This window comes from Variovorax sp. J31P179, assembly GCF_030316985.1.
GTDB classification, from domain to species: domain Bacteria; phylum Pseudomonadota; class Gammaproteobacteria; order Burkholderiales; family Burkholderiaceae_C; genus Variovorax; species Variovorax ginsengisoli_B.
Genome location: NZ_JASZYL010000002.1, coordinates 54911 through 111549 on the forward strand (window position 1 = coordinate 54911; position 56639 = coordinate 111549).

The window sequence follows — 56639 nt, forward strand, 5'->3', positions numbered from 1 at the left end:
GCGGTGGGCACCGCAGCCCAATGCAGCATCGCGGCGGCGGCACTGGCGGCCTGCGAACTCGGCCACCAGCGCGGCGCCGCGCGCCAGGCGGTGAGCGTCGACATGCGGCATGCGGCGCTCGAATGCACCGGGTGGTTCAGCCTCGACGGCCGGGTGCCCGAGCTCTGGGATGCCTTCTCGGGCCTTTATCGCAGCTCGGATGGCTGGGTGCGCATCCATGCCAACTTCGCTCACCATCGCGAAGGTGCGCTGCGGCTGCTGGGGCTGGACCCGCAGCGCGCGCAGCGCGCCGATGCCGAAGCCGCGATGCAGGGCTGGAAGGCGGTCGATTTCGAAGAGGCGGCGGCCGCGCGAGGCCTGGTCGCGACCGCGCTGCGGCGCTTCGAAGAGTGGGATGCGACCCCGCAGGGCAGGGCGCTGGCCGATCAGCCGCTGTTCACCATCGAGCGCATCGGCGATGCATCGCCACAGTCGCTGCCGCCGCTGGCGGACGACCAGCGCCCGCTGGCCGGCCTGCGCGTGCTCGACCTCACGCGCATCCTGGCCGGCCCGGTGGGCGGTCGCGCGCTGGCGGCCTATGGCGCCGACGTGATGCTGGTCAACTCGCCGAAGCTGCCGAACATTGAGGCCATCGCCGACACCAGCCGCGGCAAGCTGTCGGCGCATGTCGACCTCCAGACCGCCGAAGGCAAGGAGACGCTGGTGCGCCTGCTGGCCGACGCGCATGTGTTCGTGCAGGGCTATCGCCCCGGCGGGCTGGCGGCGCTCGGCTTCGGGCCTGAAGACACGTCGCGCATCCGGCCCGGCATCGTCCACGTCTCGCTCTCGGCCTACGGCACGCGCGGACCCTGGGCCGGGCGGCGCGGCTTCGATTCGCTGGTTCAGACGGCCATGGGCTTCAACCACGCCGAGGGCGAGGCCGCCGGCGACGGCAAGCCCCGGCCGCTGCCGATGCAGATCCTCGACGAGGCCACCGGCTACCTGATCGCGATGGGCGCGGCGGCGGCGCTGTGGCGCCAGCAGCGCGAGGGCGGCAGCTGGCACGTGCAGGTGTCGCTGGCGCAGACCGGGCGCTGGCTGCGCGGGTTGGGGCGGATCGAAGGCGGTCTCGGGGTGGCCGTGCCCGATCGGACGCCGTACCTGGAGACCTCGGCCTCGGGCTTCGGCGAGCTGTGCGGGTTGAGGCACAGCGCGCAGTTGGCGCGGACGCCAGCGGGGTGGTCGCGGCCTTCGGTGCCGCCGGGGAGCGATCCGGCGGTGTGGCCGGCGCAAGGCCGGTAGCGGCCGTCGTGCCTTGGCCTTGCGGCAAAATCCTGTACCCGCGGCAAAGCCGAACTTCAAGGACACAACACATGGGCGCGCAATGGAAAGCCAAGCACAAGGACCTGGCGGCCAACGCCAAGGGCCGGCTGTTCGGCAAGCTCGCGAAAGAAATCATGATCGCCGCCCGCAGCGGGGCCGATCCGGCGTCGAACGCGCGGCTGCGGCTGGTGGTCGAGCAGGCCCGCAAGGTCTCGATGCCCAAGGACACGCTCGAGCGTGCCATCAAGAAGGGTGCCGGCCTGACCGGCGAGTCGGTGCATTTCGATCACGTGATCTACGAAGGCTTCGCACCGCACCGGGTGCCGGTGATGGTCGAATGCCTGACCGACAACGTCAACCGCACCGCGCCCGAGATGCGGGTGCTGTTCCGCAAGGGGCAACTGGGCGCGTCCGGTTCGGTCGCCTGGGACTTCGACCACCTGGGGATGATCGAGGCCGAAGCCCGGCAGGCCGGTGCCGACCCTGAGCTCGCGGCCATCGAGGCCGGGGCCCAGGACTTCGAGCCGGGCGAGGAGGGCGTCACCGTGTTCCTGACCAGTCCGGCGGACCTCGACCTGGTCAGCCGCGCGCTGCCGGCCCAGGGCTTCACGGTGCTGTCGGCCAAGCTCGGCTACAAGGCCAAGAACCCGATCGATCCTGCGAGCCTGAGCGCCGAGCATCTCGAAGAGGTGGAGGCCTTCCTGGCCGCCATCGATGCGAACGACGACGTGCAGAACGTGTTCGTGGGGCTGGCGGGGTAGCTCGCGATTGTCGCCAGGCCTGGCGTACCGGCCCGGGCGTCATGCGAGAGGGGCGGGCCGACTGGGGTCGGCTGGTGGATACGCCGCCGCCGTCCCGCCAGGATGGGATCTCGCAGGCGCCGCCAGGCTGCGCTTCATCAGCCAGGGCACGCCCGGAATGCGCAGTCCCGTTGCGAACGCCACGTCCCGCCACACGCCTGCACCCTGCGCCTGGAAGCACGGGGTCAGCAATCGGCTCAAGGTCTGAAAACTCTGGGAACGCCGCAACCGTCGCGATGAAAACGCTTGCGTCGCTCCCATCGCCCCGTGCTGCGCCACGGCCTGGGCAAGCGCGAGGGCGTCTTCCACGGCGAGCGTCGTCCCCAGTCCGAGCTGAGGGCTCATGGCATGCGCCGCATCGCCGACCACGCACAGCGGGCCGGCGCCCATCGAGCGCGGCCACGTATGGCGATAGGTCGCGAACGCCAGATCGTCGTGATGGCGAATCTGGCTGACCACGGGCTCGGACTCGGGCCAGAGCGACAGCACATGCGCTCGCCATCCAGCCAGGTCGGCCGAGCGCCAGGCTGCGTAGCGGTCGCCGCGAATGCTCCAGAAGAAGGACAGCCGGACGGCGCTGCCCGAAAGCTCGGTCGGCAGAAGGCCCATCATCTCCGAGGTTCCCCGGAACCGCTGCAGAAGCACTCCGGAATCCTTCCAGGCCGGCACCCAGAACTGGCCCCAAAGGGCGCCCCACCGGTAGGCCTTGGAAGGGCCCGCAAGGCCGGCGCTTTCCCTCAAGCGGGAAGCTGCCCCATCCGCAATGGCGAACAGGTCGAAATCCGAGGCGCCGGCATTCGTCGTCGCTCTCGCACGCCCATCCACCACATCCAGTGACTCGACATGGCGAGCCAATGAGAAATGGACGCCGGCGGATCGGGCCGCCTCGTAGAGAACACGAGCAAGCAGGGCCCGGCTGACGGCGCGCGCGGGTGCATCTTCGTAGTCGATGTCGACCACGCGCCAGCCGCGGTGGCTGGTTCCAAGCAGTCGTCCGATGGGGACGCTGACCTCATCGAACTTGCGCCGCACGCCGAGTGCTTCGAGCGCGCGAAGTCCTTGCGGTTGGATGAGCAGCCCCGCGCCCAAGGGTTCAAGCGTCGGGTGCTTCTCGAAGACCTCGACCCGGTGGCCCAAGCCCGCCAGCGCGATGGAGGTCGCCAGACCGGCGGGCCCGGCACCGGCGATTCCGATGTTCAGTTTTCTTTGCAGTGGCTGCATGCGGAGGAGATGCGATGCGCCAGCATATCAGCAGCAGCTGAGAGAATCGACCCCGCATCGGGAAGCGTCCCCAGCAGCGACGATCCCGGCGAGGATGGAGGTTCCAACGATGCCAAGAGTCGCAATCATCGGGGCCGGGCCGGGCGGGTTGGTCGCTGCCCGCTACCTGCAATCCGAAGGCTTCGAGCCCGTGCTGTTCGAGCAGGCGCAAAGGCCTGGCGGCCAATGGAGCGGCGATCCGATCTGCAGCGGCGTATGGCCATCGATGCGCACCAACACCAGCCGCGTTCTCACCCAGTTCAGCGACCTGCCGCACGCGCCGGGTCTCGCGGTCTATCCGTCCAATCGCGAGATCGGCGACTACCTGCTGCGCTTTGCGGACCGATTCGACCTGTCCCGGCGAATACGACTGCGCACCAAGGTGCACGAGATTGCGCCCGTGCCTGGCGGCTGGGCCGTGCGCCACGATGCGCACGACGCAGAGATCTTTGACAGAGTCGTGGTCGCCTGTGGCCGCTTCCAGCACTCGCGCATTCCCGAGGTGCCGGGGCTGGCGTCTTTTTCGGGCAGCCATGGCGTGGCGCATACCTCTGCCTACAAGCATCCGGAGCGCTACCGCGGCAAGCGCGTGCTCGTCGCGGGCTGTGCCATCAGTGCCCTCGAGGTCGCCAGCGATCTCTGCATGCTCGGCGCGGCAAGGGTGGACCTGTGCCATCGTCGGCAGCGCTATGTGTTGCCGAAGCTGGTGGCGGGCGTGCCCTCGGACCATCGCGTGTTCACGCGCTTCCAGGCATTGGCGGAGGAGTCGCTGCCGCGCGGCGAATTCGGAGAAATGCTCAAGGGGCTGGTGCTGGCCTGGGGCGGTAGTCCCGAACAATTCGGCGCGCCGAAGCCGGCCGACAGCATCCTCGAAGCGGGTCTGACATTGAGCCAGCATTTCTTGCCTCTGGTCGCCGAGGGCCGGATCGAGGTGCGTCCCTGGTTCGACAGGGTCGAAGACACGCGTGTTCGCTTCAGGGACGGGTCCGCCGAGACCTACGACGGCATCGTTTTCGGCACCGGCTTCGAGCTGAAGATGCCCTTCCTCGGCGAGCCGACCCGCCGCATGCTGGGCCTTGACGCGCAACGGCTCGATCTCTTCCGCCACACCTTCCATCCGCAGCTGCCCGGACTCGCGTTCGTGGGCATCTGGGATCAGTCGGGCCCGATGTTTCCGCCGGTCGAGTTGCAGGCCCGTTGGATCGCCTACGTCTGGAGCGGCGCCATCGCAGCGCCCACACTTGAAGAAATGGAGATGGGCGTTGCCGAGTGCCGCGCGCGTGGCGTGCCGGAGAAAACCAAGATGAACCTGATGGCCTTGCTGTTTGCGCGCGCCGCGGGCGTGGAGCCCGATCCGCAGCGCTGGCCTCGGCTCGCGCGTGCCTTGTTGTTCGGGCCGTTGGCGCCGGTTTCGTTTCGCCTCGAAGGTCGCGATGCGTTGCCGGATGCGCCGGACCGGTTTGCCGAAGAGGCCAGGGCCTTCGGCTGCATGCAGTCTTCGCAGTTTCAGGAATTCGAATTGCAGCAGCTGCGGCGGCTGGCCTGCGGCGCGCAGTCTCCGCAGGCGGCGGCGTGGGCGCGGCCGTAATGTAAGTTGTGCCATCAGGTCCATTGAGAAAGCCGCAGGGGCCCGCCAGGCTTCAGCCCTCAGACCCCGGCGGCAACAAGACGTCCCGCTGAGCCTCCACCGTCGCGCGCAGGAAATCCCACACCGCCTTCATCCGCGCCAGGTGCCGCGTCTCCGCCGGCACCGATATCCAGAAGGTGCGCGTGAAGTTGGCTTCGGCCGGCAGCACGCGGCGCAGCGACTTGTCGCGCTCGGCGATGAAGGCCGGCAGCACCGCGATGCCGGCGCCGGCCGCCGTGGCCTGGTGCTGCGCCAGGATGCTGGTGCTGCGCAGCGCGAAGGAGTCGGGCTTGTACAGCTCGTCGAGGTATTGCAGTTCCTTGCTGAAGAGCAGGTCGTCGACGTAGCTGATGAAGGTATGGCCGCGCAGGTCGTCGCGGTTGCGGATCGGGGCGTGCTTCGACAGGTACGCCTTCGAGGCATAGAGCCGCAGCACGTAGTCGCTGAGCTTGGCGACGACCACCGGCCCGCGGGCCGGCCGTTCGAGCGAGATCACGATGTCGGCTTCGCGCCGCGACAGGTGCACCAGCCGCGGCATCGCGAGCAGGTCGATCACCAGCTTCGGATGCGCCTGCGCGAACAGCGCCAGCTGCGGCGCCAGCACCACGGTGCCGAAGCCCTCGGTGGCGCCGATCCGCACCAGTCCCGACAAGCCCTCCTGCGACGCCGGCGCCGACCGCTCGACCGTGTGGAAGGCTGCCTCCATCGCCTCGACCTGCGGCTGCAGCCGGCGGCCGGCCTCGGTCAGGCGGTGGCCGTCGGCTTCGCGCGAGAAGAGGGCGCCGCCGACCTGCTTCTCGAGCGCCTGGATGCGGCGCGCGACCGTCGTGTGGTCGACCGCCAGCCGCCGCGCCGCGCCGACCAGCGTGCCGGTGCGGGAAAGCTCGAGAAAAAAGCGCAGGTTGTCCCAGTCCATGATCTGCAATTATGCAGATCGATTTCTATTGCGATCGCAAAAGTGAAAAGCCGGGAACCGTCGCTGCAGACCCCCTTCGCGCAACTCCGATGTCGACCGATCAGGCTCGAGGGAACTGCTTTCGGTAGGCAGAAGGAGAAATCGAGAAGGCCGCGACGAAGTGCCGGCGCAGCGACACCGTCGAGCCAAAGCCGACGAGGTCGGCGATGCGCTCGATCGGTTTGTCGGTGGTCTCCAACAGGCGCTGCGCCGCGGACAACCGGTGGCTCAGCAGCCATTGCGTCACCGTGGTCCCCGTCTTCATCTTGAAGCGCCGGGTGAAGCTGCGCCGGCTCAGCCCCGATCTGGCCGCGAGTTGGTCAAGGCACAACGGTTGTTCCAGATGCGCGATGGCCCAGTCGAGCGTCTTGCCGAGCAGATCCCGGCCGTCTGCCTTCGGCAGCGGCTGTTCGATGTATTGCGCCTGATTGCCATGTCGGCAAGGCGCCACCACCAGGCGCCGGGCCACGTGATTCGCCACCTCGGCGCCGTGATCACGCCGCAGCAGGTGAAGGCAGCAGTCGATGGCGGCGGCCGTGCCCGCCGAGGTGAGGATGTCGTCATCGTCCAGGAAGAGGGCCTTCGGGTCCAGCTTGATCTTGGGGTATTTCTTCGCGAAGTCGCTGCCCCATACCCAGTGGGTCGATGCGGTGCGGCCATCCAGCAGGCCCGCTTCGGCGAGGACGAACGCGCCCAGGCAAAGGCCAACCATCCGTGCGCCGCGTTCGTGGGCTGCGCACAGGGCTTGCAACAGTGCTTCGGGCGGGCGTTCATCGGGGTCCCGCCACGCCGGCACGATCACGGTGTGGGCCTCCTGCAGCACCGACAGGTCGTGCGGCACATCGATATCGAAGCCTGACAGGGTCGATACCAACCCGGTCCTTTCGCCGCAAATCAGCAGTCGGTAACGGGGCACGCCCAGGCGCGCGAGGTTGTCGCCAAACACGATGCTGGGTACCGAAAGATGAAAGGCGCTGATGCCGTCGAAAGCGATCACGGCGACGGTATGTGTTTCTGTTGAATCCAAGGTGGTCATTGTTTTGGCCCGAATCGATCACTTGTTGTCTTCCAGCGTGCTTTCGGCAAACGGGCCGGTCCTGGAAGATCCACTTCCTGCCGCCAAGGCCAGGGAGAGCTGAGAAGAAGCCACGTCAACAACGAACACGAAACAACATCGAACACACTATGAATCATCCCACGATCCGCACCATGAGCGGCGCCACCGCGGCTCAGACCATCCATGCGTCCCGCAGCGCCTTGCTGGTCATCGATTTCCAGAACGAGTATTTCAGCGGCAGGATGCCGCTGCCGGACGGCGAGCGCGCATTGCGCAATGCCCAGCGCCTGATCGACCACGCCGATCAGGCGAAGATGCCGGTGTTCCATGTCCAGCATGTCACGCCGGCAGGGAGCCCGATCTTCGCGGAGGGCGGCGACGGCGTTCGATTTCACCGCGACCTGCAGCCCGCGACGCATCATGTGGTGCTGAAAAAGTCCTCGGTCAGCGTGTTCCCCACCACCGATCTCGACCGTCGTCTGCGCGCCGCCGGCATCGAAACCCTGATCATCGCCGGCCTGATGACCCATGCCTGCGTGGCCGGCGCTGCGCGCGACGCGGTGCCGCTGGGGTATTCGGTCATCGTCGTCGACGATGCCTGCGCCACGCGCGATCTGGACGGCAGCGATGGTGCGTCGTCAGGCGTGACTCATGCGAATCTGCATCGAGCGGCCCTGGCCTCCATCGACGACACCTTCGGCGACATCCTGACGACCGAGCAGGTACTGCGTCTGTCGCTGATCTGAGGGCGCGTTCATTTTGGAAGACATTGACTCCCACGATCTCGACATGGTGGCATTCGCTTCGGGTACTCGCGTGCGTGCACGCAACGCAGTTCTTGCGGTCGATACAGCCATGCAGAAAAACTACGCCTTGCTGGAATCAGCGCTGACATGGCATCTGAGCCAACGGCCTGCTCTCCAACGCGATCGAGACGATCCTTCGTTGCCCCTATGGACACAACCTCAAGCAAGGGACAGTGCCTTGAACTGCTTCTCCATGTTCCAACGCAAGTTCTTCGCGGTCTGCAACACCCTGCTACTCGGGCTCGCGCCGATGGTCTTCGGAGGGGCGATGGCCGCCGAGCCGCCGGCCAACAGCCATCCGACCATCCGCGCCATGCTCGGCGTGAAGCCGCTCGATCACCTCGACCCACGAACCACGGCGCTCGTAGTCATCGATTTTCAGAACGAATACTTCAACGGCCGCATGCCGATTCCCGACGGCGAGAAGGCACAGGCCAACGCCCAGCGCCTTTTGCGACTCGCCGACGCCGCGAAGATGCAGGTGTTCCAGGTCCAGCACATCGCGCCGGCAGGATCGGCGGTGTTCGCCGTGGACGGCGAGACGGTCAAGTTTCATCCTGGAATGGAGCCGCGTCCGCAGGACACCGTGCTGCAAAAGACCTCCGTCAGCGTGTTCGCCAGCACCGACCTGGATCGCCGGCTGAAAGAAGCCGGGATCAAGACGATCGTTGTCGCCGGGCTGATGACCCACGCCTGTATCGCTGCTGCCGCACGTGATGCAGTGCCGCTGGGCTACCAGGTGCTGGTGGCGTCCGATGCCGCGGCAACACGCGTCATTACCCGCAGGAATGGCGATGCCGTCGAAAGCGCCGAGTTGCACGCCGCCGCACTCGCCGAAATCGAAGACACCTTCGGCGACGTGATGACCACCGCAGAGATTCTTCGCTTGCCTCTGCGTTAGTTGGCGGTCGCAGGTTGTCCCCACCTTCGATCTGCAATTATGCAGATCGAAGGTGCATATTTGTCTATTGCCATGGCAAAAGTGCAAAGCTAGGATGAGCCGCTGCAGACCCCCCCATTCCAAGGAGACAAGTTCACATGGACGCCACCACCAACTCCGCGACCCAGGTCGCCACCGTCAAGCTGCTGATCGGCGGCAAGTTCGTCGAGTCGAAGACCACCGAGTGGCGCGACATCGTCAACCCCGCCACGCAGGAAGTGCTGGCCAAGGTGCCGTTCGCGACCCCGGCCGAAGTCGACGCCGCGGTCGCCTCGGGCAAGGAAGCCTTCAAGACCTGGCGCAAGACGCCGATCGGCGCCCGGGCCCGGATCTTCCTCAAGTACCAGCAGCTGATCCGCGAAAACATGGCCGAGCTGGCCGCGATCCTCACGGCCGAGCAGGGCAAGACCCTGCCCGACGCCGAGGGCGACGTGTTCCGCGGCCTCGAAGTGGTCGAGCATGCGGCGTCGATCGGCAACCTGCAGCTGGGCGAACTGGCCAACAACGTGGCCAATGGGGTCGACACCTACACGCTGCTGCAGCCGCTGGGCGTCTGCGCCGGCATCACGCCCTTCAATTTCCCGGCGATGATCCCACTGTGGATGTTCCCGATGGCGATCGTCACCGGCAACACCTTCGTGCTGAAGCCCTCCGAGCAAGACCCGATGGTCACGATGCGCCTGTGCGAACTGGCGCTCGAAGCCGGCATCCCGGCCGGGGTGCTCAACGTGGTCCACGGCGGCGAGCAGGTGGTCAACGCGATCTGCGACCACAAGGACATCAAGGCGATTTCCTTCGTCGGCTCGACCAAGGTCGGCACCCACGTCTACAACCGCGCCACGCTCACCGGCAAGCGCGTGCAATGCATGATGGGCGCGAAGAACCACGCCATCGTGATGCCCGACGCCAACAAGGAGCAGACGCTCAACGCGCTGGCCGGCGCGAGCTTCGGTGCCGCGGGCCAGCGCTGCATGGCGGTGTCGGTGGCGGTGCTGGTCGGCGAGGCGCAGAAGTGGGTGCCCGACCTGGTCGAGAAGGCCAGGACGCTGAAGATCGGCGCCGGCACCGAGAAGGGCGTCGACGTCGGCCCGCTGGTGTCCTGCGCGGCCTACGACCGGGTCAACGGCCTGATCGAGCGCGGCGTGGCCGATGGCGCGACCCTGGCGCTCGATGGCCGCAAGCCCACCGTGCCCGGCTACGAGAAGGGCAACTTCGTCGGCCCGACGGTGTTCGCCGACGTCAAGCCCGGCATGACGATCTACGAACAGGAGATCTTCGGCCCGGTGCTGTGCCTGGCCAATGCCGAGAGCATCGACGAGGCGATCGAGCTGATCAACGCCAACCCGAACGGCAACGGCACCGCGATCTTCACGCAGTCGGGTGCCGCGGCGCGCCGCTTCCAGGAAGACATCGACGTCGGCCAGGTCGGCATCAACGTGCCGATCCCGGTGCCGGTGCCGATGTTCTCGTTCACGGGATCGCGGGCCTCGAAGCTCGGCGACCTGGGGCCGTACGGCAAGCAAGTGATCATGTTCTACACCCAGACCAAGACCGTCACGGCGCGCTGGTTCGACGACAGCACCGTCTCGCACGGCGTCAACACGACCATCAGCCTGAAGTAAGCTCGTCCGCATGGACTTCGAGCTGACCGAGGAGCAGCGCGCCTTCGCCCAGACGGCGCGCGACTTTGCCCTGAACGAATTCGCACCGCACGCGGCGCGCTGGGACGCCGAGGCGATCTTCCCGAAGGACGCCATCGCCAAGGCCGGCGAGCTCGGCTTCTGCGGGCTCTATGCGCCGGACAGCATCGATGGCCTGGCCTTGCCGCGCCTCGATGCCACGCTGGTGTTCGAGGAGATGGCCGCGGTCGATCCGTCGACGACGGCCTTCATCACGATCCACAACATGGCGACCTGGATGCTCGGCGCCTGGGGCGGTCCGGCAGTGCGAGAGCGCTGGGGCGCGGACCTGACCAGCGGGCGCAAGCTGGCCTCGTACTGCCTGACCGAGCCCGGCGCCGGCTCGGACGCCGCATCGCTCAAGACGCGCGCCGAGCTGCAGGGCAGCGAGTACGTCATCAACGGCGGCAAGGCCTTCATCTCGGGCGCCGGATCGACCGACGTGCTGGTGCTGATGGCGCGCACCGGCGGCGGCGGCGCCGGCGGCATCTCGGCGCTGGCGGTGCCGGCCGATGCGCCCGGCATCAGCTACGGCAAGAAGGAACACAAGATGGGCTGGAACAGCCAGCCCACGCGCACCATCGACTTCGACAACGTGCGGGTGCCGGCCGAGAACCTGCTGGGCAGCGAAGGCGAGGGCTTCCGCATCGCGATGAAGGGGCTCGACGGCGGTCGCATCAACATCGCGACCTGCTCGGTCGGCGCGGCGCAAGGCGCGCTCGACGCCGCCCGGCGCTACCTGCACGAGCGCCAGCAGTTCGGCAAGCCGCTGGCCAGCTTCCAGGCGCTGCAGTTCAAGCTCGCCGACATGGCGACCGAACTGGTCGCGGCGCGGCAGATGGTGCGGCTGGCCGCGAGCAAGCTCGATGCCGGCCATGCCGACGCAAGCACCTATTGCGCGATGGCCAAGCGCTTCGCGACCGATGCCGGCTTCAATGTCTGCAACGACGCGCTGCAGCTGCACGGCGGCTACGGCTACCTGAGCGAATTCCCGCTGGAGCGGCTGGTGCGCGATGCGCGCGTGCACCAGATCCTCGAAGGCACCAATGAAATCATGCGCGTGATCGTCGCGCGCAAACTTCTCGAAGGCGACTCCGACATCCGATGACCGACTCCGTCATTCTCTTCAACGAAATCAAGACCGCCGACGGCAAGCGCTTCGGCGTCGCCACGCTCAACGCGCCGGCTTCGCTCAACTCGCTGTCGGTCGCGATGGTGCGGCTGCTGACGCCGAAGCTGCGCGAATGGGCGGCGGATGCGGGCATCGTCGGCGTGCTGCTCGATGCGGCGGGCGAGAAGGCCTTCTGCGCCGGCGGCGACTTGCGCCAGCTCTACCAGACGCTGCTCGAATGCGGTCCGGAACGCAACGAATATGCCGAGCGTTTCTTCGCCGAGGAGTACGAGCTCGACCACCTGATCCACACCTTCCCGAAGCCCTTCCTGTGCTGGGGCCACGGCATCGTGATGGGGGGCGGCGTCGGCCTGATGGCGGGCTGCTCGCACCGCGTGGTCACGGCGCAGAGCCGGGTCGCCATGCCCGAGATCAACATCGGCCTGTACCCGGATGTGGGCGGCAGCTGGTTCCTGCGCCGCATGCCGGGGCGGGTGGGGCTGTTCCTGGCGCTGACGGCGGCGCCGCTGAATGCCGCGGATGCGATCTTCTGCGGCCTGGCCGACCTGCTGGTGCCGCACGAGAACAAGGCGCAAGTCCTGTCCTCGATGGCTTCGACCGCATGGCAGTCGGATGCGCCAGCCGACCGCGCCACCTTGTCTCGTCTGCTGGCGCAGGCCGGCGAAGGCGCCGAACTGCCGCCCTCGAAGCTGCGCGAGCACTTCGACACCATCAACGCGCTGATGGCCGGCGACGACCTGCTCGACATCGCGAAGCGGCTGCGCAAGCTGCAGCACGAAGACCCATGGCTGCAGACAGCCGCGAAGACCTTCGCCAAGGGCGCGCCGAGTTCGGCCGCGCTGAGCTTCGCGCTCTGGCAGCGGGTGCCGCGGATGTCGCTGGCCGAAGTGTTCCGGCTCGAGTACTGGGCCTCGCTGGGCTTCTGTGCCCACAAGGACTTCGCCGAGGGCATCCGCGCCGTGCTGGTCGACAAGGACCGCAATCCGCGATGGAGCCCGGCCACCCTCGAGGAGATCACGCCGGCCTTCATCGAAGATCATCTGCGCCCGCGCGGCGAGATGGCGCCCGAACTGGTGTCGCTCGCCTGAGCGTGCCGCCCGCATCCCCACAAGAACGGAGACAGACGACATGAAGATCGCATTCATCGGCCTCGGCAACATGGGCGGGCCCATGGCCCTCAATTTGCTGAAGGCCGGCTACACGCTGAGCGCCTTCGACCTCTCGGCCGAGGCCTGCAGGAAGTTCGCGGCCGAGGGCCTGGCGATCGCCGCCTCGGCGGCCGAGACCGTGGCCGGCGCCGAGGTCGTGATCAGCATGCTGCCGGCCAGCGCGCATGTCGAAGGCCTGTACCTGGGCAGCGACGGGCTGCTCGAGAAGATCGCACCGGGCACGCTGGTGATCGACAGCAGCACCATCGCGGCGGCGACCTCGCGAAAGGTCGCCGAAGCGGGTGCCAGGCGAGGCATCGCGGTGATCGACGCGCCGGTGTCGGGCGGCACCGGCGGCGCGATCGCAGGCACGCTGACCTTCATGATCGGCGGTGCCGAGGCCGACCTCGAGCGCGCCCGTCCGGTGCTCGAGAAGATGGGCGCCAACATCTTCCACGCCGGCGCCGCGGGTGCCGGCCAGACCGCCAAGATCTGCAACAACATGCTGCTCGGCATCCTGATGATCGGCACCTCGGAGGCGATCGCACTGGGGGTGGCCAACGGCCTCGATCCGAAGGTGCTGTCCGAGATCATGCGGCGCTCTTCGGGCGGCAACTGGGCGCTCGAGAAGTACAACCCGCTGCCTGGCGTGATGGAAAACGCGCCGGCATCCAAGGGCTATGCGGGCGGCTTCGGCACCGACCTGATGCTGAAGGACCTGGGTCTGGCGCAGGAGAACGCGGCCGCGGTGCGCGCCTCGACGCCGCTCGGTGGGCTGGCGCGCAACCTGTATGCCGCCCACAGCCTCGGCGGCCATGGGGCGCTGGATTTCTCGAGCGTGATCAAGCTGGTGCAGGGCAAGGCAGCCTGATTCCGAAGCAGGCCAGATTCGGCGCCGCCGCCTCAGGTCCCGAGCATCGGATTGCGCCGCGCCTCGTCGCGGCGCCGGTCGGCCCGCACTTCATTGCAGCGCGGATGGCGGGTGTAGGCGGGTTGGTCGCAATGCGCGGCTTCGCAGCGGGCGGCGGAGAAGAAGTTGAGGTTCTGGCAGCCCTGCCGTGGGTCGAGTGCGGCCGCGCGCGCGGGTGCGGTCGGCGCCGGCCGGCGTTCGACCGCCGCGGGCGTGGGGGGCGGCGGCGCGGGCGCTGCGGCGACGGCGGGTGGCGGCGCGGGCGGCTTGTCGGTCACTTCCGCTTCGCCGGCGCTCAGCGACGAGCCGAGCGGCACCGGCTGCGGCATCGGCTCCGGCGGCCTGCGCGCCTCGGCGGCCTGCGCGGGTGCTGGCGGCGCGACCGCCACCGGCGCCGCGCCGCTTGCGGGCGCGGGTGCGGGCACCTTGCGTGTCACGTAGCCGAACCAGCCGCCGAATCCGATCGCCACCGCGAGCATGAGCGCACCCAGCCCGAGCCAGAATTCGCGCGGCGCGTTCTGCCCGGCGAGGCCGGCCGGGTGCGCCGCGGCTGCGGCGGCCGGCCGCTTCGAGCGCAGGCCATCCAGCAAAGAAGGCCCGGTGGCGGCAAAGCCGGGCAGCTTGCGGGCGCAGCCGTGGCAGAACTTCGCGGCATCGCGGTTTTCGGTCTGGCAGGCGGCGCAGATCACCGGCATCGGAACTCCTTGGGCAACGGGACGCAAGCGTGCATTTTTCGGCCTGGGCGCCGCGGCGTCTGCCAGCCGCCGCCTACTTTTTCCGGTCGTAGACTTGCATGCCTCTGCCCAAGTTCCCAGGCCGGACCCTCACCATGCATCGATTCACTTTATCCATTTTCCCGGTGAGCCTCGCGCTGGCCCTCGCCGCCCCGGTTGTTGCCGCCGACACCCTCAAGAAGCCCGAGCTCGACCGCCTCGCCGCGACCCAGCAGGCGGCGCCTTCGGCCAGCTTCCGCGCCTTCCTGGCGCAGGCCGCCAAGGCCGATCCCAGGCTCAAGCCCGCCATTGCGGCCTACGAGCACAGGCGGCCGCTCGCCGGCGATGACCTGACCCAGGTCGCGCGCCTGCTGGGGCTCTACAACCGCCTTCACAACCAGAAGGCGGTGCTGTCGTCGCTCGAGGCGATGGTCGCGATCCCGACGGTGCGCGACGACAAGGTGCCGCCGCACGAGAGCCCGCAGATCATCGAGTTCGGACGCCTGGTCGAACGCATGGCCAAGGACTTCGGACTGCAATACCGCAACGTCGACAACCGGATCTTCGAGGTCAAGCTGCCGGGCCGGAGTGCCGACGAGTTCGGCATCCTGACCCACGCCGACGTCGTGCCCGTGGTGGCCGACGAGTGGGTGCTCGACGATGGCACGCGGCTCGATCCCTTCAAGATGACGCGCGTGGGCGGCACGCTCTACGGGCGCGGCACGATCGACGACAAGGGCTCGATCGCGGCGGTGCTGTACGCGATGAAGGCCGTGAAGGAAAGCGGCCTGCCGCTGGCCCGCACGATCCGCCTGATGATCGAGACCGCCGAGGAGTCCGGCGGCGACGGCATGAAGTACTACCGCGCGAAGACGCCGCTGCCCGACTACAACATCGTGCTCGACAGCAAGTACCCGGCCGTGGTCGCCGAGAAGGGCCCGGGTGCGCTCAAGGTCTTCTTCCCGGTCGAGGAGGCGGACGGCAGCAGCGCCGTGCGCACCGCCATCACCGCGATGGCGGGCGCCTCGTCGGCCAATGCGGTGCCGCAGACGGCGACCGCCACGCTGAAGGGCGGCGACCTGGCGCAGGTGGCGGCCCGGCTCGAATTCGTCAAGGGCCCCTTCATTCGCAAGTACGAGGGCCAGGGCGGCAAGTTCGGCATCGACATCGCCAAGGGCGCGGACAGCATCGAGGTGAAGGTCACGGGCGTGTCGGCGCACGGCTCGCGGCCGGAGGAGGGCGTCAACCCGCTGCCGCGGCTCGCGCTCTTCCTGCAGGAGTCCGGCGTGGTGACCGCGGGCAACCACTACACCAAGGCCGTCAGGTACCTGATCGACCTCTATGGCACCGGCTACCTCGGCGAGAAGATGGGCGTCGGCTACCAGGACGACTTCATGGGGCCGCTGACCCTGTCGCCCAACCTGATCCGCGAAAAGGACGGCAAGCTCGAAGTGACCACCAATGTGCGCATGCCGCGCGGCAGCACGCCCGAGCAGCTCACCGCCACGCTGAAGGCCAAGATCGACGAGTGGGCCGCGGCGAGCCAGGCCCGGGTCGAGATCGACTATGTGCAGGTCGACTGGATGGCACGCGACCCGAAGGGCGCCTGGTTGTCGACCTTGCTGAACATCTTCGGCGACACCACGGGACTCGAAGCCAAGCCGGTGCCGACCGCGGGCAGCACCACCGCCAAGCTGATGCCCAATGCCATCAACTTCGGTCCGGCGATGCCCGGCAAGAAGTACACGGCGCACAACGCCAAGGAATACAAGGAACTGGCAGACCTCGACGCCGACATGCAGATGTTCACCGAGATGCTGGTGCGGATCGGGAACCTGAAGACGATGCAGTAGGCCCCGCCCGGCGGCAGGATCTTCTTCAGATCTCGCGCCCCAGGCCCTGCGCCCGCAGCACGCCCTTCAGCCGCCGCACCTCGTGCTCGAGGTCGAGGATCAGCGCGGCCGCGTCGAGCCCGACGCCGAAGTCGCGCTCCAGCCGTCGGGCCTCCAGCGCGCATTGCAGGTCTGCGCCATGGAAGCGCCAGTCGTCCGGCCGCTCGGCCGGCGTGCGCGATTCGATGATGCCGACCTCGACCAGCTGGACCACCCAGTCGAGCTGCGCGCCGCAGGCATGCGCGAGTTCGCTGGCGGCCAGGGGGTGCGAGGCGCTCAGGGTGGTGGTCGTGATGGAGACGGAGGAAGTCATGGTCGTCACACTCCGAGATGGCGCCGCGGATCGAATGGCGCGGCCTGGGCGAGCTGCTCGTAGGCCTTGCGCGCGGCGTCGGTGTCGGCCGGCGGCAGTGCGATCTCGAGCAGCAGATACAGGTGGCCCGGCGGCTTGCCCGGCAGGCCGCGTTCCTTGAGGCGCAGCTTGAGTCCGTTGCGGGCCTTGGGCGGCACCGTGACCTCGACCACGCCGCCGCCCGGCGTCGGCACCTTGACCTGCGCGCCGAGCGCGCCTTCGGTCGGCGTGATCGGCAAGGTCATGTAGAGATCGCGGTCCTCGACCCGGTACAGCGGATGCGGCGCGATGCGCACCTCGAGGTACAGGTCGCCGGCCGGCTCGCCGCCGTGGCCCGGCATGCCCTGGCCCGCCAGCCGGATGTACTGGCCCGGATGCACGCCGGGCGGGATCTTCACTGAGAGCGTCCGGGTCTTGAACTCGGGACGGCCCTGGGCGTCGAGCTCCTGCGAGCGCAGCGTGATCTCGCGCTCGGCACCGTTGAGCGCATCTTCCAGCGCGATCTCGATGGCCGCGTGATGGTCCTCGCCGCGGGCGCGGTAGTTGCGGCGTTCGGCACCGCGCCGTTCGGCGGCGCCGAACACCGACGAGAAGAACTCGCTGAAGTCTGCGTGGTCGGCCGGCCCCTGGTTGGCGCCCCGGTGGAACTCGAAGCCTTCGTCCCAGTTCGGCGGCGGCCTGAAGCTGCCGTCCGGACTGCCGCCGCGCGCGACATGGTCGGCCAGCTGGTCGTAGGCGGCGCGCTTTTCCTTGTCGCGCAGCACGTCGTTGGCCTCATTGATCTCGCGCATTCGCTGGTCGGCGTCGGCTTCCTTGCTGACGTCGGGGTGGTACTTGCGCGCCAGCTTGCGGTAGGCCTTGCGCACCTCGTCTTCCGAGGCCCCGCGCTCGAGGCCGAGCGTCTTGTAGTAGTCCTTGAAGTCCATGGCGGTTCCGCGAAGAGTTGTCAGGCAATGGCGGCGCCGCCGTCGACTTGCTGCAGCAGCGACTTGACGCGCCAGCCGGCGCCGTCGCGTTCGAAGCGCAGCGGCTGCGCGTTGCCGAGCAGTCCCATGTCGACCGGCACGCCGAGCAGCGCCGCCAGCACGTAGAGCGAGCCGCCGTGGGCCACGATCAGCACCGGTGCCGGCTGCGCCAGCGCCTGGTCGAGGGCTTCCCGCTTGCGGGCCACGAACTCGGGCAGGGTCTCGCCGCCCGCGGGCGCGCAGGCCCAGTCGATGTTCGCGGACGAGGTGCCGATCAGCTCTCCGAAGTGGCGCTCGCGCAGGCCCTCGTGCACCCAGGGCGCGATGCCGTGCGGCGCCGACACCGCCTGCGCCGTGGTCAGGGCCCGATGCACGTTGCTGCTCACGATGCTGCGGATCGGCTCGCCGGCCAGCAGCTCGGCGGCGCGCGCCGCCTGCTGCAGGCCGAGCGCGCTGAGCGGTTCGTCGGCGGCCTGGAAGATGCGCCGCGCATTGCACTCGGTCTGGCCATGGCGCAGGAAGTAGAAGTGGTCGCAGGCCGGCGCGAGCGGATGCGCGGCGGCCAGGGTGGCGAGTTGGAGCAGGCCGGGATTCATCGGGTGGGTTCCGGGTAAAGGGGAGTTACAGCAGCCATTCGATCGGCAGCACGCCGAGGAAGTCGATCCAGCCCCGCTTGAGCGCGCCGGCGCCGGGTTCGGTGGTGTAGCGCACCTCGCCCTGCGGACTCTGCTCGATCCATTCCATGCCCTGGCCGTCCGCCTGCAGCCGCACCTCGAAGGCCTTGGCGGGGATCGCGGCGTCGAACTGCCGGGCCAGTTGGCCGGACAGGTTCTGGCTGTCGATGATCACGCCCATCTCGGTGTTGAGCCGGGCCGATCGCGGATCGAGGTTGAAGGAGCCCACGAAGATGCGCTCGCGATCGATCGCGAAGGTTTTGGCGTGCAGGCTGGACGCCGAGCTGCCGCGGCTGCCGCTGCCCGGCAGTCCGCCGCCTCGTTCGCCGTCCTGGCCCTTGTCCTTGTCGGGCGGCGGCACCGCATCGCCGGGCTTCAGCTCGTAGACCCGGACCCCGCCCTCAAGCAGCTGCTTGCGGTACTTGGCGTAGCCGGCATGGACCGCGCTGACGTCGGTCGCCGACAGCGAGTTGGTCAGCACGCGCACCTTGACGCCCGAGCCGGCCATCGTCACCAGCGACCTGGTGCCGTCCTTGCCGGGCACGAAGTAGGGCGAGACCAGGTCCAGTTCGCGGCGGGGCTGGCCGAAGGCCGCGACCAGCAGGGGCATCATCTGCAGGTCGCTGCGGTCGGTCGCTTCGAGCACCTTGGCCGGGTCGTCGTGGATGACGTGGGCGCTCGTCCAGTCGAGCGTGAGGCGGCCGTCGTTGAGCTCGCGCAGCAGCGGGGTCTGGCGCACGGCGTCGATGTAGCGCGTGGCCTCGGGATCGCGCGCGACCTGGTCCCAGCCGGCCTTCAGGTCGGCCTGCGCCCCCGGGCCCGGTGGCGCCAGCAGGCTGGCGGCGGGATAGGCCGAGGCGCTGTTCCAGAACAGGTCGAAGGCGGTCGAGACTTCACGCACCACCGGGCCGACCGCCACCACGTCGAGGTCCTGGAAGCCGACCTCCATGTTGGCGCCGAAATACTCGTCGCCGATGTTGCGGCCACCGACGATCGTGAGCTGGTTGTCGGCGGTGAAGGACTTGTTGTGCATGCGCCGGTTGACGCGCGAGAAGTCGAGGGCGAAGTCGCCGACCCGCAGGCCCCGGTTGGCGAACGGATTGAAGAGCCGCACCTCGATGTTGGGATGGGCGTCGAGCGCCGCCAGCATCGGGTCGAGCCCGCCGGTGTTGGCGTCATCGAGCAGCACGCGCACCCGCACGCCGCGTTCGGCCGCGTCCCACAGGGCCTGCCACATGAGCTTGCCGGTGGTGTCGTTGCGCCAGATGTAGTACTGCAGGTCGAGGCTGCGGTCGGCACGGCGGGCCAGCAGGATGCGGGCCGCGAAAGCGTCCTCGGCCGACTGCAGCGCGCGGATGCCGGATTGATTCGGATGGGCCGCCACCGCCGGACCGAAGGTCTTGGCCAGCCGGGTGTCGGCCGTGTTGGCGAGGGCGTGCGACTCGGTCCGTTCGACCTTCCCGGGCAGACTGGCGCAGCCGGTGAGGACCAGGCCGAGAACGAAGGCGATCAGGACACGTGAGGCTGAAAGTGGCACGGCGCGTTTCCGACGATGACGGTGCGGCCATTCTAGGCAGGTTGAAACCGCGAGCCGGCCGTCAGCCGTCATCGACGCGTCACAGTTTCGGGATGTGCAGCGTCTTGCTGATCATCAAGGTGCCCGAGAGGCCGAACAGCAGGGCCAGCGGATGCAGCACCCAGGGCCCGATCGACCAGGCGCCGCCCCAGACGGCGTCGCCGATGTGGCCCTGCCAGGCCGCCAGGGCCAGCAGGCCGACCAGCACCACGCTGGTCGGGATCGGCGTGCCCTCGAAGTACTTGACCTTGTCCGCGCCCTCGGAGAGCGCTTCGGCCGTGACGTTGTAGCGCGCCAGGCGGCTCACGCCGCAGCAGACGAAATAGATCAGCAGCACGCAGTCCCAGCCGCCGTCGAGGCCGGCCGCGAAGGCCAGGGTCGCCGGCAGCACGCCGAAGGAGATCACGTCGGCCAGCGAGTCGAGTTCGCGGCCCAGCGCCGAGTGGGTCTGGCGCCAGCGCGCGATGCGGCCGTCGAAGACGTCGAAGACGAAGGCCGCGGGCGCCAGCGCCGCGGCCCAGAGGAAGTGCGCCAGCGACTGGCTGCGCATGAAGGCCATGGCCAGGAAGATGGCGCCGACGCCGCAGGCCGCGTTGCCGAGCGTGAACGCATCGGCGAGATGGAAGCCGCGGATCATCGAAAAATGCTTGCGGGCCGGCGCGGGGGCTGAAGTGGACATGCTGGGTTCCATGGAGAAATGCGACTGCACCTTAGCTCAACCGCGAGCCGGGGCGTGTAGTCGCATTCTGATGCCGAGCCGGCTCCGCAGGGCGGTTCAATAGGCGAGTCGCAGTGGGGCGCCTTCGCGCTGGGCCTCGATGTCGGCGCGGTGGAAGGGCAGCGGGTGCCATTTCTTGGCCGAGAACAGCGGCAGTTGGTCGTATGAGCGCGGCGAGGCCGGGTCGCTGCTCTGGCCGTAGGTCAGCAGGCCTTGCGCCACCGGGCCGCGCTCGTCGAAGCCGACGGTCTGGATGTAGCTGCTGCCGTAGTTGACGTTGTAGCCCTTCGGATCGATATAGGACTGGCCCTGGCTCTCGACCTTGTTGAGCACGCCTTCGAACTCGTCGCCGCCCGGGATGGCGATCTTCTGGCCGCGCACCGTGCGCGCCTGTACCTCGGCCAGCGGCACGTCGGCCGCGAAGCCGGCGACGCGCACGATGCCGACCGCATCGCCGAGCGCCTTGAAGACCGCGTCGCGGGTGGCCGGCGTGGCCATGTCGAGGCCGGCCGGCGTGACCACGGGGCGCGCCGGATCGAAGGGCACGCGCCAGACCTTCGGCACGTCCTTCGCCTTGCGCCAGAACTCGCGGAACAGCGGCGCCCCCTTGGAGGCGCTGTTGCTGGTGCGGTCCCAGCCGGTCAGCACGCGGCAGCCGAGCGCCTGGTCGGGGGCCAGGGCCGCGGCGTTGGCGCCGCAGGCCGCCGCGAGGTCGTCCATCACCAGCATGCCTGCCAGATTCTTGTCGCGGAAGATCACGCTGCGCAGTTCGTTGCCGCCCATCTTGTTGCCGGGCAGGCCGTCGCTGCCGGCGAGCCGGCCTTCGATCTCCATGATGCCGCTGCGGGTGCGCAGCCGCTGCGCGGTGCCGGTGAAGCCGACCAGCGGCGAGATGCCGGCCGGCGCCGCGATGCGCGGGTTGCTGAGCCAGAAGCTGTCGTTGCTGTTCTGGACCCAGTCGGACGTGACGACCACCGGCATCCGCGCCGGCGGAATCGTGCCGGGCTGGGCGGCCGCGCCGTCGCGGTTCCAGGCGCAGGCCGAGCGCGAGCCGTCGAGCACCGGCAGGCCGGCGGCGCCGAGCAGCGCCGCGGCGGCCGGCGACGGGGCGCACGACTTGAGCAGCTCGGCCGAGACGTCGGGCACCACCGACAGGTCGGCGTACATCGCGTTGCCGTCGCGGTCGGCGGCGATGGTGTTGATCCACGGCATGCCCTGGTTGCCCATCGCGGTGCGCAGTTCGGCCACGTTGCGCGCCAGCGCCATCTGCATCCAGCTCTGGGCCGAGCGGGTGTTGAGCGTGTTGACGTCGCGGATCGCGTAGGCCTTGGTGGCGGTCCAGTCGAGCCCGGCCCGCGGCATCGAGATGACCGGGCCCCATTCGGTGCTGTAGAAGGTCTTCTGCGCCGGTGCGCCGCCCGGCGCGGCGGCCGCGGGGAGGACGATCGTCCTGGCGCTCATCTTCCGGCGCTGGCCGTCGACGAGGTAGACCGTCGGGTCGGCCGGATCGAGCTTCAGCTCGTACAGCGTGAAGCGCTTGCCGGTCGACACCGTGTGGGTCCAGGCCACGTCCTTGTTGAAGCCGATCGACACCACCGGGCTCAGGCCGCCGGTGGCGCCCATGACGTCGAGCTTGCCAGGGATCGTCAGGTGCAGCTCCCAGAAGCGGTTGGTGCCGGTCCACGGGAAGTGCGGATTGCCGAGCACCAGCCCGCGGCCGTCCGGCGTTGCGTTGCGGCCGAAGGCCCAGCCGTTGGAGCCGAACTCGCCGCCTTCGGGATTGGCATTGAAGCTGTGGCGCGCGATTTCGGCCACCGCCTGCGGCAGGTCGACCGCAGCGGCCGAGGTCTTGGTGCCGGCGGCCGGCGGCTCGGCGGCGAGCACGGCGGCCGCCAGGGCGCCGATGCCGCCCTGGATCATCGACATCTCGGTGGTGCGCGCCAGGTCGGCCTGCGTCATCGGCCGCACCCAGGGCTTGCCGCGGCACGCTTCGGGCAGGCCGTTCGGGCCCGCGTCCTGCAGATAGCGGTTGTAGCCGGCCACATAGCCGCGCAGCGAGTCGCGCACGTCGGGCTTGAGGTCGGCGGCGGCCCGCGCGAGGGCGGCGTCGTCCATGTGCGCGCGCACGAAGAGGTCGATCTGGGCGTTCTTGGCCCGGCCCAGGCCGAGCTCGCCCATGCCGTCGGCGCCGAGGAACTGCGAGCGCTCGCCGCGCACCGTCAGCAGATGCTCGGCGGTCTGGCAGACGTTGTCCTGCGCATGGGCGTAGCCGACGCCGTAGGCGATGCCTTCGTAGTCGGGCGCCGTGATGTGGGCGATGCCGAAGGTGGTGCGTTCGATCGTCACGCTGCGGGTGCCGGGGGCCGGGGTGCTGGCGCAGCCGGCCAGCAGCGCGGCCAGTGCGAGGGCCACCGCGCCCGGGGCGGGCAGCGGACTCTTCCTGTGATTCATGTTCGAGGCTCGGGAGTGGAAACGAGCCGTCGATTACAGGGTGCGGGCCCGGCCCTGCGAAGCGTGCTAACCCGCGGTCGCTGTCGCCAAGGCGTCGTGCGCCTCGGCGATGCGGGCGAACCGGCCGAGCAGCCCGGCCGCGAGCGCGGTGGGGGCCACCCGGTCGCGCAGCGCGGCCGGATCGAGGCCCTGGCCGCGCAGGTCGTCGCCCAGGTGGTCGACATAGCCGCGCATGATCTCGGCGTCGAATTCGGGGTGGAACTGCAGGCCCCAGGCCTGGTCGCCGATCCGGAAGGCCTGCGTCGGCTCGAAGGCATTGCCCGCGAGGCGGACCGCGCCTTCGGGCAGTTGCAGCGCGCTCTGCCGATGCACCACATGGGCCTCGAAGCGCGCGGGCAGGCCAGCCATGAGGGCATCGTCGGCGGCCTCGGGCCGGAGTTCGACCTCGACGGTGCCGATCTCCATGCCGCCCGGGTGGTCGCCGGCCTCGCCGCCGAGCGCATCGGCCAGCAGTTGATGGCCGAAACAGATGCCGAGCACCGGCGTGCCGTGAGCGACCAGTTGAGCGAGCCAGCGGCCGGTGGCTTCGCTCCAGGGCGCGCGGTGGGAGACCATGGCATGCGAGCCGGAGACGATGGCGCCCGAAATCTGGTCGGGCGAGGGCAGCGCGTCGCCGCGGCGCGGGTCGAGCACCACGACCGGCAGCCGCGTGTTGCCGAGGCCGTCGGCCATCCAGTGCTCGAAGTCGCCGCGCCGGTCACGCAAGGCGTCGAAGGTTTCACCGACCTTGATGATCGCGAGCGGGCGGGGAGAGCTGTTTTCCATGGCCGGGATGATGCCGCAATCCGGATCGCCCCGAGGGCGTGGGGTCGACCGGCTCAAGGCCCGGCGAGGGCCATGATCGCGTCCGGCACCTGCCGCGCGACTGCGTCCACCAGCGCCTGCCGTTGCGGCGCCTCGCGCCAGCGCAGGCGGCTGCCGGTCTCCCATTCCGGGTGGCTGCGCGCCGGCTGTGCCGCGCGCACCAGGTCGGCCAGCGCGCGCCGGGCCGCCGCCGCCGGCTCGCCGGGGCTGCTTGCGATGCGGTCGACCGCGGCGTGGCCGCGCGACTCGAGCGCGCGCAGAAGTTCGAGTTGCCAGGCCGCCAGCACCAACAGCACCCGGTCCTCCACCGTCAGCTCATGGACGTCGCGCAGCTTGTTGACCAGCTTGCGGCCCAGCGGTCCCAGTCCCTGCGAGACCGCGCCGCCAATGGCGCCGCCCAGCGCCGCGCCGGCGCCGAGCGACAGGCCGGCGAGCGCGAGGTCGGCCACCACGCCGACGGCGGCGCCCACGGCCACCCCCTTGCCGAGCAGGATGCCGGCGTCCTTGAGCGCCTCGGGATTGAAAAAATCCATGGCCCAGCGGCCTTCGAGCAAGGGCAGGGCGGCTTCGTCGGCGTCGCCTTCGCGAAAGCCATGGAGCGCCAGCAGGTCGTCGGCGCAGCGCTGCGCCTTGTCGAACACGGACTTCTGCAGTTCGGCGACGAGGCGCAGGCGGGTCGGCGGGTCGGCGAAGTCGTCGGCCGACGCCGTCCGCCGCATCGATGCGGCATCGACCAGCAGATCGGCGATGCGCGTCCCGGCCGCCCGGCGGCGCTGGGCGGCTTCCGCCTCGAGGCATTCGGCCACCCGGTCGAGCGCTGCGCGCCGGTCGCGCAGCAGGGTCGCCAGGTCGCGGTAGAGCTCGCGCTCGGCGCCGACGAAGGGCGCCGCCGCATCGAAGCGCACCACCACGTGCAGCCCGTAGGCCGACAGCAGCTCTTTCCAGGCCACTTCACGGCTGGCCGCATCGCGCACGAAGTTCAGCACCGGCAGCACCGGCCGCGCACAGGCAGCGAGCAATTCGATCTCGGCGCGGAACTTGGGCAGCACCGGTTCGCGGGCGTCGATCACCAGGAAGGCGGCGTCGACCTCGAGCAGGGCGCGCAGCACCTTCGCCTCCTGCTCGAACACGCCATGCGCCTCCGGGCCTCGCAGGAACTGGCGGATCCGCTCGGGCGGCGTGGCCGCCTTGTCGAGGCCGTCGATGTGCTCGCGCAGCGCCACCCCGTCCTCCAGCCCCGGCGTGTCGAGGAAGCGGACGGCCGCGGCGCCGTCGACCCGCAGGTCGACCGCCTCGACGTGGCGCGTGGTGCCGGGGCGCTCGGACACCTCGCCGAAATTCGCGCGCCGTGTCAGCGTGCGCAGCAGCGAGGTCTTGCCGGCATTGGCATGGCCGACCACGGCGATGCGGATCGGCTCCGTCATGCCCAGCCGTGCATCACGGCCTCCGGGGCTTCGGCGGCGCCGAGCGCGTCGAGGCCGGCATCCGTCAGCCAGGCCTGCCAGCGCGCGCGGGCCGCGCTGTCGTCCGGCGCGCCGAGCAGCCACAGCCGGCATTCGCCGCACAGGGCCATCACCTCGCGCAGGAAGCGCTCGGTGCCGCGGTCCGGGCTGGCGGCGGCCCGGCAGCCGATCACGGCACGGCGCGGGCGGATGTGCGCCAGCATGTCGAGCAACTCGCGCCGCTGCGCCGCGCTGCCGTCGATGCGCAGTATGCGGGCGGCGGTGTCGAGCGAGACCGGAGGCCAATCCTGCTCCGGCGGCAGCTCGAATCCGATTGCGACCAGCGTGTCGGCGGTGTCGCCGGCCGACAGGTGCGCGGGCCTGCCGTGGCCGACCCGGCCCGGGTCGGCATCGACGATCTGCCGCGGGGCGAGGGCGTCGAAGCGCGCCAGCAGCCGCTGGAAATAGGGTTCGGACAGATCCGGCTGCACCGCCTGCCTGCGCAGGGCGCAGACCGCGGCGCTCAGCAGCGCCAGCGCCAGGCGCGGCAGCAGCCCGTAGACCACGATGCAGCCGGTGAGCCACAAGGCCCAGGCACGCTGGCCCGACGCCGCCGCGAGCGGCGACAGCACGGCTTGCGCATCAGGCACCGGAAAGCCCAGCCAGGCCGGCGCGCGCCCCAGCCATTGGACGCTGCGCACGAAGAAGTCGGGCTCGAGGATGGTCGTTTCCCAGCTCAGCGTGTAGTTGCGGAAGGCCAGCGCGAACAGCAGCGCCGCCAGCACCACGGCGAACGAGAACGTCCAGATCGCATGGCTCGCCAGCCCCAGTGCCCATGGCAGCAGCCGGGCGCGCGTCAGCAGCCGGGTGGTCGCCCGCAGCAGCACCGGCGCCTGGCCGCTCCGGCCACCGGCCACGCGGGCCGTGAGGCTCAGCCAGAGCCATCCGAATGAGGCCTGGAAAGCGCCGAGCGGCAGCACCAGCCCGGCCAGCCACAGCAGCAGGGTGACCAGGTGCAGGCCCAGCAGGCTGGTCAGCGCCACCACGACGTTGATCTGCCGCTGGCCGCTCCCGAGCACGTTGCCCGCGAGCGTCAGCCCGGCGACAACGATCAGTGCCACCAGCGCCAGCAGCACCCACGGCGCCCAGGCGCGTGCGCGCGCCAGCTCGGCCTGCAGCCCGATGCGCTGCCCCAGCAGCCGCGCGCGTTCGGCGATGCGGGCCGCCGCGTCGCCATGAAGCGCCATCGCCTGCCGCACCGCCTGTGCATCCTCGAGCGGCCCCGTTTCCTCGAACAGCTTGACGGCCTCGGTGACGGCGGCGTCCTGGAACGAAGAGGGGGGCGCAACGGAATTCAACGGCTTCCTTCACAACGGGAGCGGTGCCGGCGCACCGGGGTGGAGCGCGAAATTATGCCCGTCGATGCCGCGCCGCCGGCCCACGAAAAACGGGGCCGCGAGCGACCCCGTGAATCCCCGTTGGAGGGCGGATGAAAGAGGAAACCAGCCGGGTCAGCGCAGGCCGAAGAACGAGAGCACTGCAACCACGACCACGACCAGACCGACGATGTAGATGATGGAATTCACGGTGGAATCTCCTCTTTGTTGAAGACGTTTCCACTCTGCGCGCGCCGCCGCGGCCTGTGTGTAGTCGGCGATCATCGCCCCCTGTAGGACTCGCGAGTCAGACCGTCGAGGTCTCGGCGATCGTGCCGCTCTCCTGGTCGTCGTCCTCGTCGTCGCCGTCGCCGAGGAAGCCTCCGCTCTGGTGCGCCCACAGCCGGGCATAGAGGCCGCCGCGGGCCAAAAGCGTCTTGTGGTCGCCTTCCTCGACCACCCGGCCCTGGTCGAGGACGATGAGCCGGTCCATCGCCGCGATGGTCGACAGCCGGTGCGCGATCGCGATCACCGTCTTGCCTTCCATCAGCCGGTAGAGGCTGGCCTGGATCGCGGCCTCGACCTCGGAGTCGAGTGCGCTGGTGGCCTCGTCCAGCAGCAGGATCGGCGCGTCCTTGAGCATCACGCGGGCGATCGCGATGCGCTGGCGCTGGCCGCCCGACAGCTTCACGCCGCGCTCGCCCACGTGGGCCTGGTAGCCGTGCCGGCCGCTGGCGTCGCCCAGCGTCTGGATGAAATCGTGCGCCTCGGCGCGTTCGGCGGCGGCGCGGATCGCGATCTCGCCGGCGTCGGGCCGGCCATAGGCGATGTTGTCGGCCACCGAGCGGTGCATCAGCGAGGTGTCCTGCGTCACCATGCCGATATGGGCGCGCAGGCTGTCCTGCGTGACGTGGGCGATGTCCTGGCCGTCGACCAGGATGCGGCCGCTTTCCAGGTCATGGAAGCGCAGCAGCAGGTTGACCAGCGTCGACTTGCCGGCGCCGGAGCGGCCGACCAGGCCGATCTTCTCGCCCGGTGCGACCGTCAGCGTCATGTCGTCGATGACCCGGCGGCCCGCATCCGCGTAGCGGAAGCTGGCATGTTCGAAGCGCACCTCGCCGCGCGGCACTTCGAGCGTCTTCGCGTCGGCGGCGTCGAGCACCGTGCGCGGGCGCGACAGCGTGTTCATGCCGTCCTGCACCGTGCCGATGTTCTCGAACAGGCTGGTCATCTCCCACATGATCCAGTGGGACATGCCCTGCAGGCGCAGCGCCATCGCGGTGGCCGCCGCCACCGCGCCGACGCCGACCGCGCCCTGCGACCAGAGCCACAGCGCGGTGCCGGCCATGCCGGCGGTCAGGCCCATGCTGAGCGTGTGGTTGACGATCTCGAAGGCACTCACCAGCCGCATCTGGGCATAGCCGGTGCCCATGAACTCCTTCATGGCCGAGCGCGCGAAGCCGGCCTCGCGCTGGGTGTGCGAGAACAGCTTGACGGTGGCGATGTTGGTGTAGGCGTCGGTGACGCGGCCGGTCATCGAGGCCCGCGCATCGGCCTGGGCCTTGCCGACCTTGCCCAGGCGCGGCACGAAGAACACCAGCGAGCCGATGTAGCACGCGAGCCAGGCCAGGAAGGGCAGCATCAGCTGGCGGTCGAGCACCGCCGCCAGCACGATCATCGTCGCCACGTAGACCACCATGGCGACCAGCACGTCGGCCAGCACGAAGATGGTTTCGCGCACCGCCAGCGCGGTCTGCATGACCTTGGCCGTGATGCGGCCGGCGAACTCGTCCTGGTAGAAGGCCATGCTCTGGCCGAGCATCAGCCGGTGGAAGTTCCAGCGCAGCCGCATCGGCAGGTTCACTGCCAGTGTCTGGTGCTTGACGATGGTCTGCAGCGCCACCACGCCGATGCTCGCGGCCAGCGCGAAGGCCAGCCACATCAGCGTGGTGCCGCGTTCTTCCCACAGGCGCGCCGGAGCCTGGCCGCCGAGCCAGTCGACGATGCGCCCGAGCATCGCGAACAGCAGCGCCTCGAAGGCCGACATCGCGGCCGTCAGCAGCGCCATCGCGGCGATCTTGCCGCGCAGGCCCTGGGTGCAGGCCCACAGGAAGGCGAGGAGGCCGCGCGGCGGCAATTCGGGTTCGGCGGCGGGGTAGGCGGGAAGCAGTTTTTCGAAGAAGCGGAACAAGGCGGACGGTCTCCAGTGAGGCGTCACTGTAGCGGCGGCCACGGGGCTGCGCGCGAGAAAGGGATTTGTCAGTCGGCGGCGACGCCCAGCCGCTCGCCGAGGAAGTCGATGAAGCTGCGCAGCTTGGGCGCCATGTACTGCCGGCTGGTGTAGACCGCGAACAGGGTCACCGCCGGGGCCTTGAAGTCCGGCACCAGCCGCACCAGCCGGCCCTGCGCCAGGTCGTCGTCGATCAGCCATTCGGGCAGGAACGCCATGCCGATCCCGGCGCGCACCGCGTGCAGGGTCAAGGTGGTGTCGTCGGACTTCATCACCGGCTGCAGCCGCAGCGGCGCCTGCCGGCCCTTGCCATCCTTTAGCGCCAGGCCTTCGATGCTGACGTAGCTCGGCACGATGGCGTCGAGCTTCGCGAGGTCGGCGGGCACCCTCGGCAAGCCGGCGCGGGCGATGCAGGCGGGCGCGGCGACCAGGTGGAACTGCAAGGTGCACAGCGGCCGGGCGATCAGCGCCGGGGAGAGCTCCTGTGTGGCGCGCAGCGCGAGGTCGTAGCCGTCGGCTGCGAGATCGACCTTGCGGTTTTCCAGGTGCATGTCTATCAGCACCTCCGGAAAGCGTTCGCGGTAGCCGGCCAGCACGGCGGCGAAGCGCGGCGTGGCGCACCACACGGGCGCACTGACCTTGAGCTGGCCGCGCGGTGCGTCGTTCTTCTGGCCGATCGCGTTCTCGGCCGCGTCGAGCAGGTCGAGCGCGCGGCGGCTCTGCTCGTACCAAGCCTGGCCCGCCTCGGTCAGGCTCAGGTGCCGGCTCGAGCGATGCAGCAGGCGGGCACCCAGCGACTTTTCGAGCTGCGCCACATGCTTGCTGGCCATGGGGGCCGAGATCGCGAGCCGGTCGGCGGCGGCGACGAAACTGCCCGACTCCACCACCTCCCTGAAGACGCGCAAACTGGTCAGGCGATCCATCGATGATTTCCTCCTGGGAAATGAATCGATGAATCCTAGCCTATCGATTTCCTTCTGGGAAATCTCTAGACTTGCGTTCAAGGAGCATCCCATGACCACGACTTCCAGATTGCCCACCTATTTCATTTCGCACGGCGGCGGCCCCTGGCCGTGGATGAAGAAGGAAATGGGCCCCACCTACGACAAGCTCGAGGCCTCGCTGGCCGACATGCCGCGCCAGATCGGGCGCACGCCGGCCGCGATCCTCATGGTGTCGGCGCACTGGGAAGAGCCCGCCTTCACCGTGATGGGCAGCCCGCGCCCGCCGATGATCTACGACTACGGCGGCTTCCCGGCCCATACCTACCAGGTGCACTACGACGCGCCGGGCTCGCCCGAACTGGCGCGCCGCGTGCAGTCGCTGCTCGAGGCCGCGGGCCTGCCTGCGGCGCTCGATGCCGAGCGCGGCTTCGACCACGGCACCTTCTCGCCGATGGCCGCGATCTATCCGAAGGCCGAGGTGCCGGTGGTGCAGCTGTCGCTGCGGCGCGGCCTCGATCCGGCCGAGCACATCGCGCTGGGCCGGGCGATCGCGCCGCTGCGCGACGAGAACGTGCTGATCGTCGGCAGCGGCCTGAGCTATCACAACCTGCGGAACTTCGGCCCGCAGGCGCGCGATGTCTCGAAGGCCTTCGACGACTGGCTCGACGGCGCGGTGGTGCGAACCACGCCGCAGCAGCGGATCGAGCAGCTGCTGCACTGGTCGGCGGCACCGGCGGCGCGCATCGCGCATCCGCGAGAAGAACACCTGATTCCGCTGATGGTCGCGGTCGGCGCGGCCGAGGGCGAGGCCGGCGAACGCATCTACCACGAGGATGCGTTCATGGGCGGGATCTCGGTGTCGAGCTTCCGGTTCGGGGCCGCGTCCGCCTGAGCCTGGGTCGCCGCGCGGCACAATGGCGCGGTGCCATATTTCTCGACCTTCGATCCCCAGGCCGAAGCCGATGCGCTCGACCTGATCGCGCGCATCGACGCGCTCGCCACCCTCCACGACGTCGAGCACGACGGCGTGCGCGTACGCTGGCGTTGCTTCGGCAGCGACGACACGCGGCCTCCGCTGGTGCTGCTGCACGGCGGCCACGGCAGCTGGATGCACTGGCTGCGCAACGCCGAGGCGCTGTCGGCCTCGCGCACGCTGTGGCTGCCCGACCTGCCGGGCTTCAACGAGTCCGACGCGCCGCCGAAGCCGCAGCCCGGCCAGGCCGCGGTCGACCCATTGCTCGACGCGCTGTCCGGAACGCTCGACAGCCTGATCGGAGCCGGTACCCCGATCGACCTCGGCGGCTTCTCGTTCGGCGGCCTGGTCGCCGCCAAGTTCGGCCAGCGCCGGGGCCACATCCGGCGCATGGTCCTGGTGGGCAGCGGTGGCCACGGCTCGCTGCGGCGCATGACGGTCGAGATGGTCAACTGGCGCGCCGCCGAGGACCGCGACCAGGAGCGCGCCGCGTTGCTGCACAACCTGGCCGCGCTGATGCTGCACGACAAGTCGGCGATCGATGCACTGGCTTTCGCGATCCACGACATCTCCTGCCACGGCACGCGCTTTCGCAGCAAGGAGGTCTCGTTGTCGGGCGGACTTCAGGCCGCGCTGGAAGCCATCGGCGGCCCTCAGTTGCTGCTCTGGGGCGAGCACGACGTGACGGCGGATTCGCGGCCCTTGGTCGCGCAGCTCGCAGCCGGCCATCCCCAACGCGAAGGCGTGGTGATCGACGGCGCCGGGCACTGGGTGCAGTTCGAGCGTGCCGACGAATTCAACTCGGCGGTGCTGCGCTTCCTGGATCGGTAGCGCGGGTCCGCTCGGGTACGCAAAGCAGGCTCAGCTTTCGACCCTCTTGCGTGGCCTCCCGCCCAATTTTCCATTGCTGCGCGCGGCTTGGGCCTTGGCTTCGGATGTTTGCGCTCCGCCCGCTTTGCCCATGGCCTGCGCCATCCACTTTCGCGAACCCAGAATGCCTTCGAGCAGTGCCGGTACGTAGAGATCGACGTCGAGCAGGGGGAAGTGCAGTCCGGTGCCGGCGGGGCTGACTTCGATGTCGACAAGATCCTTGGGCCGGGCCTGCGCCAGTCCCTCCGCGAGGCTCGGTGGAAAGCCCAACTCGACGCCAGTGTTCAGCTGCACGACGACCCGCCCCACACGGCGATCGTAGTGCGCCGAAACGGCACGAGGGCCGGCGTCGCGACGTCTTTGCATTCGCGCTTCGGCTTGCTTCAATGCGGCCTCAGTGAGTGCCATGAATGCTGCTTCATTGAATGCAGAGCTTGTCGAGGGCGCTTTGCAGTTGGTTCACGATCCTGTTCAATTCATGCAATGCAAAACCCATGCTCTCCCGCAGTTCGGGCGGCCCCTTCGGACAATGCAGGTCGAACACAGCCTCTCCGTCCGGACTGATCACATGAACATGCGCCGGTCGATGGTCGTTGGTGTAGATCACTACCCGCAATTTGCCTAGGCGCAGCACTGTAGGCATGAATCCATCGCGTTCGAATGTATTTTAACCAAAACGCTTGGGTTATTACAGCGACGCCGCATTGCGCCGCCAGAAGTCGGCGTCCGGAAACTCGCCCGCGCCGGCCGCCGCGTTGTCCGCCATGTGCTCGGGCTGGCTGGTGCCCGGAATGGTGCAGGTCACGGCCGGATGGCTCAGCACGAACTTGATCAGTACCTGGGCCCAGCTGGTGCAGCCGATCTCGGTGGCCCAGGCGGGCAGGGGCTTGCCGCGCAGCCGGCGCAGCAGTCCCCCGCCGCCGAACGGCATGTTGACGATCACGGCCGCGCCGCGCTCGGCCGCCAGCGGCAGCAGGCGCTGGGCGGCTTCGGGCGCATCGAGCGAATAGTTGATCTGCAGGAAGTCGAGCGGCTCGGCGCGCAGCACCGCCTCGACATCGGTATAGGCCGATGCGGTGTAGTGCGTGATGCCCAGGTAGCGCACGCGGCCCTTGTCCTTCCAGCCGCGCAGGGTCTTCAGGTGAAAGCGCCAGTCGAGCAGGTTGTGGACCTGCATCAGGTCGATGCGCTCGGTGCGCAGGCGCTGGAAGGACTGCTCCATCTGCGCGATGCCGGCGTCGCGGCCGGAGGTCCAGACCTTGGTGGCGAGGAAGGCCCTGGCGCGCTGGTTCGATGCGGCCAGCAGCTCGCCGGTCACGGACTCGGAGCGGCCGTACATCGGCGAGCTGTCGAGGACCGAGCCGCCGGCGGCGAACAGCGCGTCGATGACGCCGGGCAGCCGCTGGAATTCGGCGCTGCCGGGCGCAACGTCGAAGCCGATCCAGGTGCCGCAGCCGACGACCGGCAGGGCTTCGCGGGTGCTGGGGATGGGGCGGGTGTTCATGCGCTTGACTCCCGGAGACTGGGCTGGGGCAAGAATCGGCAGCGTGGCGAGCAGTGGCAGCGCGGCGCCCAGGTGCAGAAACTGGCTGCGGGTGAGGGCGGGTGCCGAGGGCATGAGGAGTCCTCAGGCGATGGCGAGTATCAGGTGCCCGGTCGGCTGGGTGGCGGGCTTGAGCTTGATCTCAATGTCGTAACCCAGTCGATTGAGACAGTCCATCAGCTTGCGTTCCGAAAAATTGGAGAACGCGCCACGCATCAGGGCGGACACCTTGGGTTGGGAGATGCCCATCCGTTCGGCAGCCTGGTCCTGAGTCAGTTGCAGGCGTTGTATCGCGCGGTTGATTTCGATGGTGAGGCCGGACTTGATCTGGAGTTTCGCGGCGTCCGGCAAGGCCAGATCCGCAAAGACGTTGCCGGAGCTCTCTGTCACCTCGATATCGTCAACGATGCGTTTTTTCATCGCGTAGTTCCTTGATCAGTGCTTCGGCTGCCTTGAGCCGCATGCGAATGACGTCGATGTCGTGCTTGGGGGTTGCGATGCCGCTTTTGCTTTTCTTTTGAAAGCAATGCAAGACGAATACGGCTTCGGGAAACTTGACTGTGTAGACGGCTCGGTAGGTCCCGCCGATGTCACTGTCGACCACTTCCAGGACGCCGGCACCGGCAAAGCCTTGCAGCACCTTGGCGGCTGCATGCTGTTGTCCGTGTTGGGCAAAGTCGAGGGCGTGGCCAAAGAATCTCCTGATGGAGGGTGGCAAAGCCACCAGATCCTTCTTGCTGCTCCCGATCCAGAAGAGCCTTCTTTCCGGAGCGAGTGGCATGTAATTTATCCCATAACTGGAATGAAAGGCGCAAAAGGGGGGGCGAGGTCGACGCCATGCATGTCCCTGCAGGCAAGTCGACATGCAAACAAAAAACCACTGGGCGCAATGATGCTGTATAAAAATACAGTAACTTGACCATCATGGGCCTCCCTTCCCTCGACCCCTTCTCCTCCTCCGCGCGTCACAAGGTCTGGCGCGCGGACGAGCTGGGCCTGGCCGATGCGCAGGTCATCGGCACCGGCCACGCCGCCCTCGACGCGCAGCTGCCGGGCGGCGGCTGGCCGGTCGGCGCCATGACCGAACTGCTGCAGTCGGCGCCCGAAGCCCATGCCTGGCAACTGCTGCTGCCCGCCCTGGCGCAGGCGGTGCAGGGCGGCGCCGGCCCGGTCGCGCTGATCGGCGCGCCGCACGAGCCTTTCGGGCCGTCCCTGGCGGCCGGTGGACTGCCGATCGAATCGCTGCTGTGGGTGCGCAGCGAGGCGCCCGCCGCCCGGCTCTGGGCCTGCGAACAGGCGCTGCGCTGCGCCGAAGTGGCCGCCGTGCTGGCCTGGCTGCCGCAGGCGCGGGTCGGCGAATTGCGGCGGCTGCAGCTGGCGGCGGCGCAGCACGAGTCGCTGCTGTTCGTGTTCCGGCCGGCGAACGCGGCGGCGTCGACCTCGCCGGCGCGCCTGCGGCTGCAACTGATGGCCTGCGAGGGGGACCGGACGCAGGTCGATGTCCACATCCTCAAGCGCCGCGGCCCGCCGCTGGCCTCGCCGATCCAGCTGCCGGCGCGCAGCCAGCGCATGACGGCGCTGCTCGCCGCGAGCCAGTTGCGGCGCAAGCTGCTGCGGCAGCAAGAAGGTGTGGCGCAGCCCGGCGAAGGAGCGACGGTGGTGCGGCTCGATATCTTTTCAGGAAAACGGCATGCACTGGATCGCATTGCGTTGGCAGCCTGATGAAGTACTGCTTCCGTCCCACGAAGCCCTCGGCTGGTGGGCCCTGCAGTTCACCCCGCGCGTCGCCTGGGTCGACGAAGCCCTGCTGCTCGAGGTGTCGGCCTGCGAGCGACTGTGGGGCGGGCGGCTGGGCCTGATGCGGCAGATCGCCAGCCTCAACCCCGCGGCCCCGGTGCGCGTGCAGCAGGCCCAGGGCGCGACCAGCCTGGTGGCGCTGGCCCGGCTGCGGATGTTCGCGCGCGGCCAGCGGCCGCCGGCCGATCTGCCCGCGGACCTGCCGCTCGACACGCTGAGCGCCGCGCACGCGCACCTCGACGTGCTGGCGCACCTGGGCTGCCGCACCTGGGGCGAGGTGGCGGCGCTGCCGCGCGGCGGCCTCACGCGCCGCTTCGGCAAGGAACTGCGCGCGGCGCTCGATGCGGCCTGGGGCCTGGGTCCCGAGAGCCATCGCTGGCTCACGCTGCCAGACGTGTTCGAGCAGAAGCTCGAACTGCCCGCGCTGGCCGAGGGCGCCAGCGAGCTCATGTGGTCGGCCAACCGGCTGCTCGCGGCGCTGTCGATCTGGCTGCGCGCCCGGCAGCGCGGCGCGGTGTCGCTCGAGCTGCAATGGACGCTCGACCTCAAGCGCTTCAACGGCGTCGACCTGCCGCCGCACCAGCAGATCGTGGTGCGCACGGCCGAGCCGACCCAGGACATGGCGCACCTGCGCCGCCTGATGGCCGAGAAGCTCGCCCTCACCACGCTGGCCGCACCGGCGAGCTGGCTGCGCCTGCGCACGCTCGACACCACGCCCTGGGCCGGCGCCAGCACCAGCTTCCTGCCCGAGGACAACCGCAAGGGCGACAAGCTGCACGAACTGGTCGAGCGGCTCAGCGCGCGGCTCGGCCCGCAGCAGGTGCTGCGCGCGGTGGCGCAGGCCGATCACCGGCCCGAACGCCGGCAGTCCTGGCAGCCGGCGCTGCGCACGGCGGGCAAGGCAGTGGCGGCGCCCGCGCCATCTCAGGCCGATGCGATCTACCCTGCGTGGCTGCTGCCCGAACCCCTGCGCCTCGAGATGGACGGCGAGCGTCCGTGCTGGCGCGGACCGCTGCGCAAGCTGATCGGGCCCCAGCGGGTCGAGGCCGGCTGGTGGGGCGGCGTGGGGGAGGGCGGCCATCCCGCGGTGCGCGACTACTACGTCGCCGAGAGCCCCGAAGCCGGCCTGGTCTGGATCTTCCGCGAGCGCCCGACGGCCTGCTTTTCGGAGGGCGAGGTGCGCTGGTACCTGCAAGGCCTCTATGCCTGAACTCAGCGACAAGAAGATCCGCTCGCTGACGCTCGGCGAAGCGCATCCGCTGGCCCGGCGTCATGCGCCTGCGCCGGGCCTGCCGGACTATGCCGAGCTGCATTGCCTGACCAATTTCAGCTTCCAGCGCGGCGCTTCCAGCCCCGAAGAAATGGTCGAGCGTGCCTACCAGCTCGGCTATGCGGCGCTCGCGATCACCGACGAGTGCTCGGTGGCCGGCGTGGTGCGGGCCTACGTGGGCTTGCGCGAACTCCCGGCCAAGTTCGATGCCTGGGAGCGCGAACATCCCGAAGAGCAGCCGATCCCGCGCAACCCGGATTTCCGGCTGCTGTTCGGCAGCGAGTTCCGCTTCGAGCGCTTCCGGCTGGTGGTGATCGCCGACGACACCGAGGGCTGGGGCAACCTCTGCGAGTTCATCACCGCGGCGCGCAACACCGAGCTGCCGAAGGGCGAGTACCGCGTGAGCTGGGAAGACAGCGAGGTGGCCTCGCTGCAGCACTGCCAGATCCTCATCGTGCCCGATCGCAAGCCCGGCGAGGACATCGATGCCGACGCGCTGCACGACGACCTGACAGCCGCCAGGGCGCTGTTCGGCGACAGTCTCTGGCTGGCCCTGGAGATGCTCAACGAACTCGACGACGACCTCTGGTTCGTCGCGCTTGTCGAAGCCGGCCGGCGCGCCGGCGTGCCGCTGGTGGCGGCCGGCGACGTCCGCATGCATTCGCGGGCGCGCAAGCCGCTGCACGACGTGCTGACCGCGGTGCGCGAAGGCCGGACCGTCGCCGAGTGCGGCTTCGCGCTGCAGTCCAATGCCGAACGCTATCTGCGCCCGCGGGTGCGGCTGGCCGGGCTCTACATGGCCGAGATGCTCGCCAACACCCTGGTCGTGGCCGATCGCTGCCGCTTCGACCCCCAGGTGATCCGCGAGAACTACAAGTACCCGCTCGAAAGCGTTGGCACCGGCGAGACCCCGACGCAGACGCTGGCACGCAAGACCTGGGAAGGGGCGCTCGCGCGGTACCCGATCGAAAGGTTCGCCTCGGGCATTCCCGAGCGCGTGTGCCGGCAGGTCCAGCGCGAGCTCGCGCTGATCCACGAGCTAGGCTACGAGATGTTCTTCCTCACGGTCGAGGACATCGTGCGTTTCGCGCGCTCGCAGAACATCCTGTGCCAGGGCCGCGGCTCCTCGGCCAACTCGGCGGTCTGCTATTGCCTGGGCATCACCGCGATCCCACCCGAAAAAGGCACGCTGCTGTTCGAGCGCTTCCTGAGCCGCCATCGCCTCGAGCCGCCCGACATCGACGTCGACTTCGAGCACCAGCGGCGCGAAGTGGTCATCCAGTACATCTACGAGAAGTACGGCCGTGACCGGGCCGCCATCGCCGCGGTCGTGATCTGCTATCGCTCCCGCAGCGCACTGCGCGACGTCGGCAAGGCGCTCGGCATCGATGCCCGGCTGGTTGACGAATTCGCCAAGGACCACTACTGGTTCGACGAGACCGTGCTTGGCGAGCAGCTGCAGGCGGCGGCCGAGCGCGCTTGTGTCCAGGAAGACGCGCTCAGGCTGCAGCAGTGGATTGATCTCACCGTCGCCCTCAAGGGCTTCCCGCGCCACCTGAGCCAGCACGTGGGCGGCTTCGTGCTCACCCACACCCGGCTCACGCGCCTGGTGCCGGTCGAGAAGGCGTCGATGAAAGACCGCTCGGTCATCCAGTGGGAGAAGGACGACCTCGAGGCCATCGGCATGCTCAAGGTCGACGTGCTCGCGCTCGGCATGCTGAGCGCCATCCGCCGCGGGCTCGAGCTCATGAACCGCTGGCGCGGCAGCACGATCGAGATGCACCAGGTGCCGCACGACGATCCGAAGGTGTTCGACATGGTCTGCGACGCCGACACGGTCGGCGTGTTCCAGATCGAGAGCCGGGCCCAGAGGTCGATGCTGCCGCGCCTGAAGCCGCGCACCTACGAAGACCTGGTGATCGAGGTCGCGATCGTGCGGCCCGGGCCGATACAAGGCGGCATGGTGCACCCCTACCTGAAGCAGCGCGAGCGGGTGAGCAAGGGGCTGGCGATCCACTACGAGAAGGAAGAGCTGCGGCCCGCGCTGGAGCGCACGCTGGGGGTGCCGATCTTCCAGGAGCAGGTGATGCAGATCGCGATGATCGCGGCCGAGTTCACGGCCGACGAGGCCGACCAGCTGCGCCGCGCCATGGCCGCCTGGAAGCGCAAGGGCGGTCTCGGCAAGTTCCACGACAAGCTCGTCGAGGGCATGGTCGGACGAGGCTACCAGCGCAGCTTCGCGGAGGCGATCTTCAAGCAGATCCTGGGCTTCGGCGACTACGGCTTCCCCGAAAGCCATGCCGCCAGCTTCGCGCTGCTGGTCTGCGTCAGCGCCTGGCTCAAGCGCCACGAACCCGCCTGCTTCCTGGCCGCGCTGCTCGATGCCCAGCCGATGGGCTTCTACAGTCCGTCGCAGCTGGTGCAGGATGCGCGGCGCCATGGCGTCGAGGTGCGGCCGGTCGACGTCACGGCCAGCGACATGGACAGCACGCTCGAGGCGCGCGCCCCCGATGCGCCGCGCATGCCGCCCGGCACCGATGCGCGCCATGCCGAGCGCCTGGGCAACGACAACCCGCCGGCCGTTCGGCTGGGCCTGAAGCGCGTGGCCAGCCTTAGCGAGGCGGGGGCGAAGCGCCTGCTGGCGGCACGCGCCCAGGCGGCCTTCACCAGCACCGAAGACCTGGCGCTGCGGGCCGAACTCGATGCCCGGGACATGGCGGCGCTGGCCGCGGCCGATGCCCTGATGTCGCTCTCGGGCCATCGCCGGCAGCAGGTGTGGGATGCCACCGCGCAGCGCCGCGCGCCGGCCCTGCTCAAGGGCGTGCCGATCGACGAGCCGTCCTTGCAGTTGACGCCCGCGCCCGAGGGCGAGGAGATCGTCGGCGACTACGCCTCGCTCGGTCTCACGCTGCGCCGCCATCCGCTGGCGCTGCTGCGTTCGCGGCTGGCGCGGATGCGGCTCATGAGCGCCGAGCAGCTGCGCCCGCTGCCCAGCGGCCAGACCGTGCGCGCCTGCGGCATCGTCAAGGGCCGCCAGCGTCCGCAGACCGCCAACGGCACGATCTTCGTCACGCTCGAGGACGAGACCGGCAACGTCAACGTGATCGTCTGGAGCCACGTGGTCGAGGCTTGGCGCGAGCCGCTGCTCAAGTCGCAGCTGCTGGCGGTGCAGGGCACCTGGCAGCGCGACGTCGACAGCGGCGGCGAGGTGCGCCACCTGGTGGCGACCGGCTTCAAGGACCTGACGCCGCTGCTCGGGCGGCTGGCGGACAGCAACAAGAGCAGGGATTTCCACTAAGCGCTCCAGCGCGAAGTCGACTTGTCATTTCGGCCGGTATGACTCAGCCGATCCTGCGGTGCCAGGCGGCGTAGATGCCTGCCAGGACCGCAATGACGGCGAGGACCTCGAACCCGTCCAGCGAGGCCATGAACGTGGCCTGCTGTTCCATCACGCGCGCGAGGCTGGCCAGCGCCATCGTGTGTGCCTCGGCCGCCGCGTGGCCTGTGGCAACGAAACCGCGTGTGAGTGCGTCGAGCGCTTGCACAAAACCCGGATTCGAAGGCGTCGTGGCTTCGCTCAACCGCGTCTCGTGCAGCGCGATGCGGTGCTGCTGCAACGCGATGAAGGTGGCGGTCGCGAACGAGATGGCGAGTTGGCGCACGAGGTTCTTGAGCCGGTAGCTGTGGGCAAAGGCGTCGTCGTTGAAGGCGCGGAAGGTCATGCCCCCGACTGGCAGCATGACGAACAGCGGAATGGTGCCGTAGAGCACCAGCGGCACCACGAGGTGCAGGCGGTCGACCTGCGGCGTGATCTGCGTGAACCACCAGGCCGAGAGGGTAGCGAAGGCAAAACCCGAGACGACGAGCCAGCGCTGACGCTTGACGCGCCGCGCGTACTTGAGGTGCAGGAAGATGGTCAATGCACCCAGGAGGGACATCGAACCGGTGAAGTAGCCAGTGTCGCCGACAGTGAAACCGAGGCCGCCTTCCATGAGGCGGGGCAGCAGCAAGCTCATGCCCGTGGAGAGGTAGTAGAAGACGATGTAGAGCGCCAGTCCGGCCTGAAAGCTCGATTCGCGCAGCACGCTCAAGCGCATGAGCGGCGCAGGATGGCGCCACTGGTGCCAGGCGAACCACGCGATGCCTGCGACGCTCGCGATGGTGAGTCCGATGAGCGTGGGCGAGCCGGAGAAGAGCTCGAAGCGAGTCCGGGTGACGACCACCTGCAGCGCCGCCTGAGTGAGCGCGAACACGATGCAGGCGACGTAGTGGGGCTCGGTTCTTTCGTGCGGCTCGAGGTCGCCTACGTCGGGCAGCGTGCGAAGCGCGGCAATGCCGGCAAGCGCCGCGAAAGGCACGGAGACGACGAAGAGCGAGCGCCATTCGAAGTGGGTGACGAGGAATGCGCCGATGATCGATGCGAGCGCACCGGCGAAGGTGACGGACACCGCGAAGGAGCTCAGCGCCGAGGGCTGGCGTTGAGGCGGGATGCCGACCTGGATGAGGATGCGGCAGGCGCCGAGCATGGGGCCGACGAAGTAGCCCTGGAAGCCGCGCGCCAACATGAGCTGAATCGGCGTCTCGGCGAGCGCCGCGCAGATTCCGCCAATGCCGAAGGCGAACATGCAGGTGGCAATGTAGCGACGGTATCCGACGCGTTCGACCCAGGCGTGCTCCTGAAGAATGCCGAGCACTGCGCACAGCGCATAGGCGCTCGAGGCCCAAATGAGCTCGTCGGCGGTGGCGCTCACACCGCCCGCGATATAGCTCGAGAAAAAAGAAAACAGGGCGCTGTCGAAATAGTCGATGGCGATGACGAGGCCGAGGACCAGCGGCGCGAAGGCTGCGAAGTCGATGGAACGCCTCGGCGCGGGGATGGGGGTAGCGGGTTGCAAGAGGATGCGCTGAGAGATGACGAGAAGCCCTCTCCGCGTTCGGAGACCGTCATGGAGGGAAGGGCAAAAAAAAGGCCCGCGGTCGGCAGCGGGCCGTGGGTTGATTCGGCGGGAAATTACCGGCCGGCGTGCCGCGCGTCCGACCCGGTTGCCTTGAGTTGTGACGGAAGCGTGCTGTTCACGAACGCTTCGCGATACTCGTTCTGGTTCGGCGAGTGGGCTGCCGCAATGGCAGCGGCGCGAACGCCCGAGCGGTCGGCCGAAGCAGTCAGCGCCGGCGCCACGTGCGACGAAGCGGCATCGCTGTACGGATTCCCGCTCCGAGCGGCGATCACGGCCTGGGACTGGACATCGGCGCGGCTGTTGGCCGAAACGGGGGCATGCACGCCGCCGTAGGTTTCGGCTTGAGCGCCGGCGACGGCGAGAACCGAAAGGGCGGCGGCTGCGATGAGTTTCGAGGGATTCATTTTTGGATTCGTTCCTGGATCTGGTTTTGAAGAATGTCTCGACCGGTCACGCATGGATCCCGGCCGAACGGATCAGTTGGCACTGTTCTGCTAGCGACAACCCGCCACAGTTATATGCGTATAAACCCTGTGAAATGCGATCGCGATGTTCACGGGACTGAAACAATCGAGCGGTTATCGGAGGTCGAATAAAACTCCAAATGCAACGGCTCTCCGTGCAGTTCCCACAGGCGAGAACGCGAATTTTCAAGGTCAGGATTGCGCTGCTTCATCTCAATCGAGAAGAAGCGGATCCAAGTATCAAACTATCTTTCACTGGCGTTAATCAGATAAATCTGAAAAGGCGAACACTCATTCCCAATAAAAAGAGGAAAAAAATCTCCAACGCAGAGAAATGACTCATTTGAATCATGGGGTTTTCTTGGAGATGCGAGGCGCGAATGGCTTCGCATCGATCGCAAGTCGCCGTCCTATCGCGGCGCTTGCCGCTCCTGCGCAGTCACCGATCGCGTGATGAGCCGCCCATCGCGCAACACCGACACCTCCACGCTGCGGCCGATGCGGTCTGCGCTCAAGAGCCGCAGCAGGTCGTCGGCACCCGCGACCACCCTGTCGTCCAGCGCCACGAGAACGTCGCCGACGCGCAGTCCTGCCTGTTCCGCCGCGCTGCCGGGTTGCACCTCGCCGATGCGCACCGCATTCGCGCCCGAGTGGATCGCGAGGGCGACGCGGCGTGGAAGCGGCACCGTCTGCGCCGCGATGCCGAGGTGCGCGCGCCGCACGCGGCCATGGGCGATGAACTCGCCGATCACGAAACCCGCGGTGTTGCTCGATACCGCGAACGCGAGCCCTTGCGCGCCCGCGATCATCGCCGTGTTGATGCCCACCACCTGGCCCGAAGCCGCCACCAGGGCGCCGCCGGAGTTGCCGGGGTTCAGCGCCACGTCGGTCTGGATCACGTCGTCGATCAGGTGCCCGCTCTGCGAGCGCAGGGAACGGCCGAGCGCCGAGACGATGCCCGCGGTGATCGTCGATTCGAAGCCCAGCGGATTGCCGATGCCCACCACCAGATGGCCGCGCTTGAGCATCTTCGAATCGCCGAGCCGGGCAGTGGCGGCGCCGCGCGGCAGTTCCACGCGCAGCAGCGCGAGATCGGTCGCGGGATCGTCGCCGATCACCTCGGCTTCGCGGTCGCCGGCTTCGGTGCTGCCCACGCGCACGCGGCGCGCGCCGGCGACCACGTGGCTGTTCGTCAGCACGAGCCCGTCGTTGGCGATGACCACGCCCGAGCCCAGCCCGCCGCGCCTCCCCGGCGGGCCGCTCTGCACCCGCACCACCGCGGGACCGACGCTGTCGGCCACGCCGGCTACCGCGCGCGAGTAGGCGTCGAGCAGCGCCTCCTGCCGCGCCTCGGGCAGGCCGCTTTCGTCGGGGGCGTCGGTGGCGGGGCGTTCGTCGAACATGGGAATCCTCAAAGATGGATGACGCCCTGGCGCACGGCCTGGGCCACGGCGTCGGTGCGGCCGGTGGCGTCGAGCTTGTCGAGCAGCGAGCCGACGTGGAACTTGGCGGTGTGGACCGAGATGCCCAGCCGGCGCGCGATGCCCTTGTTCGAGGCGCCCTCGGCCAGCAGGTCCAGCACCTCGAGTTCGCGCCGGGTCAGGGCCGAGTCGGGCTCGGGCGCGGGCTGCGCGGGGGCCGTCGCGAGCCGCAGGTCGGCCGGCTCGCCGGGCCGCGCCAGCCGCAGTTCCGGCAGGGGCGCCAACAGCGCGAGCAGACGCTCCGACAGTCGCGGGTCGGCGATGTCGAGCGCGATCACGATCGGGTCCTGCGCGGTCGTCATGCTCAATCGGCCGGCCTTTCGCCCACGATGAGCTGCGCCTCGAGCGGCTCGCCGCCTCGTTGCAGCGACAGCCGGACCACGCTGCCGACGCTGCTCGGACCGAGCGCGCGCAGCAGCCGGCGCACGCTGTGCACCGGCTCGCCGTTCCAGGCCAGCAGCAGGTCGCCCTGGCGCAGTCCGGCGGCCGCGCCGGGGCCGTCGGCGGCCACGCCCATCACCATGGCGCCGAAGCCCGTCGGCTCGACCTTCACCGCTTGCAGCGCCAGGCCGAGGTAGCCGCGCGGCACCCGGCCGTGGGCCGCCAGCAGGCCGGCCACGCGCTCGATCGTCGGGCCCGGGATCACCAGCACGCGGCGGCGCGGGCCGAACACCGTCATGCCGATGGCCCGGCCGCGCGCATCCAGCGCCAGGCCGCCTTCGGCGCTGCGCCGCAGTCGCAGGTCGAGTTCGATCCGGGCGTCGATGTCGCCGCCGCGCAGGCTGCGCCAGGCCGGTCCGGCCAGCGCCACGACGCCGGCGGCCGCGACCGTGGTGCCGTCGGCGGCGCCGACGCCGAGCGCGATGGCGCCGCTTTGCACCGGCGGTGCATCGAAGGCGGCGGGAGTGGGCGAGGCGCCGGCGATGCGCAGCAGCGCGATGTCCGTGGCGGGATCGCGGCCGACCAGCGTTGCGGCCGCGTGCCTGCCATCGGGCAGCCCGACGGCCAGTTCCACCTCGTCGGGAATCGCTTCCTCGCAGGTCACGATCAGCCCTTCGCGCCAGGCGAATCCGCTGGCGCGTACCCGCCCCGGTGGCACGGACTGCACCGCGACCACGCTGCGCGAGGCCTGGGCCACGGCGCCGGCCATGGCGGTCGACAACTGTTCGATCAGCGTCGGGGAAGAAGGGTCGATGGACATGGGAGCTCCTTAGATGGCTTCATTGTGGGAAGCCACAAGGCCCGCGGTAACTGCCCGCATGGGCAGGCGGACTCATGTCGGTTGCGCATCAATGCCCGCACTCGATTTCATCGAGGAGAAGGCGTCTGCAGGTCTAGCATCGACGCACGACGAGGTGCGATCATGGTGCTGAATTTTCAAGGTGCGAACAGCGGTGCGACGCCCGTGCCGGGCGCGCACGCGCCCGCAACGCGGGCCGCCGAAGCAAGGCCGGCGCCCACGCCTGCGCCTGCGCTGGGGCGCCGCGCCGATCGCACCGATCCGATCGCCGAATTCTTCGTCCGCGCGGCCGAAGACCGCTACCGCGCCTGGGACGCCGTCGCCGATGTGGCGCACTGGCTCAGCGTGGCGGTCGGCGGCGCCTTCATGGCGGCAGCCGCGCTCGGCTGGTTCTAGAAGCCGTAGAGCGCAGCCGGGTTGTCGACCAGCATCCGATCGCTCGAGTTTTCGCTAACCTGTCGCGATGAACGCCATCGCCTTGCAGCCCACCCGTGCCGGCGCGCCGATCGGGCCGCCGCCCCCGGCGCCCGACCTGCCGGTGCCGCCGCCCACCCTCCCGCCGCCCGCTCCCGCGGGCGACCCGCCGGCTGTCGATCCGCCGCAGGTCGAGCCGGGTGCGCCACCACCGGTCGCCGACCCGCCGCCGGGCGCGTCGGCGCTCGGCCGGCTGCATGCGCGGCGGCTGCGCGAGGTCCATCGCTCGGCCGGCTGGCCCTGCTGCGACGCGATCGAAGTCGACCTGCTCGCCGCGGGCTTGCTGGCGCGCGTGCGTTCGGCCCAGGGCCACGAGACCCTGCGCCTGACCGATGCGGGCATCGCCCAGCTGGCGCGCACAGGCGTGGTCAACCGGGCCGCGCTGTCGCGGCACGAAGCGCTGGTCGAGCAGGTCGCGCGCGAGATGACGCGCGCCGGGCGCCTGGCCTGGCGCGGCTTGAGCCTGCGGGCCCGCCTGGCCGGTGCGGCCGAGGGCGACAAGCCACGCTGGTGCATCGCCCGGCCCGATGTCTTCTCGATCCGCAATACCAGCGTCGAGGCCTATGCGCAGCCGATCGTGCACGAGGTCAAGGTCAACCGGGCCGACCTGCTGAGCGACCTTCGCAAGCCCGACAAGCGCGCCGCCTACCTGGACCTCGGCGGCGAGTGCTGGTACGTGCTGGGCTGCGACGCCAAGGGGCGTCCGATCGGCGAGCCGGACGAGATCCCGGCCGAATGCGGCGTGCTGATCGCGCAGCAGGGGCGGCTGGTGGTCGCGCGCTCGGCGGCGCACCGCCCGCTGCCGAGAATCCCGTTCGCGGTCTGGATGGCCCTGGCCAAGGCGCAGCCCGTGGCCGGCTTCGACGACGAGATGCAAGGGCTTCTGAGCGAATTCGGCGAGTGAGACGCGTTCGTCGTCATGGCATCCGGCCGCGGCCGGGCCGGGCGGAAGCCCTCACGCATCGCGCCGGCTCGGCTTTGCGTAGCGCCGCATCGCGTGCAGTCCGTCCTTGAGCTTGAGGAAGGGCGTCTCGATCAGCCAGTAGCTCAGCGTGGCGGCCGCGAACGCCTGCACGATGTTGAGCGGGAAGCCCCAGGTGGCGGGCGAAGCGTTGTGCAGAAACAGCTGCTGCCAAAGGTAGAGGCTGTACGAAATCGTGCCGACGAAGACGAACACCCGGGTGCGCAGCAACCCGCACAGCCAGAAATTCTTCAGGTGGGTGAGTGCGACGACGATCAGCGCCATGAGGGCGGCGTTGAAGGTGGTTCCATAGGTGTTAGACCAGTACCTGCCCAGGTTCACCGAGGGCAGTGCCAGCAGCAGGACGAACAACAGGCCCACCAGCAGATTCCGGTACTTGACCGAATCGAGAAAAGCCTTGATCGGCTCTCGCTTCAACGAGGCGTAGCAGCCGATCAGGATCGAGTCGACACCCGTGTGCAGCATCATTCCCAACTGGCCTCGAAGGCCGGGCGCCAGGAAGTAGGACACGACCCTGACCATCGGGATGGCAAGGATGAGCACGGGAAGCAGCTTCTCGCTCTTGCGCAGCAGGATGAAGATCAGCAGCGGTGGCCAGAACCAGTAGAACTGCTCTTCGAGCGCGAGGCTCCAGAAATGGCCGAGATACCAGGCGCCTTCGAGGTGGGCGTTGTTGACCGGCCCGATCCCCAGCATTTCCGCGTAGTTCCAGGTGTAGGTGGCGGCAAAGACGAATTGCTGCCATGCGATATCGATCAGCCCGGCGTACGACAGCAGGACCAGCACGATGAGGAAGGCATAGAAGGCCGGCCAGATCCGCAGCGCGCGCCGCAGGTAGAACTGCCAGAGGTCGATCCGGCTCCTGCTCCTGAACTCGGCCTCAAGGATGCCGGTGATCAGGAAACCGCTCAGGACGAAGAAGATCTGCACGCCCAACGCTCCGCTCGAGAAGAAGTTGAGCGGCGCGAGCCATCCGTGGTAGCCGTCGGGGGCCGTGTCGTGCGCGTGTCCGAACACCACCATCATCACGGCGACGCACCGAAGGCCGGTCAGTTCAGGAACTCTGGTCATTTCATTCCCAGGACAAGGGTCTGGACGGGGTTTTCGGCGCCGACGGACAGCCGCGGTGAAGGTCGGTAACCGGATGCTACATTTATATCACTTTTGCATTACAACGTGACACTATTTGAGGCAGCATGAGGCGCCGGCGAGACGGCCGGCGGTGGTGGCTAGAATGCTGCTGTCCAGGAATGCGGGTGTAGTTCAATGGTAGAACGGCAGCTTCCCAAGCTTCATACGAGGGTTCGATTCCCTTCACCCGCTCCACTTCCTGCGCCGCTCGCAGCGCCGATGGGTCCCATTCCATGAAACTTCGATTTCTGAAGCCGGATTCCACGCCCCTGGCCAGCACCGACACCTCGCTGATCGAATCCCTCAGGGCCGAGCTGCTGAAGCGCCCGGGCGTCGTCGAAGAAGAGGACCCGGCCCTGGCCGATGCCCTGGTGATCCGCGAGCCGTGGGCCTTCAGGGAGTGGCGCTACATCGACAAGCTCATCGCCGATCCGGTGGTCGGCCGCTTCTCCCACAAGGTCTACAGCGTCAACTGCGACGATGCCGCCGCGGGTTTGCTGCGCGGCATCTACAACTGCCTGCCGCGAAGCCGGTTCGATCCAACGCTGCACGCGGCGACGCCTTTCCTCTCGCAGCCCAACGAGCTGGTGTTCGCGCATGCAGGAAGCTCGCGCGGCCCGGCCGCCTTCCTGGGCACCTGGCGCGGCAATCCCAAGTCCAACCGGCGGGTGAGGGGCCGCCTGCTGGATCTCTATGCCGCGTCGACGCGCTTCAAGATCGAATCGACCGAAAGCTGGCTCAACCACGGTGCCGACGAAAAGCTTCGCTACGTCGAGTTGCTGCGCGCCGGCCAGTTCTCGCTGTGCCCGGGCGGATGGGCGGCCGCGTCGATGCGGATCTTCGAGAGCATGGCGCTGGGTGTCGCGCCGGTGATCCTCGCCGACGAGTTCGTCGAGCCGGCGGGACCCGACTGGCAGGCGTTCTCGCTGCGCGTCAGGGAGCGCGACCTGGGCTCGCTCGAAACGATCCTCCAGGCGCATTCGGGCCGCCACGAGGAGATGGGCGCCCGCGCCTACGAAGCCTGGAAGCAGCATTTTCATCCCGACCTCCTGATCGGCTACTACGCCGATGCCTTGCTCGGCTGCATCCGGGCCAACGCGGGATCCGGTTCGCCCGACGAAGACATCGAGCGCTGGCGCTCGCGGCGCATGTACAAGGCCAACGGATGGACCACACCGCAACGGCTGTCGAACAAGCTCAAGCGTCTCTTGCGGGTCTAGATTGACGCCGCCGATGTCGCTGCGTGAGTCGCTGCGCTCGCTGGTGTGGCTCGCCGTCGGGCTGTGCGTGGCCGCGGGCGCCGCTTTCTGGCAGGCCAGCTACAACAGGTCGCTGGCCGAAACGCGCTTCGAGGCCATCTCGCAGCGCGCGGTGGAGCGGGTGGCAGCCCGCATGCATGCCTTCGAGTACGGCTTGCGCGGCGCGCGCGGTGCGGTGATCGCGGCCGGCGGCGAGGCCGGCATCACGCGGCTTCACTTTGCGCAGTACAGCGCGTCGCAGGACATCGAGCGCGAGTTCCCGGGCGCCAGCGGATTCGGCTTCGTGCGCCGCGTGCCGGTCGACCATGAGGCGGACTTCGTCGCCGCCGCCCGACGCGACGGCAAGCCTGACTTCCACATCCACCAGATCGGACCCAACGCGGGCGAGCGCTTCGTCATCCAGTACTTCGAGCCCTCCGATTCCGCCGTTCCCGCGATCGGGCTCGACCTCGCTTCCGAGCCGCGACGCCGCGCGGCCGCCGAGCGCGCGATGCGGTCCGGCGAGATCGCGATGACGGCGCCGATCACGCTGGTGCAGTCCTCGCCGGGGCCGCGCTCGGTGCTGCTGCTGCTGCCGGTCTACGAGATCGAAGCGCCGCTCGACGCGCTCCAGCAGCGCGATCGACGGTCGCTGCCGGCACGGGGCACGCCCGAGGAGACCATCGGCTGGATCTACACGCCGGTCGTGCCCGCCGAGGTGCTGAAGGATTTCGACTTCGAGGGGGGGCAGTTCGCGATCAGCCTGGCCGACGCGACGGACGGCGCCGAGCCCGATCTCTTCTTCGTCTCGCCCCAGCAGCCGGCCGCGGCCGGCCAGCTCAGGAGCGTGCTGCCGCTGGAGCTCTACGGGCGGACCTGGAAAGTGGACGTGGTGGCCAAGCCGCAGTTCCTGAAGCAGCTCAACCTGCGCAGCCCCTGGCCGGTGTTCCTGATCGTCGCGACGGTGGCCCTGCTGGTGGCGCTGCTGTCCTTCATCGGCCAGCTGACCGAGCGCCGCAAGCTGCGCGAAAGTGAACAGCGCTCACGGCTGGCGGCCATCGTGACCAGCTCCAACGACGCCATCATCGGCTGCGGCCTGGACGGACGGATCACCGACTGGAATGACGCCGCGGCGAAGATCTTCGGCTACTCAGCCGAAGAGGCGATCGGGCGGGTGACCCACGCCCTGCTGATGCCGGCCGACCACCAGCACGAAGAAGAGGCGTTGCTGCGCCACGTCGCCGAAGGCCGATCGGTGGCCGCGTTCGAGACCTTCCGGCGGCACCGCGACGGGATGCCGGTGGCGGTTTCCGTGGCGGCAGCCCCGATCCGATCGGCCGATGGCGGGGTGATCGGCGCTGCCCAGACCGTGCGCGACATCACGCACGAGAAAGCGACCAAGGCGCGCATCCTCGAGCTCAACGCGACCCTCGAGCAGCAGGTGAGCGAACGCACGGCGCAGCTGGTGGCCCTGTCGACGCGCGAGCGCGCCATCCTGGCCGATGCCGCGAGCGCCATCATCGCGACCGACGTCGACGGCGTGGTGACCCTGTTCAACCCCGCGGCCGAAGCCCTGCTGGGCTACACGGCGGGCGAGGTGGTCGACCGCTTCGAGATGATCCGGTTCCACGACCCGGCCGAAGTCCGTGCCCGTGCCGAGGCACTCGCCGCCGGGCTCGACCGGCCGCTGCGCGTCGGCGAGGTCTTCGCCCATGCCGAGGGCGGATTCGGCGCCCATCCCCGGGACTGGACCTGGGTGCGCAAGGACGGCCGCCGCCTGCCGGTGCACCTGAACGTGAGCCCGCTGCGCGACGATGCCAACGCGGTGGTCGGCTTCATCGCGATCGGCTCCGACCTCTCGGAGCGCAAGCTGGCCGAAGAAAAGCTGCGCAGCAACGAACGCTTCATGCGCATCGTGACCGACAACATCCCGGGCATCGTCGCCTACTGGACGACCGACATGCGCTGCACCTTCGCCAACAGCGCCTACCAGCGCTGGCTGGGACGCTCGGCCGAGCAGATGGTCGGCACCACGCAGCTGGAGCTGCTCGGCCCCGAGCAGTTCGGCATCAACGAGCCCCACATGCGCGCCGCGCTCGCCGGCGAGGAGCAGCGCGTGATGCGCACGCGAACCCTGGCCGACGGATCGGTCGCGCACTACTGGCTGCACTACATTCCCGACCGCGACGAGGCCGGCGTGGTGCAGGGCTTCATCTCGGTGGCGGTGGACGTGACCGACATGCGCCGGGCGCAGGAGCAGCTCGAGGTGCTGAACCTGGCGCTCAAGGAACGCAGCGCGCAGGCCGAGTCGGCGAACCGGGCCAAGAGCGAATTCCTGGCCAACATGAGCCACGAGATCCGCTCGCCGCTGAACGCCGTGATCGGGCTGGCCTACCTGCTGCGGCAGACCCGGCTGGACGACACGCAGCGCGACTTCCTGCAGAAGATCGACGCCGCCAGCAGCGCACTCCTGGGCGTGATCAACGATGTCCTCGACATCTCGAAGATCGAGGCCGGAGAGATGGCGCTCGACGAATCCGGCTTCAAGCTGCAGGAGCTGCTCGAGGGCGTCATGTCGATGGCCTCGGTCAATGCCGGCGGCAAGGACATCGCGTTGCGGCTGGAGCGCGAGAACGGCCTGCCGGCGCAGTTGCGCGGCGACCAGACGCGGCTGCGCCAGATCCTGGTCAACCTGATGAGCAACGCAGTCAAGTTCACGGCCGAGGGCGCGGTGCGCCTGTGCGTGACGCTCGAGGAGCGGCAGGGCCGGCGGGTGCGCCTGCGCTTTGCCGTGATCGATACCGGCATCGGCATCGAGGCGCAGGTGCTGGACCGGATCTTCGCGCCTTTCACGCAGGCCGACACCTCCACCACGCGCCGCTTCGGCGGCACCGGGCTGGGGCTTTCGATCGTCAAGCAGCTGACCGAACTGATGGGCGGCGAGATCGGCGTCGCGAGCACGCCGGGCCAGGGCAGCGACTTCTGGGTCGTGCTCCCGCTGGAGATTGCCGACGACACGGCGACGGCGGCGCCCGCGCAGGCCGACCTGGCGGACATCCGGGTGCTGGTGGTGGACGACAGCCCGGTCAACCTGCTGGTCTGCCAGAGCATCCTGGTGCGCGCGGGCGCCGAGGTCAGCCTGGCGAAGGACGGCCGCGAAGCGGTCGAGAAGCTGCGGGCGGACCCCGCCGCCTTCGACGTGGTGCTGATGGACGTGCACATGCCGGCGCTCGACGGCAACGAGGCGACCCGGCTGATCCGCGGCGAACTCGGCCTGATCGCGCTGCCGGTGATCGCGCTGACCGCGAGCGCGCTGGTGGCCGAGCGCCTGCGGGCCTTCGAGGCCGGCATGAACGATTTCGTCAGCAAGCCCTTCGACGCCGAAGTGCTCATGCGCACGGTGCGGCGCTGCGTTGACCAGGCGCGGGCAGGGGGGCTGGCGGGGGCGCCGGAGGACGCGGCGCCGCCGGCCCCGGCCCCGGCGGCGGCGCCGGTGGTGTCCGTCCTGCGTCCCGAAGACCTGGCGGCGCTGATCGGCGCCCTGCGCGAGCGCAGCGCCTCCGCGCTGCCGCGCCTCGACGAACTGGCGCCGGCGCTGCGGGCCCACCTCGGCGAGCAGCGCTTCGGCGCCCTCGAGCGGGCGATGCAGACGCTGCGGTTCCGGCGTGCCGCCGAGATACTCGAAGGGGCCGACGCGGGCGGGCAGGCCCGAAACCTATAATCGCAGGCTCCAGCAGATCAAGCAGTCAGGTGGGTTCGAAGCAGGGGCTGCCCCCATCCGGCCGCCGTTGCACAAGCGAAAACCCAAGATGAGCCAGCCCACCTTCAGCGTCGCCGACATCCGCAAGTCGTTCCTCGATTTCTTCGCGACCAAGGGCCACACCGTCGTGCCCTCCAGTTCGCTGGTGCCGGGCAACGACCCGACCCTGATGTTCACGAACTCCGGCATGGTCCAGTTCAAGGACGTGTTCCTCGGCAGCGACCGCCGCCCCTACGTGCGCGCCGCCTCGGTCCAGGCCTGCCTGCGCGCCGGCGGCAAGCACAACGACCTCGAGAACGTCGGCTACACCGCGCGCCACCACACCTTCTTCGAGATGCTGGGCAACTGGAGCTTCGGCGACTACTTCAAGCGCGAGTCGCTCAAGTGGGCGTTCGAGCTCCTGACCGAGGTCTACAAGCTGCCCGCCGAGAAGCTCTGGGCCACGGTCTACATCGAGGATGACGAGGCCTACGATATCTGGACCAAGGAAATCGGCCTGCCGCCCGAGCGCGTGGTGCGCATCGGCGACAACAAGGGCGGCCGCTACATGTCCGACAACTTCTGGATGATGGCGGACACCGGCCCCTGCGGTCCGTGCAGCGAGATTTTTTACGACCACGGCCCAGGGATCGCCGGCGGCCCGCCCGGCAGCCCCGACGAAGACGGCGACCGCTACATCGAGATCTGGAACAACGTGTTCATGCAGTTCGACATGCAGCCCGACGGCAGCGTCAAGCCGCTGCCGGCGCCCTGCGTCGACACCGGGATGGGCCTCGAGCGGCTGGCCGCGATCCTGCAGCACGTGCACAGCAACTACGAGATCGATCTGTTCGACGCCCTCATCAAGGCGGCGTCGCGCGAGACCGGCGAGAAGGACCTGGGCAACAAGAGCCTGCGCGTGATCGCCGACCACATCCGCGCCACGGCGTTCCTGGTGGCCGACGGCGTGATCCCGTCGAACGAAGGCCGTGGCTACGTGCAGCGCCGGATCGTGCGCCGCGCCATCCGCCACGGCTACAAGCTGGGCCAGAAGAAACCCTTCTTCCACAAGCTGGTGCCCGACCTGGTGGCGCTGATGGGCGATGCCTATCCCAAGCTGCGCGCCGACGAGCAACGCATCACCGCCACCCTGAAGGCCGAGGAAGAACGCTTCTTCGAGACCCTGGCCAACGGCATGGAAATCCTCGATGCGGCACTGGCCGATGGCGCCAAGGTGCTGCCTGGCGAGGTCGCCTTCAAGCTGCACGACACCTACGGCTTCCCGCTCGACCTGTCGGCGGACGTCTGCCGCGAGCGCAACGTGGCGGTCGACGAGGCCGGCTTCAACGCCGCCATGGAAAAGCAGAAGGCCGCCGGCCGCGCGGCCGGCAAGTTCAAGATGGAACGTGCCGTCGAATACGGCGGCGCCGGCAACGTCTTCACGGGCTACGAGCATCTCGAAGAGAAGGCGACCGTGGTCGCGCTGTACTTCGAAGGCGCGCCGGTTGCGCAGTTGAACGAAGGCCAGCCGGGCATCGTGGTCCTCGACACCACGCCGTTCTACGCCGAGAGCGGCGGCCAGGTCGGCGACCAGGGCGTGCTGGTGGCCGAAGGCCTGCAGTTCGGCGTCGAGGACACGCAGAAGATCAAGGCCGACGTGTTCGGCCACCACGGCACCCAGACCCAGGGCACGCTGAAGGTCGGCGATGCGGTCACGGCCCGGGTCGACACCGATCGCCGCGCCGCCACCATGCGCAACCACAGCGCGACCCACCTGATGCACAAGGCGCTGCGCGAGGTGCTGGGCGAGCATGTGCAGCAGAAGGGCTCGCTGGTCGACGCCGACAAGACGCGCTTCGACTTCGCGCACAACGCCGCCGTCACCTCCGGCCAGATCCTCGAGATCGAACGCCGCGTGAATGCCGAGATCCTCGCCAACCACGCGACCCAGGCCCGGCTGATGGACATGGAGTCGGCCCAGAAGACCGGCGCCATGATGCTGTTCGGCGAGAAATACGGCGAGACCGTGCGGGTGCTCGACATCGGCAGCAGCCGCGAGCTCTGCGGCGGCACGCACGTTTCGCGCACCGGCGACATCGGGCTCTTCAAGATCACCAGCGAAGGCGGCGTGGCCGCCGGCGTGCGCCGGATCGAGGCGGTGACCGGCGCCAACGCGCTGGCCTACCTGCAACAGCTCGAGGCCACGGTGCACAGCGCGGCCGCGACGCTGAAGACGCCGGCCTCGGAGCTGCAGGGCCGGCTCGCGCAGGTGCTCGAGCAGGTGAGGGCGCTGGAGCGCGAGGTCGGCTCGCTCAAGGGCAAGCTCGCCTCGTCCAAGGGCGACGAGCTGCTGGCGCAGGCGGTCGACGTCAACGGCGTCAAGGTGCTGGCGGCCAAGCTCGACGGCGCCGACGCCAAGACCTTGCGCGACACGATGGACAAGCTCAAGGACAAGCTCAAGACCGCGGCGATCGTCCTGGCGGCGGTCGACGGCGGCAAGGTCCAGATCGCGGCCGGCGTCACGGCCGACACCATGGGCCGCGTGAAGGCCGGCGAGCTGGTCAACTTCGTCGCCCAGCAGGTCGGCGGCAAGGGCGGCGGCAAGGCCGACATGGCGATGGCCGGCGGCACCGACGCATCGGGCGTCCCGGCGGCGCTGAAGTCGGTGCAAGGCTGGGTCGCCGAGCGCCTCTAGCCATGGGGAGCGACGACGCGGCGCTCGACATCCTCGTGATGGGCGCCGGCACCATCGGCTCGTTCATCGGCGGCAGCCTGGCGGCATCGGGGGTACGTGTCGGCTTCGTCGGCCGGCCGCGCGTACTCGGTGCCCTGGCGCTGCAGGGCCTCACGCTGACCGACCTTGAAGGCCGTCGCACCCACGTGCCGCCAGCCGAGCTGCATCTCTTCGAACGCGTCCCCACCGACATCCGGCCGGCACTGGTTCTGCTCACGGTCAAGAGCGGCGCCACCGCCGAAGCCGCGGTCGAACTCGCCGCGGCGCTGCCGACCGGCACGCCCGTGGTGTCGCTGCAAAACGGCGTGGCCAACGCGCGCGTCGCCGCCGAGGCCGGGCCGGGCCTGCGGGTGCTGCCGGCCATGGTGCCCTACAACGTGGCCGAAGTCGGGCCCGCGGCCTTCCATCGCGGCACCGAAGGACGGCTGGCGGCCCAGGACGATGCCGCGCTGCGGCCCTGGGTGGCGGTGTTCGAACGCGCCGGGGTGCCGATCGATTTGCATGCCGACCTGCTGCCGGTGCAGTGGGGAAAGCTGCTCTTCAATCTCAACAATCCGGTCAACGCACTGTCTGGCCTGCCGCTGCGCGAGGAGTTGCTGCAGCGCGGCTACCGGCGTTGCTTCGCGGCGCTGATCGACGAGGCGCTGGCCGTGCTCGGGCGCGCCGGCATCACGCCGGCGCAACTGGGCGCGGTGCCGCCGGCGCGAATTCCGCCGATCCTGCGGCTGCCGACGCCGCTGTTCCGGCTGGTCGCGGCGCGGATGCTGCGCATCGATGCCAAGGCGCGCTCCAGCATGGCGGACGACCTCGCGCTGGGCCGGCGGACCGAGATCGATGTGCTCAGCGGCGAGGTGGTGCGGCTGGCCCAGAGCCACGGCATGCAGGCGCCGCTCAATGCGCGGATGGTCGAGCTGGTGGAGGCCTGGCCGGCCCGCCGCGAACGCTGGCCGGCGCGGCAGTTGCTGACTCAGTTGGGGTTGTAGCGTCCTTCGCGGTTCTCCACCCGCCGAGTGCCGGGGCGGGTGCGGAGGGCGGTGGGTAGCCCCCTCCGCGAATGTCCCCCGCCTTCGGCTCCTCCTTTATTTCGCTGCGGGGGCTACCCACCGCCCTCCGCACGGGACAAGCCGCGTCGTGCAGCCGATCGACGACCGCCGTGATGGATCACGTCGATGGTGTGCTCTGCGCAGCGAAATAAAGGAGGAGGCCGCAGGCCGGGGGACATTCGCGGAGCAGAGTACGCCGTCGGCGTGAGCCCGCCCCGAAGCAACCGCCCCGAATCATCCGCCCTCGTGGCGTCAGGCCACCGACGGCTTCCGTCCCTTGCGATAGAGGATCAGCGTCGCCATCAAGCCGCAGACCGCCGCTACGCTGAGCCACCAGGCCGGCGCCGCCTTGTCGCCGGTGGTCTCGATCAGCCAGGTCGAGATCGCCGGCGTGAAGCCGCCGAAGACCGCGGTCGCCAGGCTGTAGGCGAGCGAGAAGCCGACCACCCGGACCTCGACCGGCATCACCTCGGTCAGGGCCACGACCATGGCGCCGTTGTACATGCCGAACAGGAACGAGAACCACAGCAGCACGTCGAGCATGCGGCCGAAGCTGGGCGCCGCAGCCAGCCAGTGCATCGCCGGATAAGCCGTGAAGATGGCGAGCAGCGTGACCGCCAGCAGCAGCGGCTTGCGGCCGATGCGGTCGGACAGGGCGCCGCCGATCGGCAGCCAGATGAAGTTGGTGACGGCCACCAGCAGGGTCACGATCAGGCTGTCGCGCGCGCTCAGGTGCAGCACGGTGCGCCCGAAGGTCGGCGTGTAGACCGTGATCAGGTAGAAGGTGGTGGTGGTCATCGCGACCAGCAGCATCCCGCACAGCACCACGCGCCAGTTGCGGGCCATCGACTGGAACACCTCGCGGGTCGTCGGGTGGTGCTTGCGGGCC

General features: G+C 69.0%; 49 protein-coding genes and 1 tRNA gene (2 of these 50 running past the window's edge). 22 read left to right on the forward strand and 28 right to left on the reverse strand.

The features are described from left to right. On the forward strand, positions 1-1281 hold the 3' portion of the coding sequence (locus QTI17_RS04590) for a CoA transferase (RefSeq protein ID WP_286531443.1). It extends 111 nt beyond the left edge of the window; the window shows 1281 of its 1392 coding nt (coding positions 112-1392); its start codon lies beyond the left edge, outside the window; the stop codon is at positions 1279-1281. A 71-nt stretch (positions 1282-1352) separates the two neighbouring features. Continuing rightward, positions 1353-2063 carry a YebC/PmpR family DNA-binding transcriptional regulator gene (locus QTI17_RS04595; RefSeq protein ID WP_286531444.1) on the forward strand — a complete coding sequence of 237 codons (711 nt, stop codon included), beginning with the start codon at positions 1353-1355 and terminating at the stop codon, positions 2061-2063. 39 nt (positions 2064-2102) lie between these two features. Here the strand turns inward: QTI17_RS04595 and QTI17_RS04600 are convergent, their stop codons facing one another. Further along, complete coding sequence (locus QTI17_RS04600; RefSeq protein ID WP_286531446.1) at positions 2103-3323, reverse strand: FAD-dependent oxidoreductase; 1221 nt, start codon at positions 3321-3323, stop codon at positions 2103-2105. Between the two features lie 109 nt (positions 3324-3432). Here QTI17_RS04600 and QTI17_RS04605 point away from each other — a divergent pair, with 109 nt between their 5' ends. Next, complete coding sequence (locus tag QTI17_RS04605) at positions 3433-4950, forward strand: flavin-containing monooxygenase (protein WP_286532137.1); 1518 nt, start codon at positions 3433-3435, stop codon at positions 4948-4950. A gap of 52 nt (positions 4951-5002) precedes the next feature. Here the strand turns inward: QTI17_RS04605 and QTI17_RS04610 are convergent, their stop codons facing one another. Beyond that, positions 5003-5905 (reverse strand): LysR family transcriptional regulator, encoded by a 903-nt coding sequence (locus tag QTI17_RS04610; protein WP_286531448.1) that lies wholly within the window; start codon positions 5903-5905, stop codon positions 5003-5005. Between the two features lie 100 nt (positions 5906-6005). Beyond that, positions 6006-6971: a GlxA family transcriptional regulator gene (locus tag QTI17_RS04615; RefSeq protein WP_286531450.1), complete on the reverse strand. Its 966-nt coding sequence runs from the start codon at positions 6969-6971 to the stop codon at positions 6006-6008. A 158-nt stretch (positions 6972-7129) separates the two neighbouring features. Here QTI17_RS04615 and QTI17_RS04620 point away from each other — a divergent pair, with 158 nt between their 5' ends. From QTI17_RS04620 to mmsB, 6 genes are all read left to right on the forward strand, one after another. Further along, on the forward strand, positions 7130-7747 hold the full coding sequence (locus QTI17_RS04620) for a cysteine hydrolase family protein (RefSeq protein ID WP_286531453.1): 618 nt from the start codon (positions 7130-7132) through the stop codon (positions 7745-7747). A 310-nt stretch (positions 7748-8057) separates the two neighbouring features. Further along, on the forward strand, positions 8058-8708 hold the full coding sequence (locus tag QTI17_RS04625; protein WP_478140971.1) for an isochorismatase family protein: 651 nt from the start codon (positions 8058-8060) through the stop codon (positions 8706-8708). A gap of 137 nt (positions 8709-8845) precedes the next feature. Further along, complete coding sequence (locus tag QTI17_RS04630) at positions 8846-10369, forward strand: CoA-acylating methylmalonate-semialdehyde dehydrogenase (protein WP_286531454.1); 1524 nt, start codon at positions 8846-8848, stop codon at positions 10367-10369. 10 nt (positions 10370-10379) lie between these two features. Beyond that, positions 10380-11534, forward strand: a complete 1155-nt coding sequence (locus QTI17_RS04635) for an acyl-CoA dehydrogenase family protein (protein WP_286531455.1) — start codon at positions 10380-10382, stop codon at positions 11532-11534. Next, on the forward strand, positions 11531-12646 hold the full coding sequence (locus QTI17_RS04640; protein ID WP_286531456.1) for an enoyl-CoA hydratase/isomerase family protein: 1116 nt from the start codon (positions 11531-11533) through the stop codon (positions 12644-12646). Before QTI17_RS04635 ends, QTI17_RS04640 begins: the two co-directional genes overlap by 4 nt. A gap of 40 nt (positions 12647-12686) precedes the next feature. After that, positions 12687-13577, forward strand: a complete 891-nt coding sequence (gene mmsB / locus QTI17_RS04645) for a 3-hydroxyisobutyrate dehydrogenase (RefSeq protein WP_286531458.1) — start codon at positions 12687-12689, stop codon at positions 13575-13577. Positions 13578-13609: 32 nt separating this feature from the next. Here mmsB and QTI17_RS04650 read toward each other — a convergent pair whose 3' ends face one another. Next, positions 13610-14311 carry a hypothetical protein gene (locus tag QTI17_RS04650; protein ID WP_286531460.1) on the reverse strand — a complete coding sequence of 234 codons (702 nt, stop codon included), beginning with the start codon at positions 14309-14311 and terminating at the stop codon, positions 13610-13612. Positions 14312-14445: 134 nt separating this feature from the next. Between QTI17_RS04650 and QTI17_RS04655 the strand changes: the two genes are divergently transcribed. Beyond that, positions 14446-16182, forward strand: a complete 1737-nt coding sequence (locus tag QTI17_RS04655; protein WP_286531461.1) for a dipeptidase — start codon at positions 14446-14448, stop codon at positions 16180-16182. A gap of 25 nt (positions 16183-16207) precedes the next feature. Here the strand turns inward: QTI17_RS04655 and QTI17_RS04660 are convergent, their stop codons facing one another. The 12 genes from QTI17_RS04660 to QTI17_RS04715 form a co-directional block, all read right to left on the reverse strand. Next, positions 16208-16534 (reverse strand): chaperone modulator CbpM, encoded by a 327-nt coding sequence (locus QTI17_RS04660; RefSeq protein ID WP_286531463.1) that lies wholly within the window; start codon positions 16532-16534, stop codon positions 16208-16210. 5 nt (positions 16535-16539) lie between these two features. Further along, complete coding sequence (locus tag QTI17_RS04665; protein WP_286531466.1) at positions 16540-17499, reverse strand: DnaJ C-terminal domain-containing protein; 960 nt, start codon at positions 17497-17499, stop codon at positions 16540-16542. Between the two features lie 20 nt (positions 17500-17519). Then, a complete protein-coding gene (locus tag QTI17_RS04670) occupies positions 17520-18134 on the reverse strand; it encodes a histidine phosphatase family protein (protein ID WP_286531469.1) in 615 nt (204 codons plus the stop codon). A gap of 25 nt (positions 18135-18159) precedes the next feature. Next, positions 18160-19821: a phospholipase D family protein gene (locus tag QTI17_RS04675; RefSeq protein ID WP_503011019.1), complete on the reverse strand. Its 1662-nt coding sequence runs from the start codon at positions 19819-19821 to the stop codon at positions 18160-18162. A 7-nt stretch (positions 19822-19828) separates the two neighbouring features. Next, positions 19829-20467, reverse strand: a complete 639-nt coding sequence (locus QTI17_RS04680; protein WP_286531472.1) for a CDP-alcohol phosphatidyltransferase family protein — start codon at positions 20465-20467, stop codon at positions 19829-19831. A 96-nt stretch (positions 20468-20563) separates the two neighbouring features. Then, complete coding sequence (locus QTI17_RS04685) at positions 20564-22957, reverse strand: penicillin acylase family protein (RefSeq protein ID WP_286531474.1); 2394 nt, start codon at positions 22955-22957, stop codon at positions 20564-20566. A gap of 66 nt (positions 22958-23023) precedes the next feature. After that, positions 23024-23782 (reverse strand): glutamine amidotransferase, encoded by a 759-nt coding sequence (locus QTI17_RS04690; protein ID WP_286531476.1) that lies wholly within the window; start codon positions 23780-23782, stop codon positions 23024-23026. A gap of 53 nt (positions 23783-23835) precedes the next feature. Next, on the reverse strand, positions 23836-25245 hold the full coding sequence (locus QTI17_RS04695; RefSeq protein ID WP_286531478.1) for a GTPase/DUF3482 domain-containing protein: 1410 nt from the start codon (positions 25243-25245) through the stop codon (positions 23836-23838). After that, positions 25242-26621 (reverse strand): DUF2868 domain-containing protein, encoded by a 1380-nt coding sequence (locus tag QTI17_RS04700; protein WP_286531480.1) that lies wholly within the window; start codon positions 26619-26621, stop codon positions 25242-25244. Before QTI17_RS04700 ends, QTI17_RS04695 begins: the two co-directional genes overlap by 4 nt. A gap of 153 nt (positions 26622-26774) precedes the next feature. Further along, complete coding sequence (locus QTI17_RS04705) at positions 26775-26924, reverse strand: hypothetical protein (RefSeq protein ID WP_286531481.1); 150 nt, start codon at positions 26922-26924, stop codon at positions 26775-26777. Positions 26925-26946: 22 nt separating this feature from the next. Further along, positions 26947-28830 carry an ABC transporter ATP-binding protein gene (locus tag QTI17_RS04710; RefSeq protein ID WP_286531483.1) on the reverse strand — a complete coding sequence of 628 codons (1884 nt, stop codon included), beginning with the start codon at positions 28828-28830 and terminating at the stop codon, positions 26947-26949. Positions 28831-28898: 68 nt separating this feature from the next. Beyond that, complete coding sequence (locus tag QTI17_RS04715) at positions 28899-29792, reverse strand: LysR family transcriptional regulator (RefSeq protein WP_286531486.1); 894 nt, start codon at positions 29790-29792, stop codon at positions 28899-28901. A gap of 91 nt (positions 29793-29883) precedes the next feature. Here QTI17_RS04715 and QTI17_RS04720 point away from each other — a divergent pair, with 91 nt between their 5' ends. Both QTI17_RS04720 and QTI17_RS04725 read left to right on the forward strand, forming a co-directional pair. Beyond that, positions 29884-30705, forward strand: a complete 822-nt coding sequence (locus QTI17_RS04720; RefSeq protein ID WP_286531489.1) for a DODA-type extradiol aromatic ring-opening family dioxygenase — start codon at positions 29884-29886, stop codon at positions 30703-30705. Between the two features lie 30 nt (positions 30706-30735). Then, a complete protein-coding gene (locus tag QTI17_RS04725; protein ID WP_286531491.1) occupies positions 30736-31617 on the forward strand; it encodes an alpha/beta fold hydrolase in 882 nt (293 codons plus the stop codon). Between the two features lie 30 nt (positions 31618-31647). Here the strand turns inward: QTI17_RS04725 and QTI17_RS04730 are convergent, their stop codons facing one another. From QTI17_RS04730 to QTI17_RS04750, 5 genes are read right to left on the reverse strand one after another with little or no spacing between them, the layout of a single operon-like run. Then, on the reverse strand, positions 31648-32064 hold the full coding sequence (locus QTI17_RS04730) for a DUF2442 domain-containing protein (protein ID WP_286531493.1): 417 nt from the start codon (positions 32062-32064) through the stop codon (positions 31648-31650). Positions 32065-32074: 10 nt separating this feature from the next. After that, positions 32075-32299 (reverse strand): DUF4160 domain-containing protein, encoded by a 225-nt coding sequence (locus tag QTI17_RS04735; RefSeq protein WP_286531495.1) that lies wholly within the window; start codon positions 32297-32299, stop codon positions 32075-32077. A gap of 45 nt (positions 32300-32344) precedes the next feature. Further along, on the reverse strand, positions 32345-33274 hold the full coding sequence (locus QTI17_RS04740) for an aldo/keto reductase (RefSeq protein ID WP_286531497.1): 930 nt from the start codon (positions 33272-33274) through the stop codon (positions 32345-32347). Between the two features lie 9 nt (positions 33275-33283). Further along, positions 33284-33619, reverse strand: coding sequence for a helix-turn-helix domain-containing protein (locus tag QTI17_RS04745; RefSeq protein WP_286531499.1), 336 nt, complete (start codon positions 33617-33619; stop codon positions 33284-33286). Beyond that, the gene (locus tag QTI17_RS04750) at positions 33600-33980 is read right to left on the reverse strand and encodes a type II toxin-antitoxin system RelE/ParE family toxin (RefSeq protein WP_286531501.1); all 381 of its coding nucleotides are present in this window, start codon (positions 33978-33980) and stop codon (positions 33600-33602) included. The genes QTI17_RS04745 and QTI17_RS04750 overlap by 20 nt, the downstream gene beginning before the upstream one ends. A 143-nt stretch (positions 33981-34123) precedes the next feature. On the opposite strand from QTI17_RS04750, the gene imuA reads away from it, so the two are divergent. From imuA to QTI17_RS04765, 3 genes are read left to right on the forward strand one after another with little or no spacing between them, the layout of a single operon-like run. Then, positions 34124-34921 carry a translesion DNA synthesis-associated protein ImuA gene (imuA, locus tag QTI17_RS04755; protein WP_286531503.1) on the forward strand — a complete coding sequence of 266 codons (798 nt, stop codon included), beginning with the start codon at positions 34124-34126 and terminating at the stop codon, positions 34919-34921. After that, complete coding sequence (locus QTI17_RS04760; protein WP_286531504.1) at positions 34890-36206, forward strand: Y-family DNA polymerase; 1317 nt, start codon at positions 34890-34892, stop codon at positions 36204-36206. The genes imuA and QTI17_RS04760 overlap by 32 nt, the downstream gene beginning before the upstream one ends. Continuing rightward, positions 36199-39564: an error-prone DNA polymerase gene (locus QTI17_RS04765; protein WP_286531506.1), complete on the forward strand. Its 3366-nt coding sequence runs from the start codon at positions 36199-36201 to the stop codon at positions 39562-39564. The genes QTI17_RS04760 and QTI17_RS04765 overlap by 8 nt, the downstream gene beginning before the upstream one ends. A 43-nt stretch (positions 39565-39607) precedes the next feature. On the opposite strand, the gene QTI17_RS04770 is transcribed toward QTI17_RS04765, so the two are convergent. From QTI17_RS04770 to QTI17_RS04790, 5 genes are all read right to left on the reverse strand, one after another. Next, on the reverse strand, positions 39608-41161 hold the full coding sequence (locus QTI17_RS04770; protein WP_286531508.1) for an MFS transporter: 1554 nt from the start codon (positions 41159-41161) through the stop codon (positions 39608-39610). A gap of 116 nt (positions 41162-41277) precedes the next feature. Continuing rightward, positions 41278-41628: an alpha/beta hydrolase gene (locus tag QTI17_RS04775; RefSeq protein WP_286531510.1), complete on the reverse strand. Its 351-nt coding sequence runs from the start codon at positions 41626-41628 to the stop codon at positions 41278-41280. A gap of 470 nt (positions 41629-42098) precedes the next feature. Further along, the gene (locus QTI17_RS04780) at positions 42099-43091 is read right to left on the reverse strand and encodes a S1C family serine protease (RefSeq protein ID WP_286531512.1); all 993 of its coding nucleotides are present in this window, start codon (positions 43089-43091) and stop codon (positions 42099-42101) included. Between the two features lie 8 nt (positions 43092-43099). Beyond that, complete coding sequence (locus tag QTI17_RS04785) at positions 43100-43471, reverse strand: response regulator transcription factor (RefSeq protein WP_286531514.1); 372 nt, start codon at positions 43469-43471, stop codon at positions 43100-43102. Between the two features lie 2 nt (positions 43472-43473). Next, entirely contained in the window at positions 43474-44370 is an 897-nt protein-coding gene (locus tag QTI17_RS04790; protein WP_286531516.1) for a S1C family serine protease, read from the reverse strand. Positions 44371-44532: 162 nt separating this feature from the next. Here QTI17_RS04790 and QTI17_RS04795 point away from each other — a divergent pair, with 162 nt between their 5' ends. After that, positions 44533-44805: a hypothetical protein gene (locus QTI17_RS04795; RefSeq protein ID WP_286531518.1), complete on the forward strand. Its 273-nt coding sequence runs from the start codon at positions 44533-44535 to the stop codon at positions 44803-44805. A gap of 67 nt (positions 44806-44872) precedes the next feature. After that, positions 44873-45787, forward strand: coding sequence for a hypothetical protein (locus QTI17_RS04800; RefSeq protein ID WP_286531520.1), 915 nt, complete (start codon positions 44873-44875; stop codon positions 45785-45787). Between the two features lie 51 nt (positions 45788-45838). Here QTI17_RS04800 and QTI17_RS04805 read toward each other — a convergent pair whose 3' ends face one another. Continuing rightward, positions 45839-46936, reverse strand: coding sequence for an acyltransferase family protein (locus QTI17_RS04805; protein WP_286531521.1), 1098 nt, complete (start codon positions 46934-46936; stop codon positions 45839-45841). Positions 46937-47117: 181 nt separating this feature from the next. On the opposite strand from QTI17_RS04805, the gene QTI17_RS04810 reads away from it, so the two are divergent. The 5 genes from QTI17_RS04810 (at position 47118) to QTI17_RS04830 (ending at position 55690) form a co-directional block, all read left to right on the forward strand. Then, positions 47118-47191, forward strand: a tRNA-Gly gene (locus QTI17_RS04810). A gap of 38 nt (positions 47192-47229) precedes the next feature. After that, on the forward strand, positions 47230-48216 hold the full coding sequence (locus QTI17_RS04815) for an exostosin domain-containing protein (protein WP_286531523.1): 987 nt from the start codon (positions 47230-47232) through the stop codon (positions 48214-48216). Positions 48217-48229: 13 nt separating this feature from the next. Then, on the forward strand, positions 48230-51955 hold the full coding sequence (locus QTI17_RS04820) for a CHASE domain-containing hybrid sensor histidine kinase/response regulator (protein ID WP_286531524.1): 3726 nt from the start codon (positions 48230-48232) through the stop codon (positions 51953-51955). An 88-nt stretch (positions 51956-52043) separates the two neighbouring features. Continuing rightward, positions 52044-54668 carry an alanine--tRNA ligase gene (gene alaS, locus QTI17_RS04825; protein ID WP_286531525.1) on the forward strand — a complete coding sequence of 875 codons (2625 nt, stop codon included), beginning with the start codon at positions 52044-52046 and terminating at the stop codon, positions 54666-54668. Between the two features lie 2 nt (positions 54669-54670). Further along, a complete protein-coding gene (locus QTI17_RS04830) occupies positions 54671-55690 on the forward strand; it encodes a 2-dehydropantoate 2-reductase (RefSeq protein ID WP_286531526.1) in 1020 nt (339 codons plus the stop codon). Between the two features lie 312 nt (positions 55691-56002). Here the strand turns inward: QTI17_RS04830 and QTI17_RS04835 are convergent, their stop codons facing one another. Then, positions 56003-56639 carry the final stretch of an MFS transporter gene (locus tag QTI17_RS04835; RefSeq protein WP_286531527.1) on the reverse strand. 671 nt of this gene lie beyond the right edge of the window, so only the last 637 of its 1308 coding nucleotides appear in the window; its start codon lies beyond the right edge, outside the window; the stop codon is at positions 56003-56005.

Excerpts from the sequence above, each read along its gene's own strand:
- QTI17_RS04595 (WP_286531444.1), top strand. The coding sequence starts at position 1,353 with ATGGGCGCGCAATGGAAAGCCAAGCACAAGGACCTGGCGGCCAACGCC.
- QTI17_RS04600 (WP_286531446.1), bottom strand. The coding sequence starts at position 3,323 with ATGCAGCCACTGCAAAGAAAACTGAACATCGGAATCGCCGGTGCCGGG.
- QTI17_RS04605 (WP_286532137.1), top strand. The coding sequence starts at position 3,433 with ATGCCAAGAGTCGCAATCATCGGGGCCGGGCCGGGCGGGTTGGTCGCT.
- QTI17_RS04610 (WP_286531448.1), bottom strand. The coding sequence starts at position 5,905 with ATGGACTGGGACAACCTGCGCTTTTTTCTCGAGCTTTCCCGCACCGGC.
- QTI17_RS04620 (WP_286531453.1), top strand. The coding sequence starts at position 7,130 with ATGAATCATCCCACGATCCGCACCATGAGCGGCGCCACCGCGGCTCAG.
- QTI17_RS04625 (WP_478140971.1), top strand. The coding sequence starts at position 8,058 with ATGGTCTTCGGAGGGGCGATGGCCGCCGAGCCGCCGGCCAACAGCCAT.
- QTI17_RS04630 (WP_286531454.1), top strand. The coding sequence starts at position 8,846 with ATGGACGCCACCACCAACTCCGCGACCCAGGTCGCCACCGTCAAGCTG.
- QTI17_RS04635 (WP_286531455.1), top strand. The coding sequence starts at position 10,380 with ATGGACTTCGAGCTGACCGAGGAGCAGCGCGCCTTCGCCCAGACGGCG.
- QTI17_RS04640 (WP_286531456.1), top strand. The coding sequence starts at position 11,531 with ATGACCGACTCCGTCATTCTCTTCAACGAAATCAAGACCGCCGACGGC.
- mmsB (WP_286531458.1), top strand. The coding sequence starts at position 12,687 with ATGAAGATCGCATTCATCGGCCTCGGCAACATGGGCGGGCCCATGGCC.
- QTI17_RS04650 (WP_286531460.1), bottom strand. The coding sequence starts at position 14,311 with ATGCCGGTGATCTGCGCCGCCTGCCAGACCGAAAACCGCGATGCCGCG.
- QTI17_RS04655 (WP_286531461.1), top strand. The coding sequence starts at position 14,446 with ATGCATCGATTCACTTTATCCATTTTCCCGGTGAGCCTCGCGCTGGCC.
- QTI17_RS04660 (WP_286531463.1), bottom strand. The coding sequence starts at position 16,534 with ATGACTTCCTCCGTCTCCATCACGACCACCACCCTGAGCGCCTCGCAC.
- QTI17_RS04665 (WP_286531466.1), bottom strand. The coding sequence starts at position 17,499 with ATGGACTTCAAGGACTACTACAAGACGCTCGGCCTCGAGCGCGGGGCC.
- QTI17_RS04670 (WP_286531469.1), bottom strand. The coding sequence starts at position 18,134 with ATGAATCCCGGCCTGCTCCAACTCGCCACCCTGGCCGCCGCGCATCCG.
- QTI17_RS04675 (WP_503011019.1), bottom strand. The coding sequence starts at position 19,821 with ATGACGGCTGACGGCCGGCTCGCGGTTTCAACCTGCCTAGAATGGCCG.
- QTI17_RS04680 (WP_286531472.1), bottom strand. The coding sequence starts at position 20,467 with ATGTCCACTTCAGCCCCCGCGCCGGCCCGCAAGCATTTTTCGATGATC.
- QTI17_RS04685 (WP_286531474.1), bottom strand. The coding sequence starts at position 22,957 with ATGAATCACAGGAAGAGTCCGCTGCCCGCCCCGGGCGCGGTGGCCCTC.
- QTI17_RS04690 (WP_286531476.1), bottom strand. The coding sequence starts at position 23,782 with ATGGAAAACAGCTCTCCCCGCCCGCTCGCGATCATCAAGGTCGGTGAA.
- QTI17_RS04695 (WP_286531478.1), bottom strand. The coding sequence starts at position 25,245 with ATGACGGAGCCGATCCGCATCGCCGTGGTCGGCCATGCCAATGCCGGC.
- QTI17_RS04705 (WP_286531481.1), bottom strand. The coding sequence starts at position 26,924 with ATGATCGCCGACTACACACAGGCCGCGGCGGCGCGCGCAGAGTGGAAA.
- QTI17_RS04715 (WP_286531486.1), bottom strand. The coding sequence starts at position 29,792 with ATGGATCGCCTGACCAGTTTGCGCGTCTTCAGGGAGGTGGTGGAGTCG.
- QTI17_RS04720 (WP_286531489.1), top strand. The coding sequence starts at position 29,884 with ATGACCACGACTTCCAGATTGCCCACCTATTTCATTTCGCACGGCGGC.
- QTI17_RS04730 (WP_286531493.1), bottom strand. The coding sequence starts at position 32,064 with ATGGCACTCACTGAGGCCGCATTGAAGCAAGCCGAAGCGCGAATGCAA.
- QTI17_RS04735 (WP_286531495.1), bottom strand. The coding sequence starts at position 32,299 with ATGCCTACAGTGCTGCGCCTAGGCAAATTGCGGGTAGTGATCTACACC.
- QTI17_RS04740 (WP_286531497.1), bottom strand. The coding sequence starts at position 33,274 with ATGCCCTCGGCACCCGCCCTCACCCGCAGCCAGTTTCTGCACCTGGGC.
- QTI17_RS04745 (WP_286531499.1), bottom strand. The coding sequence starts at position 33,619 with ATGAAAAAACGCATCGTTGACGATATCGAGGTGACAGAGAGCTCCGGC.
- QTI17_RS04750 (WP_286531501.1), bottom strand. The coding sequence starts at position 33,980 with ATGCCACTCGCTCCGGAAAGAAGGCTCTTCTGGATCGGGAGCAGCAAG.
- imuA (WP_286531503.1), top strand. The coding sequence starts at position 34,124 with ATGGGCCTCCCTTCCCTCGACCCCTTCTCCTCCTCCGCGCGTCACAAG.
- QTI17_RS04760 (WP_286531504.1), top strand. The coding sequence starts at position 34,890 with ATGCACTGGATCGCATTGCGTTGGCAGCCTGATGAAGTACTGCTTCCG.
- QTI17_RS04765 (WP_286531506.1), top strand. The coding sequence starts at position 36,199 with ATGCCTGAACTCAGCGACAAGAAGATCCGCTCGCTGACGCTCGGCGAA.
- QTI17_RS04775 (WP_286531510.1), bottom strand. The coding sequence starts at position 41,628 with ATGAATCCCTCGAAACTCATCGCAGCCGCCGCCCTTTCGGTTCTCGCC.
- QTI17_RS04780 (WP_286531512.1), bottom strand. The coding sequence starts at position 43,091 with ATGTTCGACGAACGCCCCGCCACCGACGCCCCCGACGAAAGCGGCCTG.
- QTI17_RS04785 (WP_286531514.1), bottom strand. The coding sequence starts at position 43,471 with ATGACGACCGCGCAGGACCCGATCGTGATCGCGCTCGACATCGCCGAC.
- QTI17_RS04790 (WP_286531516.1), bottom strand. The coding sequence starts at position 44,370 with ATGTCCATCGACCCTTCTTCCCCGACGCTGATCGAACAGTTGTCGACC.
- QTI17_RS04795 (WP_286531518.1), top strand. The coding sequence starts at position 44,533 with ATGGTGCTGAATTTTCAAGGTGCGAACAGCGGTGCGACGCCCGTGCCG.
- QTI17_RS04800 (WP_286531520.1), top strand. The coding sequence starts at position 44,873 with ATGAACGCCATCGCCTTGCAGCCCACCCGTGCCGGCGCGCCGATCGGG.
- QTI17_RS04805 (WP_286531521.1), bottom strand. The coding sequence starts at position 46,936 with ATGACCAGAGTTCCTGAACTGACCGGCCTTCGGTGCGTCGCCGTGATG.
- QTI17_RS04815 (WP_286531523.1), top strand. The coding sequence starts at position 47,230 with ATGAAACTTCGATTTCTGAAGCCGGATTCCACGCCCCTGGCCAGCACC.
- QTI17_RS04820 (WP_286531524.1), top strand. The coding sequence starts at position 48,230 with ATGTCGCTGCGTGAGTCGCTGCGCTCGCTGGTGTGGCTCGCCGTCGGG.
- alaS (WP_286531525.1), top strand. The coding sequence starts at position 52,044 with ATGAGCCAGCCCACCTTCAGCGTCGCCGACATCCGCAAGTCGTTCCTC.
- QTI17_RS04830 (WP_286531526.1), top strand. The coding sequence starts at position 54,671 with ATGGGGAGCGACGACGCGGCGCTCGACATCCTCGTGATGGGCGCCGGC.